56 protein-coding genes (1 of these 56 running past the window's edge) are annotated in these 55,614 nt (G+C 59.6%); 28 read left to right on the forward strand and 28 right to left on the reverse strand.

The window, feature by feature from the left end:
• Positions 1-408: the 5' portion of a YniB family protein gene (locus ABLV76_RS24160; protein WP_348878520.1), read on the reverse strand. 129 nt of this gene lie to the left of the window's left edge; 408 of the gene's 537 nt are visible here — the first part of the coding sequence; the start codon lies at positions 406-408; its stop codon lies beyond the left edge, outside the window.
• A gap of 188 nt (positions 409-596) precedes the next feature.
• Here ABLV76_RS24160 and hxpB point away from each other — a divergent pair, with 188 nt between their 5' ends.
• The 4 genes from hxpB to ABLV76_RS24180 all read left to right on the forward strand — a co-directional run bounded on the left by hxpB (position 597) and on the right by ABLV76_RS24180 (position 4,385).
• On the forward strand, positions 597-1,265 hold the full coding sequence (gene hxpB, locus ABLV76_RS24165) for a hexitol phosphatase HxpB (protein ID WP_048978141.1): 669 nt from the start codon (positions 597-599) through the stop codon (positions 1,263-1,265).
• A gap of 149 nt (positions 1,266-1,414) precedes the next feature.
• Complete coding sequence (kduD, locus tag ABLV76_RS24170; protein WP_032455866.1) at positions 1,415-2,176, forward strand: 2-dehydro-3-deoxy-D-gluconate 5-dehydrogenase KduD; 762 nt, start codon at positions 1,415-1,417, stop codon at positions 2,174-2,176.
• A gap of 91 nt (positions 2,177-2,267) precedes the next feature.
• A complete protein-coding gene (locus tag ABLV76_RS24175; RefSeq protein ID WP_004203834.1) occupies positions 2,268-2,858 on the forward strand; it encodes a metal-dependent hydrolase in 591 nt (196 codons plus the stop codon).
• Positions 2,859-2,993: 135 nt separating this feature from the next.
• Positions 2,994-4,385: an L-cystine transporter gene (locus ABLV76_RS24180; RefSeq protein WP_017898666.1), complete on the forward strand. Its 1,392-nt coding sequence runs from the start codon at positions 2,994-2,996 to the stop codon at positions 4,383-4,385.
• A gap of 57 nt (positions 4,386-4,442) precedes the next feature.
• On the opposite strand, the gene cedA is transcribed toward ABLV76_RS24180, so the two are convergent.
• Positions 4,443-4,697 (reverse strand): cell division activator CedA, encoded by a 255-nt coding sequence (gene cedA / locus ABLV76_RS24185; RefSeq protein WP_008807754.1) that lies wholly within the window; start codon positions 4,695-4,697, stop codon positions 4,443-4,445.
• A gap of 190 nt (positions 4,698-4,887) precedes the next feature.
• Here cedA and katE point away from each other — a divergent pair, with 190 nt between their 5' ends.
• Positions 4,888-7,146: a catalase HPII gene (katE, locus tag ABLV76_RS24190; RefSeq protein ID WP_064183088.1), complete on the forward strand. Its 2,259-nt coding sequence runs from the start codon at positions 4,888-4,890 to the stop codon at positions 7,144-7,146.
• A 55-nt stretch (positions 7,147-7,201) separates the two neighbouring features.
• On the opposite strand, the gene chbG is transcribed toward katE, so the two are convergent.
• The 8 genes from chbG to osmE form a co-directional block, all read right to left on the reverse strand.
• Positions 7,202-7,960 (reverse strand): chitin disaccharide deacetylase, encoded by a 759-nt coding sequence (gene chbG, locus ABLV76_RS24195; RefSeq protein WP_017898664.1) that lies wholly within the window; start codon positions 7,958-7,960, stop codon positions 7,202-7,204.
• Between the two features lie 12 nt (positions 7,961-7,972).
• Positions 7,973-9,319: a 6-phospho-beta-glucosidase gene (locus ABLV76_RS24200; protein ID WP_023289304.1), complete on the reverse strand. Its 1,347-nt coding sequence runs from the start codon at positions 9,317-9,319 to the stop codon at positions 7,973-7,975.
• Positions 9,320-9,429: 110 nt separating this feature from the next.
• Positions 9,430-10,254 carry a transcriptional regulator ChbR gene (chbR, locus tag ABLV76_RS24205; protein WP_004203825.1) on the reverse strand — a complete coding sequence of 275 codons (825 nt, stop codon included), beginning with the start codon at positions 10,252-10,254 and terminating at the stop codon, positions 9,430-9,432.
• Between the two features lie 27 nt (positions 10,255-10,281).
• Positions 10,282-10,629: a PTS N,N'-diacetylchitobiose transporter subunit IIA gene (gene chbA, locus ABLV76_RS24210; protein ID WP_064187346.1), complete on the reverse strand. Its 348-nt coding sequence runs from the start codon at positions 10,627-10,629 to the stop codon at positions 10,282-10,284.
• A 53-nt stretch (positions 10,630-10,682) separates the two neighbouring features.
• Positions 10,683-12,041, reverse strand: a complete 1,359-nt coding sequence (gene chbC, locus ABLV76_RS24215; protein WP_004203823.1) for a PTS N,N'-diacetylchitobiose transporter subunit IIC — start codon at positions 12,039-12,041, stop codon at positions 10,683-10,685.
• Between the two features lie 11 nt (positions 12,042-12,052).
• Positions 12,053-12,169, reverse strand: coding sequence for a hypothetical protein (locus ABLV76_RS24220; RefSeq protein WP_032425961.1), 117 nt, complete (start codon positions 12,167-12,169; stop codon positions 12,053-12,055).
• Positions 12,170-12,188: 19 nt separating this feature from the next.
• Positions 12,189-12,509 (reverse strand): PTS N,N'-diacetylchitobiose transporter subunit IIB, encoded by a 321-nt coding sequence (gene chbB / locus ABLV76_RS24225; protein WP_002901547.1) that lies wholly within the window; start codon positions 12,507-12,509, stop codon positions 12,189-12,191.
• A 278-nt stretch (positions 12,510-12,787) separates the two neighbouring features.
• Entirely contained in the window at positions 12,788-13,126 is a 339-nt protein-coding gene (osmE, locus tag ABLV76_RS24230; protein ID WP_049116281.1) for an osmotically-inducible lipoprotein OsmE, read from the reverse strand.
• A 282-nt stretch (positions 13,127-13,408) separates the two neighbouring features.
• On the opposite strand from osmE, the gene nadE reads away from it, so the two are divergent.
• Together nadE and cho are read left to right on the forward strand one after the other, a co-directional pair.
• Complete coding sequence (gene nadE, locus ABLV76_RS24235; RefSeq protein ID WP_004203821.1) at positions 13,409-14,236, forward strand: ammonia-dependent NAD(+) synthetase; 828 nt, start codon at positions 13,409-13,411, stop codon at positions 14,234-14,236.
• Positions 14,237-14,335: 99 nt separating this feature from the next.
• Positions 14,336-15,199, forward strand: a complete 864-nt coding sequence (cho, locus tag ABLV76_RS24240; RefSeq protein WP_004203820.1) for an excinuclease Cho — start codon at positions 14,336-14,338, stop codon at positions 15,197-15,199.
• An 87-nt stretch (positions 15,200-15,286) separates the two neighbouring features.
• On the opposite strand, the gene spy is transcribed toward cho, so the two are convergent.
• From spy to ABLV76_RS24270, 6 genes are all read right to left on the reverse strand, one after another.
• Complete coding sequence (gene spy, locus ABLV76_RS24245; protein ID WP_072500732.1) at positions 15,287-15,772, reverse strand: ATP-independent periplasmic protein-refolding chaperone Spy; 486 nt, start codon at positions 15,770-15,772, stop codon at positions 15,287-15,289.
• 343 nt (positions 15,773-16,115) lie between these two features.
• Positions 16,116-17,081 (reverse strand): succinylglutamate desuccinylase, encoded by a 966-nt coding sequence (gene astE / locus ABLV76_RS24250; protein WP_348878521.1) that lies wholly within the window; start codon positions 17,079-17,081, stop codon positions 16,116-16,118.
• A 9-nt stretch (positions 17,082-17,090) separates the two neighbouring features.
• Positions 17,091-18,416, reverse strand: coding sequence for an N-succinylarginine dihydrolase (gene astB / locus ABLV76_RS24255; RefSeq protein ID WP_017898662.1), 1,326 nt, complete (start codon positions 18,414-18,416; stop codon positions 17,091-17,093).
• Positions 18,413-19,891, reverse strand: a complete 1,479-nt coding sequence (gene astD / locus ABLV76_RS24260) for a succinylglutamate-semialdehyde dehydrogenase (RefSeq protein ID WP_017898661.1) — start codon at positions 19,889-19,891, stop codon at positions 18,413-18,415. Before astD ends, astB begins: the two co-directional genes overlap by 4 nt.
• Positions 19,888-20,922, reverse strand: coding sequence for an arginine N-succinyltransferase (gene astA / locus ABLV76_RS24265; RefSeq protein WP_108433041.1), 1,035 nt, complete (start codon positions 20,920-20,922; stop codon positions 19,888-19,890). Before astA ends, astD begins: the two co-directional genes overlap by 4 nt.
• A complete protein-coding gene (locus ABLV76_RS24270; protein ID WP_004203812.1) occupies positions 20,919-22,139 on the reverse strand; it encodes an aspartate aminotransferase family protein in 1,221 nt (406 codons plus the stop codon). The genes astA and ABLV76_RS24270 overlap by 4 nt, the downstream gene beginning before the upstream one ends.
• A 438-nt stretch (positions 22,140-22,577) precedes the next feature.
• Here ABLV76_RS24270 and xthA point away from each other — a divergent pair, with 438 nt between their 5' ends.
• Complete coding sequence (gene xthA, locus ABLV76_RS24275; protein WP_004203811.1) at positions 22,578-23,384, forward strand: exodeoxyribonuclease III; 807 nt, start codon at positions 22,578-22,580, stop codon at positions 23,382-23,384.
• Between the two features lie 156 nt (positions 23,385-23,540).
• Here the strand turns inward: xthA and ABLV76_RS24280 are convergent, their stop codons facing one another.
• Positions 23,541-23,684, reverse strand: a complete 144-nt coding sequence (locus ABLV76_RS24280; RefSeq protein WP_224222643.1) for a hypothetical protein — start codon at positions 23,682-23,684, stop codon at positions 23,541-23,543.
• On the opposite strand from ABLV76_RS24280, the gene ABLV76_RS24285 reads away from it, so the two are divergent.
• The 7 genes from ABLV76_RS24285 to ABLV76_RS24315 all read left to right on the forward strand — a co-directional run bounded on the left by ABLV76_RS24285 (position 23,616) and on the right by ABLV76_RS24315 (position 30,230).
• Entirely contained in the window at positions 23,616-24,254 is a 639-nt protein-coding gene (locus ABLV76_RS24285) for a TVP38/TMEM64 family protein (RefSeq protein WP_348878534.1), read from the forward strand. The genes ABLV76_RS24280 and ABLV76_RS24285 overlap by 69 nt on opposite strands.
• On the forward strand, positions 24,241-24,951 hold the full coding sequence (locus ABLV76_RS24290; RefSeq protein ID WP_348878522.1) for a TVP38/TMEM64 family protein: 711 nt from the start codon (positions 24,241-24,243) through the stop codon (positions 24,949-24,951). Before ABLV76_RS24285 ends, ABLV76_RS24290 begins: the two co-directional genes overlap by 14 nt.
• The gene (locus tag ABLV76_RS24295; protein WP_049116287.1) at positions 24,948-25,508 is read left to right on the forward strand and encodes a carboxymuconolactone decarboxylase family protein; all 561 of its coding nucleotides are present in this window, start codon (positions 24,948-24,950) and stop codon (positions 25,506-25,508) included. Before ABLV76_RS24290 ends, ABLV76_RS24295 begins: the two co-directional genes overlap by 4 nt.
• Positions 25,509-25,510: 2 nt before the next feature.
• Complete coding sequence (locus ABLV76_RS24300; protein WP_348878523.1) at positions 25,511-26,689, forward strand: ABC transporter substrate-binding protein; 1,179 nt, start codon at positions 25,511-25,513, stop codon at positions 26,687-26,689.
• Positions 26,662-28,197, forward strand: coding sequence for an ABC transporter permease subunit (locus tag ABLV76_RS24305; protein ID WP_065904699.1), 1,536 nt, complete (start codon positions 26,662-26,664; stop codon positions 28,195-28,197). Before ABLV76_RS24300 ends, ABLV76_RS24305 begins: the two co-directional genes overlap by 28 nt.
• On the forward strand, positions 28,197-28,829 hold the full coding sequence (locus ABLV76_RS24310) for an ATP-binding cassette domain-containing protein (protein WP_004203804.1): 633 nt from the start codon (positions 28,197-28,199) through the stop codon (positions 28,827-28,829). Before ABLV76_RS24305 ends, ABLV76_RS24310 begins: the two co-directional genes overlap by 1 nt.
• A gap of 93 nt (positions 28,830-28,922) precedes the next feature.
• Positions 28,923-30,230: a sulfurtransferase gene (locus tag ABLV76_RS24315; RefSeq protein ID WP_323088613.1), complete on the forward strand. Its 1,308-nt coding sequence runs from the start codon at positions 28,923-28,925 to the stop codon at positions 30,228-30,230.
• A 48-nt stretch (positions 30,231-30,278) separates the two neighbouring features.
• On the opposite strand, the gene ABLV76_RS24320 is transcribed toward ABLV76_RS24315, so the two are convergent.
• Entirely contained in the window at positions 30,279-30,893 is a 615-nt protein-coding gene (locus tag ABLV76_RS24320) for a CDP-alcohol phosphatidyltransferase family protein (protein ID WP_348878524.1), read from the reverse strand.
• A gap of 86 nt (positions 30,894-30,979) precedes the next feature.
• Between ABLV76_RS24320 and ABLV76_RS24325 the strand changes: the two genes are divergently transcribed.
• Together ABLV76_RS24325 and gdhA are read left to right on the forward strand one after the other, a co-directional pair.
• Positions 30,980-31,390, forward strand: a complete 411-nt coding sequence (locus ABLV76_RS24325) for a pyrimidine (deoxy)nucleoside triphosphate diphosphatase (protein ID WP_057216769.1) — start codon at positions 30,980-30,982, stop codon at positions 31,388-31,390.
• Positions 31,391-31,572: 182 nt separating this feature from the next.
• Positions 31,573-32,916 (forward strand): NADP-specific glutamate dehydrogenase, encoded by a 1,344-nt coding sequence (gene gdhA, locus ABLV76_RS24330; RefSeq protein WP_004203797.1) that lies wholly within the window; start codon positions 31,573-31,575, stop codon positions 32,914-32,916.
• Between the two features lie 43 nt (positions 32,917-32,959).
• Here gdhA and ABLV76_RS24335 read toward each other — a convergent pair whose 3' ends face one another.
• The 3 genes from ABLV76_RS24335 to selD form a co-directional block, all read right to left on the reverse strand.
• A complete protein-coding gene (locus ABLV76_RS24335; RefSeq protein ID WP_004203796.1) occupies positions 32,960-33,940 on the reverse strand; it encodes an NAD(P)H-quinone oxidoreductase in 981 nt (326 codons plus the stop codon).
• Between the two features lie 174 nt (positions 33,941-34,114).
• Positions 34,115-36,055, reverse strand: a complete 1,941-nt coding sequence (locus ABLV76_RS24340) for a DNA topoisomerase III (RefSeq protein WP_004203795.1) — start codon at positions 36,053-36,055, stop codon at positions 34,115-34,117.
• A gap of 4 nt (positions 36,056-36,059) precedes the next feature.
• Entirely contained in the window at positions 36,060-37,103 is a 1,044-nt protein-coding gene (selD, locus tag ABLV76_RS24345) for a selenide, water dikinase SelD (protein ID WP_004203794.1), read from the reverse strand.
• Positions 37,104-37,328: 225 nt separating this feature from the next.
• On the opposite strand from selD, the gene phoC reads away from it, so the two are divergent.
• Positions 37,329-38,075, forward strand: a complete 747-nt coding sequence (gene phoC, locus ABLV76_RS24350; RefSeq protein ID WP_004203793.1) for an acid phosphatase PhoC — start codon at positions 37,329-37,331, stop codon at positions 38,073-38,075.
• Between the two features lie 734 nt (positions 38,076-38,809).
• Here the strand turns inward: phoC and ABLV76_RS24355 are convergent.
• Positions 38,810-39,361 carry an NAD(P)H nitroreductase gene (locus tag ABLV76_RS24355; RefSeq protein ID WP_004176531.1) on the reverse strand — a complete coding sequence of 184 codons (552 nt, stop codon included), beginning with the start codon at positions 39,359-39,361 and terminating at the stop codon, positions 38,810-38,812.
• A 166-nt stretch (positions 39,362-39,527) separates the two neighbouring features.
• Between ABLV76_RS24355 and sppA the strand changes: the two genes are divergently transcribed.
• The 5 genes from sppA (at position 39,528) to yajD (ending at position 45,119) form a co-directional block, all read left to right on the forward strand.
• The gene (gene sppA / locus ABLV76_RS24360; protein ID WP_348878525.1) at positions 39,528-41,381 is read left to right on the forward strand and encodes a signal peptide peptidase SppA; all 1,854 of its coding nucleotides are present in this window, start codon (positions 39,528-39,530) and stop codon (positions 41,379-41,381) included.
• Positions 41,382-41,519: 138 nt separating this feature from the next.
• Positions 41,520-42,539 (forward strand): asparaginase, encoded by a 1,020-nt coding sequence (gene ansA / locus ABLV76_RS24365; protein WP_004203791.1) that lies wholly within the window; start codon positions 41,520-41,522, stop codon positions 42,537-42,539.
• 9 nt (positions 42,540-42,548) lie between these two features.
• Positions 42,549-43,190 (forward strand): bifunctional nicotinamidase/pyrazinamidase, encoded by a 642-nt coding sequence (pncA, locus tag ABLV76_RS24370; protein WP_004203790.1) that lies wholly within the window; start codon positions 42,549-42,551, stop codon positions 43,188-43,190.
• Between the two features lie 170 nt (positions 43,191-43,360).
• Positions 43,361-44,614, forward strand: a complete 1,254-nt coding sequence (locus ABLV76_RS24375; protein WP_048294519.1) for a glycoside hydrolase family 18 protein — start codon at positions 43,361-43,363, stop codon at positions 44,612-44,614.
• A 160-nt stretch (positions 44,615-44,774) separates the two neighbouring features.
• On the forward strand, positions 44,775-45,119 hold the full coding sequence (gene yajD, locus ABLV76_RS24380; RefSeq protein ID WP_002901254.1) for an HNH nuclease YajD: 345 nt from the start codon (positions 44,775-44,777) through the stop codon (positions 45,117-45,119).
• 93 nt (positions 45,120-45,212) lie between these two features.
• Here the strand turns inward: yajD and ABLV76_RS24385 are convergent, their stop codons facing one another.
• Both ABLV76_RS24385 and msrB read right to left on the reverse strand, forming a co-directional pair.
• Positions 45,213-45,491: a YeaC family protein gene (locus ABLV76_RS24385; RefSeq protein WP_004203787.1), complete on the reverse strand. Its 279-nt coding sequence runs from the start codon at positions 45,489-45,491 to the stop codon at positions 45,213-45,215.
• 43 nt (positions 45,492-45,534) lie between these two features.
• On the reverse strand, positions 45,535-45,948 hold the full coding sequence (gene msrB / locus ABLV76_RS24390; RefSeq protein ID WP_004203786.1) for a peptide-methionine (R)-S-oxide reductase MsrB: 414 nt from the start codon (positions 45,946-45,948) through the stop codon (positions 45,535-45,537).
• A 338-nt stretch (positions 45,949-46,286) separates the two neighbouring features.
• Here msrB and gapA point away from each other — a divergent pair, with 338 nt between their 5' ends.
• Positions 46,287-47,282 (forward strand): glyceraldehyde-3-phosphate dehydrogenase, encoded by a 996-nt coding sequence (gapA, locus tag ABLV76_RS24395; protein WP_004203784.1) that lies wholly within the window; start codon positions 46,287-46,289, stop codon positions 47,280-47,282.
• Between the two features lie 74 nt (positions 47,283-47,356).
• Complete coding sequence (locus tag ABLV76_RS24400) at positions 47,357-48,241, forward strand: D-hexose-6-phosphate mutarotase (protein WP_004203783.1); 885 nt, start codon at positions 47,357-47,359, stop codon at positions 48,239-48,241.
• A gap of 60 nt (positions 48,242-48,301) precedes the next feature.
• Here the strand turns inward: ABLV76_RS24400 and ABLV76_RS24405 are convergent, their stop codons facing one another.
• Together ABLV76_RS24405 and ABLV76_RS24410 are read right to left on the reverse strand one after the other, a co-directional pair.
• Entirely contained in the window at positions 48,302-49,156 is an 855-nt protein-coding gene (locus tag ABLV76_RS24405) for an aldo/keto reductase (RefSeq protein WP_048294516.1), read from the reverse strand.
• Positions 49,157-49,247: 91 nt separating this feature from the next.
• Positions 49,248-49,994: a MipA/OmpV family protein gene (locus ABLV76_RS24410; protein ID WP_004203780.1), complete on the reverse strand. Its 747-nt coding sequence runs from the start codon at positions 49,992-49,994 to the stop codon at positions 49,248-49,250.
• A gap of 416 nt (positions 49,995-50,410) precedes the next feature.
• Here ABLV76_RS24410 and yeaG point away from each other — a divergent pair, with 416 nt between their 5' ends.
• The 3 genes from yeaG (at position 50,411) to ABLV76_RS24425 (ending at position 54,448) form a co-directional block, all read left to right on the forward strand.
• Positions 50,411-52,345 carry a protein kinase YeaG gene (yeaG, locus tag ABLV76_RS24415; protein ID WP_004203779.1) on the forward strand — a complete coding sequence of 645 codons (1,935 nt, stop codon included), beginning with the start codon at positions 50,411-50,413 and terminating at the stop codon, positions 52,343-52,345.
• 85 nt (positions 52,346-52,430) lie between these two features.
• The gene (locus ABLV76_RS24420; protein WP_049115129.1) at positions 52,431-53,714 is read left to right on the forward strand and encodes a YeaH/YhbH family protein; all 1,284 of its coding nucleotides are present in this window, start codon (positions 52,431-52,433) and stop codon (positions 53,712-53,714) included.
• A 251-nt stretch (positions 53,715-53,965) separates the two neighbouring features.
• Positions 53,966-54,448, forward strand: coding sequence for a glutathione peroxidase (locus ABLV76_RS24425; RefSeq protein WP_004203776.1), 483 nt, complete (start codon positions 53,966-53,968; stop codon positions 54,446-54,448).
• 147 nt (positions 54,449-54,595) lie between these two features.
• On the opposite strand, the gene ABLV76_RS24430 is transcribed toward ABLV76_RS24425, so the two are convergent.
• Positions 54,596-55,036, reverse strand: coding sequence for a VOC family protein (locus ABLV76_RS24430; RefSeq protein WP_004203774.1), 441 nt, complete (start codon positions 55,034-55,036; stop codon positions 54,596-54,598).
• Positions 55,037-55,282: 246 nt separating this feature from the next.
• Positions 55,283-55,594 carry a hypothetical protein gene (locus tag ABLV76_RS24435; protein ID WP_004203773.1) on the reverse strand — a complete coding sequence of 104 codons (312 nt, stop codon included), beginning with the start codon at positions 55,592-55,594 and terminating at the stop codon, positions 55,283-55,285.
• Between the last annotated feature and the right edge of the window lie 20 nt (positions 55,595-55,614).

The following is a 55,614-nucleotide window of genomic DNA, read 5'->3' on the forward strand; positions in this document are numbered from 1 at the left end:
GCGAGTTAACCCTTCCGCGCCTTTCGCCTGCTCGAGGATCAGCTGATCCTCAATCCCCTCGCGGAGAAATTTCGCCTGCCGCGCCATCCGCGCGCCGGCGGCCTGCAGCGCCATGCCGACGAACACCAGAATGAAGATAATCCAGAAGCCGATGTTCAGGCTATGGTGAAAATCCGGCAGCGGTGAGTTGTACCAGAAAAAGTTCAGGAACGGCGTGTTAAAGCGCATCATCTCAATCATGACGTGCGCAAAATCCATCATCACCGCGTCAATGCCGGGTTTCTTTTCACTGTGCTCATACATAAATTTGAGGACAGAAATCAGCGTCGACAGCACGGCGGGAATAAAGATGACCCATCCCAAAATACGTTTGATGACCGCAATGCGTCCAGCTTGTTGGTACGTCATGAGTTCCCCTTGTTAAAGACGCGTTAGTGGTTCGCCTGCCGCCCGTTGCGTGGCGCAGGCGCCCCTCGCTTACCCGAATGTGTCGGGTATAAGTCTATCTTCCACGGCGAATTTCGCCCAATAACGCGCGGTATGATATACCATGAATGCCGATTCGTTTATCTGATTACGCAACAGGAGAAGGACATATGTCAGCGAAGCGCCGCATTGAGGCTGCGATTTTTGATATGGACGGGTTGCTGATTGACTCTGAGCCGCTTTGGGATCAGGCGGAGGTCGAGGTCATGGAGAGCCTGGGGGTGGATACCCGCCGCCGCGATGAACTGCCCGACCTGCTGGGTCTGCGAATCGACCTGGTGGTGGATCTGTGGTACGCGCAGCAGCCGTGGCGCGGCGTTGACCGCACAGAAGCCACCGCGCGCATTATCCGTCGCGCCATCGAACTGGTGGAAGCCTCACGTCCGCTGCTGCCGGGGGTGCGCGAGGCGGTGGCCCTGTGCAAAGCCCAGGGGTTGAAGGTAGGGCTGGCCTCAGCCTCGCCGCTGGTGATGCTGGAGAAAGTGCTCAATATGTTCGAGCTGCGCGACCAGTTTGATGCCCTCGCCTCGGCGGAGCATCTGCCCTGGAGCAAACCGCACCCGCAGGTGTATCTCAACTGCGCCGCCGCCCTCGGGGTCGACCCACAGCGCTGTGTCGCGCTGGAGGACTCGGTCAACGGCATGATCGCCAGCAAAGCTGCGCGCATGCGCGCTATCGTCGTGCCGGAAGCAGAGAACAGCCGCGACCCGCGCTTCGTGCTGGCGGACGTCAAGCTGCCGTCACTGCAGGCCCTGACCGTCGAGGCGCTGCTCGGGTAAGACCGCTGGCGGGTGACGCGATCGCCGCCACCCGCCAGCAAAGAAAATCAAAACATCGTTTCATTTTAATTGTAATTTTGTTTTCCTGCCTCTATGCTGGGTACAGGTGGCGTTATCGTACGCCTGAAGATCAGCACACAGAGGTGAATATGGTACTGAACGCCTTCGACCTGACGGGTAAGGTCGCCATCGTGACCGGTTGCGATACCGGCCTGGGACAGGGAATGACGCTGGGCCTGGCGCAGGCCGGATGCGATATCGTCGGCATCAACCGCAAAATTCCCCACGACACTGCCGCGCAGGTTCAGGCGCTGGGCCGCCGCTTTCATGCCATTCAGGCGGATCTCAGCCAACAGGATGATATGACCGTTTTGGTCGACCAGGCGGTGGCGGCGATGGGCCGGGTCGATATTCTGGTCAACAACGCCGGGATTATCCGTCGCCATGATGCCCTGACCTTCACGGAAAGTGACTGGGATGCGGTGATCGATCTGAATCTGAAAGCAGTTTTTTTCCTCTGCCAGGCGGTCGCCAGGCAGTTCATTCGCCAGGGTGAAGGCGGGAAAATCGTTAACATCGCCTCGATGCTCTCGTTTCAGGGCGGGATCCGCGTCCCCTCCTATACCGCCTCGAAAAGCGGCGTGCTGGGGCTGACCCGCCTGCTGGCTAACGAATGGGCTGGTCAGGGTATCAACGTCAACGCCATTGCGCCCGGGTATATGGCCACCAATAACACCCAGGCGCTGCGCGAAGATGAGGAGCGCAACCAGGCAATCCTTGAGCGTATCCCCGCCGGTCGCTGGGGTGTGCCGGATGACCTGCAGGGGCCGGTGGTGTTTCTCGCCTCGTCCGCCGCCGATTATATTCACGGCTATACCCTGGCCGTCGACGGCGGATGGCTGGCGCGCTGAGAATTTGTGACAAAGAGTTACACCGTCACCTCTTCCGTGCACTGTATAAAAACCCTATACTGTATGAATCGACAGTTTAGGGTGTGTTATCATGACGGCGGAAGGCCATCTCTTCTTTTCAATCGCCTGCGCAGTATTTGCCAAAAACGCAGAGTTAACGCCGGTGCTGGCGCAGGGCGACTGGTGGCATATTGTGCCCTCCGCGGTCTTGACCTGCCTGCTGCCGGACATCGATCACCCAAAGTCGTTTCTTGGCCAGCGGCTGAGCTGGATCTCAAAGCCCGTGGCGCGGGCCTTTGGCCACCGCGGCTTCACCCACAGCCTGCTGGCGGTGTTTGGCGCGCTGACGCTATTCTACCTCAAGGTGCCTGACAGCTGGATTGTCCCGGCGGACGCCCTCCAGGGCCTGGTGCTGGGCTATCTCAGCCACATCCTTGCCGATATGCTCACCCCAGCCGGGGTGCCGCTGCTGTGGCCCTGCCGCTGGCGCTTTCGGCTACCGATCCTTGCGCCGCGCAAAGGCAACCAGCTGGAGCGCGCCTTATGTATGGCGCTGTTCATCTATGCCGTCTGGATGCCGCAGACGCTGGCGGACAACACCGCGATACGCTGGTCTTCCGGGGTGATTAATTCCCTGCAGATCACCTTCAATCGCTTCATAAGTCACCAGAGTGGGCGATAAACCGGCAGAAAACACCTTTTGGTTATAACCCATTCCATTTGAATATAAGTCCTTGATAACGCCTTCTGCTAACCTTGCGGTCATAAGAGCTGGTTATCCACCAGCCCGGGTTATAAAAATATCAGGAGAACGGGGATGAACTTTCCATTAATAGCGAACGTAGTCGTGTTCGCCGTATTGTTGTTTGCGCTGGGGCAAACGCGCCATAAACAGTGGAGCCTGGCCAGGAAGGTCCTGGTCGGCCTGGCGATTGGCGTGATCTTTGGTCTGGCGCTACAGCTGATCTATGGGTCTGACAGCCAGGTGCTGAAGGATTCCATCCAGTGGTTTAATATCGTCGGCAACGGTTATGTCCAGCTGCTGCAAATGATCGTTATGCCGCTGGTCTTCGCGTCAATCCTTAGCGCGGTGGCTCGCCTGCACAATGCCTCGCAGCTGGGGAAAATCAGCTTCCTGAGCATCGGGACTCTGTTGTTCACCACCCTGATCGCCGCTCTGGTTGGCGTGCTGGTGACTAACATGTTCGGCCTCACCGCCGAGGGACTGGTCCAGGGCAGCGCGGAGACCGCTCGTCTGAACGCCATTCAGAGCAACTATGTGGGTAAAGTGGCCGATCTCAGCGTCCCGCAGCTGATCCTCTCCTTTGTGCCGAAGAACCCGTTTGCTGACCTGACCGGGGCTAACCCGACCTCGATCATCAGCATCGTCATTTTCTCGGCGTTCCTCGGCGTCGCAGCCCTGAAGCTGCTGAAAGAGGATGTGGAAAAAGGCCAGCGCGTCCTGACCGCCATTGATACCCTGCAGGGCTGGGTGATGAAGCTGGTTCGTCTGGTGATGCAGCTGACCCCTTACGGCGTTCTGGCGCTGATGACCAAAGTGGTTGCCGGGTCGAATCTGCAGGATATCATCAAGCTTGGCGGCTTCGTGGTGGCCTCGTACATCGCGCTGGGCATCATGTTTATCGTCCACGGCCTGCTGCTGGCGATTAACGGCGTCAGCCCGCTGAAGTATTTCCGTAAAGTCTGGCCGGTGATCACCTTCGCCTTCACCAGCCGCTCCAGCGCCGCCTCCATTCCGCTGAACGTGGAAGCGCAGACCCGTCGTCTCGGCGTACCGGAGTCGATTGCCAGCTTCTCCGCCTCCTTTGGCGCCACCATTGGTCAGAACGGCTGCGCCGGTATCTACCCGGCCATGCTGGCGGTGATGGTCGCACCGACCGTAGGCATCAACCCGCTGGATCCGATGTGGATTGCCACCCTCGTGGGCATCGTCACCGTCAGCTCGGCGGGCGTCGCCGGAGTGGGCGGCGGGGCCACCTTCGCCGCGCTGATCGTCCTGCCGGCGATGGGCCTGCCGGTGACCCTCGTGGCGCTGCTGATCTCCGTCGAGCCGCTGATCGATATGGGACGTACCGCGCTGAACGTTAACGGTTCCATGACCGCCGGGACGCTGACCAGCCAGTGGCTGCGCCAGACCGACAAGTCGATTTTCGATAGCGAAGAAGAAGCCGAACTGGCGCATCGCTAAACGGTAAGCACAAAAAAACCGCTGATAATCAGCGGTTTTTTTATTTCTGCAGCAGACTCAGGCTTCAATCTCTCCTTCCTGACGCACCTGGTTAGCCCAGCGCTGCGCCGACTCCGGCACGCTGAACGCCGGTGAACGGCGAAAATGCTCTCCCATCAGCAGAAAGGCGACATACTTCCCGCGCAAAATCCAGACATCGCGAAAATGGTCCATTTTCACGGCATGTTCCGGGGGCGCAGGCTCCACGCGCGGCACGTAGCTAATGACAGGGCGATTTTGTTGGCGCAATGGTTTCATAACAAATGGATTCACTAAGCAAAGCGGGAAACAGAAACCTCTATCATAGCCGATCGTGGACCCGTTCGTCGCCCCCCTGCCGCCGATGCGCATTTTAGGATAACTCCCTGCCCCCTCGCCGGGCGCAGGCAGCGTAATGTTCTATAGTTAGAAGGGTTTTGGTTTATCAACGACCACTTTTAGCAATGAAAGCAGGAGACGAGCAATGTCTGATAAGCACCCAAACCCTCACCACCAGCAGGCACCGGTCCACGGCAGCGAGGAAGCGCAGCCGGGTCTCGACTCGCTGGCGCCGGATGACCGGGAGTGGCGCCCCACGCCGAAACCCACCGCCCCTGGCGCTGAACCGACCGCCCCTGGCAGCCTGAAAGCCCCTGATACCCACAGCAAAAAACTCGATGCCCTGGAGCCACAGCGCAAAGGCGGAGAGGACTATCCGCTGACCACCAACCAGGGCGTGCGCATTGCCGACGATCAGAACTCGCTGCGCGCCGGTACCCGCGGCCCAACGCTGCTGGAAGATTTCATTCTGCGGGAGAAGATCACCCACTTCGACCATGAGCGAATTCCGGAGCGTATCGTTCATGCCCGCGGCTCAGCAGCCCACGGCTACTTCCAGCCCTACAAAAGCCTGACAGCCTTGACCAAAGCCGATTTTCTCTCGGCAGCCGATAAAATCACCCCGGTCTTTGTGCGCTTCTCCACCGTGCAGGGCGGCGCGGGGTCGGCGGACACCGTTCGTGATATTCGCGGCTTCGCCACCAAGTTTTACACCGACGAGGGGATTTTTGACCTCGTCGGCAACAACACCCCGGTTTTCTTTATCCAGGACGCGCTGAAGTTTCCCGACTTTGTCCACGCCGTGAAGCCTGAGCCCCACTGGGCCATCCCCCAGGGACAAAGCGCTCACGATACGTTCTGGGACTATGTTTCCCTGCAGCCGGAAACGCTGCACAACGTGATGTGGGCGATGTCCGATCGCGGCATCCCGCGCAGCTATCGCACCATGGAAGGCTTTGGCATCCACACCTTCCGCCTGATCAATGCCGAGGGCAAAGCCACCTTTGTTCGCTTCCACTGGAAACCGGTCGCCGGCAAGGCATCGCTGGTATGGGATGAAGCGCAGAAGCTGACCGGCCGTGACCCCGATTTTCATCGCCGCGACCTGTGGGAGGCCATTGAAGCCGGGGACTACCCGGAATTTGAGCTCGGCCTGCAGTTGATCCCCGAAGAGAATGAATTTGATTTTGACTTCGACCTGCTCGATCCCACCAAGCTGATCCCCGAGGCGCTGGTGCCGGTGCAACGGGTCGGCAAAATGGTCCTCAACCGCAACCCGGACAACTTCTTTGCCGAAAACGAACAGGCGGCCTTCCATCCCGGGCATATCGTCCCGGGCATCGATTTCAGCAACGATCCGCTGCTGCAGGGGCGCCTCTTCTCCTACACCGATACCCAGATAAGCCGCCTCGGCGGACCGAATTTCCATGAAATCCCGATCAACCGGCCGACCTGCCCGTACCACAACTTCCAGCGCGACGGTATGCACCGGATGGAGATTGACACCAACCCGGCCAACTACGAACCCAACTCGATCAACGATAACTGGCCGCGCGAGACGCCGCCAGCCGCCAAACGCGGCGGTTTTGAGTCCCTCGCCGAGCGCGTCGACGGCGAGAAGATCCGTCAGCGCAGCCCGTCATTCGGCGAATATTACGCCCAGCCGCGTCTGTTCTGGCTGAGCCAGACGCCGATTGAGCAGCAGCATATTATCGATGGCTTCAGCTTCGAGCTTAGCAAAGTGGTCCGCACCTGGATCCGCGAGCGGGTGGTCGATCACCTGGCCCATATTGATACCCGGCTGGCGGAAACGGTCGGGGCGAATTTAGGTATCGAACTGAGCGATGAGCAGCGCAGCCTCACTCTGCCCTCCCCGGTCAACGGCGTGGAGAAAGATCCCACCCTCAGCCTCTACGCGGATGCCGAAGGGGATGTGAAAGGTCGTGTGGTGGCGGTGCTGCTCAATGAGCGTACCTCGGCGCAGGATCTGGTCCATCTCCTGCAGGCGCTACAGGCCCGGGGCGTGCACAGTAAACTGCTCTATTCGCGGATGGGGGAAGTCGTCGCCGACGATGGATCTCCCGTGCCGATCGCCGGCACCTTCGCCGGCTCCCCGTCGCTGACGGTGGATGCCGTGGTGGTGCCCGGCGGCGATCTCAGCGCCCTGAGCCAGAGCGGCGACGCGCGCTACTACCTGCTGGAGGCCTATAAGCATCTGAAGCCGATCCTGCTGGCAGGCGATGCGCGGCAGTTAACGTCGGTTCTGCAGGTCCCGGCCCAGGGCGAAGAGGGCGTCATCGTCACCGATGCTCTCGACACCCCGGCGGCAGATAAACTGCTCGCCCTGATGACGGCCCACCGGGTGTGGTCGAGAAGCCCGAAAATCGCCGCTATTCCGGCGTAGCAAAAAGCCCGGCACGGTGTGCCGGGCTTGACTCACTTTCCTTTCCCCGTCGGGTTTACACGTCGCGGTAGGTTCCCAGGCGATAACCCCGGTCGGCCACCGCCGCTTTCAGCGAGGCGGACGTCAGCACATCAAGCTCGCCCAGCCGCGGATAGCAGTAGGCGCTGCCCATGATGGTCTGGTCGACAAAGGCCGGATGACACATCACCTCCAGAGAGCGCTCCTCGCGGGCGATTGAGGCGTCCAGCGTCTGCAGGAACAGCGCCTCAGAGACGGCTTCCCCGTAAAACTCGCTGCTGAAGCCTGCGCTGCTGCGCGCCGCCTGCTGATCGAGACCGCTCTGCGCCGCCACCTGGCGATCAATGCGCAACGCGATGCCCTTGTCGCGGGCAAAAGCCGCGACGATGGGGTAGATCGGAGCGATCATATGCACATGGTGATGACTGTCGAGATGCGTCGGCTCATGACCGAAGAGTTCGATAAAACGACGGTACTGACACGCCAGCTCATGGGCAATCTCCTCCAGCGGCAGGTTATCTTCTTCCGCCTGCTGCCAGATCCATTTGCCCAGCCGGCCGTCGCGGGTTAACCCCGGCATGGCCGACAGCGGTTCGCCCAGCGTCAGCACAAAGTGCATCCCGACCGCCAGCTCCGGCGTACTGCGGCTCAGCTGGGCGGCGTGGTCAATAGCCGCGCCGTTGACCAGCGCCGTAGTCGATGTCACCACGCCGTTGCGGCAGGCCTCGATAATGCCGTAGTTCTGCCCTTTACTGAGGCCGAAGTCGTCAGCATTGACGATCAATACGCGTTCCATTACCCGCTCCCGTTACGCTTTCAGTTTTTCGATCGTCGCCGCAAAGTTCGGCAGCCATTTTTCATGGGCCAAAATCATCTCCCGCGCCAGCTGCTCGGCGTCACGATCGGAATGGATCAGCGGGCTTAAGTTCAGCGCCAGCAGCACGTCGTTCAGCTCACCGCTGATCGCCGCCTGGCTGGCCGCCACTTCAAACCCTTTGATGGTATAGATAAGCCCCAGCACCTTCTCGTCGAAATGGGTGATGCGCGGCGTCGGCTTCGCGCCATCGCGACCTAAGGTGCAGCTCATCTCGACCGCCCAGTCCGCCGGGATATTATCGATATGGCCATGATGCGGGATATTCACATAGTGCTCAGTCTGCTTATCGTTATAGATAGCGTTGATCACTTCGCATGCGGCATCGGAGTAATAGGCACCCCCGCGCTGCTCCAGCTCCTTCGGCTTGACCTTGAGATCCGGATTTTTATACAGCTCAAACAGCTGCTTCTCTACTTTCTGCACTACCTGGGCGCGCGCGCCGCCCTTATAGTACTCGCCCATCTCAATCGCCAGCATCTCTTTTGGCTTAAAGTAGTAGAGCAGGTAAGAGCATGGGATCAGGCGCAGGGAGCGGATCAGCCCTTCGCTAAACGGCAGGTCGAAGATATTTTTTACCGAGTTCGCGGTCAGGCGGCCGGAGGCGACGCCGTCCAGCAGTTCATCGAAGCGCGAGACGCCGTTAACCAGCACGTCGCGGACGAACACCAGGTGGTTCAGACCGAACAGATCGATGTTCAGCTCATCGCTCGGGCTGAGCTGCAGCACGTCGGTGATGAACATCTTCATGCCGATGGGAATGTTGCACACCCCGATAAAGCGTTTGAAACTGGTGTGACGATAGACCGCCTCGGTGACCATGCCCGCCGGGTTGGTGAAGTTGATGATCCACGCGTCCGGGCAGATCTCCTGCACATCTTTCACGATGTCGAAAATCACCGGGATGGTGCGCAGCCCCTTAAACAGCCCGCCCGCCCCGTTGGTCTCCTGGCCAAGATAACCGTGGCTCAGCGGGATACGCTCATCTTTTTCCCGCGCCTTCAGCTGGCCCACGCGCAGCTGGGTAGTGACGAAATCTGCGCCCTGCAGCGCCTCGCGGCGGTCCAGCGTTTTATAAACCTTCATCGGCACGCCGGCTTTTTCCACCATCCGCTCGCACAGCGCATGGATAATATCGAGCTTCTCCTGGCCCTCTTCCACATCCACCAGCCACAGCTCTGTCACCGGCAGTTCATGATAACGTTTCAGGAAACCTTCCAGTAATTCCGGGGTATAGCTGCTACCGCCGCCAATAGTGACGACTTTTAATTTCTGGCTCATCTTTTTCTCCCTTAGACGCTGCGTGTAGACGCAGGCCGCTCTCCGCATAAATGCGGACAGTTAACTTAAATTAGTTATGGTGTAAGCCTGGCGGCTAATACCGCCTGGGCTTAATTAATACTGGTCAAATGTTTGCGATAACTACTCGGTGTAAACGAGGTCAGCTTTTTAAAGGTTTTAATAAACAGGCTCGGGCTGCTGTACCCTGATTCATAGGCAATATCCGTTACCGAATAGTTGGTAATTTCCAGCTGCTTTTTGGCAAAATTGATACGGATATCGTTAATTATCTGCATCGGCGTTTTACCATAATAGCGCTGGGTCGCCCGGGTTAAATATTCCTGCGTTTTGCCCGATAGCCGAACCATATTCTCGAGGGCGCTCTCGCCAAACTCCAGTTTATCGTGCATAGCCTCAACGGTATTTTTTAACCATTGCGGGACGACGTCTGCAACCGGCTCTTCGCGATAGTGACGTAAACGGTTAATGACATAAAAGGAGACCAGCTCGATAAATTCGTCAAATTCCGTTTCGCGAAAATTGAGTGAGGCGATGACCGACTCAATGTAGCCGAGAAAAGCGCTCTGCACGGCGTAGACCTGCGACGCCACCAGGCCAAACGGCAGCAGCGGCAGATAATGTTTCTCAAAGAAGCGCCTGCTGATGCCGACGTTAAGGATGCGCGTCGCACCAAATTCATAGAAGCTCTGGTGGTGCGAACCCATCGGGATAAAGACAAAATCCCCGCGCTCCAGCAGCACCCGTTTACCATTGATCTCCTGGTAATAACGCCCGGTTAATACGACGGTAAATTCGTAGTAATCATGCTGGTGGAGCCCGCTCACGCTTTCCGTTTTGTTATAGATGACCACATGAAAGTTCTTCCCGTTGAACAACTGCTGTTCTCTGGCGGTACTGATCTCGGTGGTCATCATCCTGGGCTGCCTCATCGTCGCGATGGCCTATTGTACCTTCTCGTGCAGCTCAATCAATTCCGCTACCAGCTCGCGGGCCAGCATGGAGGTCATCAGGTGATCCTGAGCATGCACCAGCACCAGGCTGACCTTCATTTTCCCCTCGCCCTCGTCGCTTTCGATAAGCTGGGTCTGCACCCGATGCGCCTCGCTCAGCGCCTGACGCGACTGCTCCATCATCGTTTTCGCCGCGGCAAAATCCCCCTGCTTGGCCTGTTTCAGCGCGGCATAGGCCAGACTACGCGCTTGGCCGGAGTTGATAATCAGCCCCATCACCACCTCTTCGAGGTCGTTTTCCGGGGTCTCTACCGCCTCGATGTTGTCCAGATCAAACATAATATTTCCCTCATTTCTCAGGCGGTACAGGACGTTGCCCGTACCGCGCGGTATCAGAATTTCAGTGCGTTGGCGATGTCTTCTTCGCTCTCTTCCTGCTCGATAACGGTCTGCGCTTTATTCGACAGCACCACAAACGGCAGGTAAACCAGGGTGGAGACGCCAAGGTTGAACAGGGCGACCAGCAGAGCGGCGACACTGCCGTTACTGTTAAAGAACGCCCCCAGGCCAGTTGGCATGGTCCACGGCGCCAGGTTGGTCACCGGTGGGATAATCCCCAGGCTGTAGGCCGCGAGAGTAATGGCCGCCAGAATCGGCTGGACCAGCACGAACGGGATGAACATCACCGGGTTCATGATGATCGGCAGGCCAAACAGAATCGGTTCGTTAATCTGGAAGATGCCTGACGGCAGCGCCAGCTTCGCGACCTGACGATGGTCAGCGCGGCGGGAAGCGATAAAGATGGCGATAATCAGACCCAGCGTCGCCCCGGAGCCACCCAGCAGGATGTAGGAGTCGAGCATCGGCTTGGCCCAGAAGTGGAACTGTTTACCCGCTTCGATCGCCGCATCAACCGATCCGTACTGGTTGTACAGGGCGATGTTTTCCAGCGCCCACGGCGTCATGATGCCGTTATCCAGCGCGGTCAGCGCCAGCGAACCGTGCACCCCGAAGAACCACAGCAGGGAGTTAAAGATGACGTATGCCCAGCCGACCACGCTGCCCATCGCCGCCAGCGGCGTGGAGATGGAGTCCATGATGATCTGGTGGAAGTTGCTGCCGTAGCTCGACAGGGCCCACGAGATAATGCCGAAGATGGAGAGGATCAAGAAGCCAGGGATCAGCGCAGAGAAAGAGCGCGATACCGATCCCGGCACGCTGTCCGGCAGTCTGATCACCCAGTTGCGACGGATCACGAAGGTGAACAGTTCCGCGACGACCAGACCGATAATCATACCGGAGATGATGTTCTGCCCGCCCAGCCAGTTGGCGCCGACGGCATAGGCTTCGCCCACGCTGTACGGGGTCACGGTCATGAAGGCCGCTACCGCCAGCAGGCCAGCGGCCATCGGGTCGACTTTGCGCTCTTCCGCCAGCGCGGAGCCGATAAAGAATGGCGCCATCAACGACATAATGCCGAGGGTGCCGTTATAGACGTTGCCGCCGATAGCCTTAAAACCGTTTAAGGTTTCAATGGTAGAGGCATCCAGGCGAATGCCCATGGAGTAAAAGAAAGAGCCTTCGCCGAAGCTCAGAAAAACGTTGTTAATTAATACAAACATGGCCCCGGCGAGGGTCAACGGCATGAGTTTAATAAATCCATTTTTAATCGCATTAATATGCGGCTGCTTTCCTATTTTCACTGCAAAAGGAAGGAGTACCTTTTCAAGCGAGTCGATCACTTTACTCATAGTCAATACCCTTAAAAGCCGCAATAAACTATTACGGCGATGATGTATGAAATTACTCTTTGACGGGAAAATAAACTCTTTATTTTTTGACGGCCGGCAACAGAATGCCGCCAGGCGTCAAAATACATCGAGTTTTAAAATTTAAAATTATTGTGCTGCAGCTTTCTTAATGGCCGCGACGGCGGCTTTCAATACCCCTAAACCATCCACCTTGCCATACAGAAGAGAATCGATGACTTCTACCGGTTTATTTGGCAGCAGGCGCTGAATTTCCGGTAACATATACGCAATTTGTGGCCCTAATAATACAACGTCGGCTTCCGGTCCCTTTTCACCCGCGAGAGTTTCAGGATAGGCTTCAATAATGACCGGGACTTCGTATTTTTCCGCCTGCGCCCGCATTTTGGAGACCAGCAGTGACGTGGACATGCCTGCCGAGCAGAACAGATAAATGTGTTTCTTTTCCATGAACGCTTCCTCAATGTGTGAGACCAGGGCCTTCAGTAACCGCTGAGAGCCGGTAAGACTGGTAACATCCGGTTAATTCTGTTTATGGGTTGAGTATACGGCAAGCTGAGCCGTCGTGATAATTCCCTGTTGAACAGAATTGTCTCTCATTGACCTCCGGTTTTGACTACCCTCACATTTTCACCCAAATAATTCGCGCAATTAAATAAGCATCAGGACTCACAAAAAAGCCCGACCAGTGGTCGGGCTTACGTACAACTCAGTCAACAGTAGGGCGTTTACTTAGCGTTGCGCGGATCCGTATCATACTCGGCGCAGGTCTGGTAGCCGGAGTTCATCACGTGCCCGGTTTCGTCGAGGGCCACAAAGTAGGTCTCCACTTTACCATCTCGTTGACCGAGGATATAGGTCTGGCAGGTGCCGCGGGCATGGACCATCGTCACTTCCGTTGAAGGTTTGCCTGCGATCTGCATCACCTGCTGACGCGACATCCCTTTCTTCACATCTTTCACCACCGGCTGGGTAAACTGGTCTTTGGTACGATCGTAAGCGGTACAGCCCGCGAGTAAGGTTAACGCGACGGTGACGCCCAGTATTCCTGCTAAGCTTTTCTTCATTTTGGTTCCTCTCTTCCACTGTGTAACGATAAGCCTGGAATAAATAGTGTTATTTTTCAAGCCGAACAGCGAAATCATGTCTGAGTGTGTTATTACGTAAACAGGATTGACTCTCCGCTGCCGACCGGCGCTTTCTCCTGCGCGGTGGCATCTATAATGAAATCCTATGTCATTGATTGCCTTCTTTTCCGGCAGTCAAAACCCCGGTCCTTGTCGTTTCAGCGGCAAAGAGGTAGCTTTAAGCCAACAGGTTGCCAAACAGATTCACTTTCGGAGGGCGCGATGACGCTACAACAAGAGATTATTCAGGCGCTGGGCGCGAAGCCGCAGATTGATGCCGCAGACGAGATCCGTCGCAGCGTCGATTTCCTGAAATCCTATCTGCAGACTTACCCTTTTATTAAATCGCTGGTGCTGGGTATCAGCGGCGGCCAGGACTCGACCCTGACGGGGAAACTGTGCCAGATGGCGATCAATGAACTGCGCGCCGAAACGGGCGATAGCAGCCTGCAGTTTATCGCCGTCCGTTTACCCTACGGCGTGCAGGCGGATGAGCAGGACTGCCAGGATGCCATCGCCTTTATTCAGCCTGACCGGGTGTTGACGGTGAATATCAAAGCCTCGGTACTGGCAAGCGAACAGGCGCTGCGTGAAGCGGGGATCGAACTGAGCGACTTCGTTCGCGGCAACGAAAAAGCCCGTGAGCGCATGAAAGCCCAGTACAGCATCGCCGGGATGACCCAAGGGGTGGTAGTCGGCACCGACCATGCAGCGGAGGCGATTACCGGCTTCTTCACCAAATATGGCGACGGCGGCACCGACATCAACCCGATCTTCCGGCTGAACAAACGTCAGGGCAAACAGCTGCTGGCCCATCTCGGCTGCCCGGAACATCTGTATAAGAAGTTACCGACCGCCGATCTGGAAGACGATCGCCCCTCCCTGCCGGATGAAGTGGCGCTGGGGGTGACCTATGAGAATATCGACGACTATCTGGAAGGCAAAACGCTGGACCCCAGCATCGCCAAAACGATCGAAGGCTGGTATCTGAAAACCGAACACAAGCGTCGGCCACCGATCACTGTCTTTGACGATTTCTGGAAAAAATAGTCCCTCCCCCGCCCCGGCCCGCGCCGGGGTTATTTTTTGCGCTTTTCGCCGCAAAAACCGCCTGCTATACTGGATAGATAGACAGTATCAGGAGTTATTGTGGCCAGAAAGCAATCTGCCCCGCGTCTGGAGTTTGAGGCGGCGGCGATCTATGAATATCCCGAACACCTTCGCCCGTGGCTGGAGGCGCTGCCGAAGCTGCCGGGCGTCTATCAGTTTCACGGCGATAGCGACACGATGCCGCTCTATATCGGCAAGAGCGTCAACCTCCGCAGCCGGGTGCTCTCCCACCTGCGCACCCCTGAAGAGGCGGCGATGCTGCGTCAGTCCCGGCGTATCACCTGGCAGCGCACCGCTGGCGAGCTGGGAGCGCTGCTGCTGGAGGCGCGGTTGATTAAAGAGCAGCAGCCGCTGTTTAACAAGCGGCTACGGCGTAACAAGCAACTCTGCGCCTGGCTGCTTGCGGACGACCGGCCGCAGATTGTCTATGCCCGCGAGGTTGATTTCTCGCACCAACAGCATCTCTATGGTCTGTTCGCCAACCGGCGGGCGGCGCTGCAGATGCTGCAGAGCCTTGCTGACGAACAGCGCCTCTGTTACGGCCTGCTCGGTCTGGAGCCGCTCAGCCGCGGCCGCGCCTGTTTTCGATCCGCGCTCGGCCGCTGCGCCGGCGCCTGCTGTGGAAAGGAGAGCGTGGAGGCGCACCGTCAGCGTCTGCTGGCGCAGATGAGCAAGCTGCAGCTGGTGTGCTGGCCGTGGGCAGGACCGGTGGCGCTGGAGGAGCGCGGCCCGGATATGACGCAGTATCATGTCATTCATAACTGGCTGTGGCTGGGAGCCGTCGACTCGCTCAAAGAGGCCGCTGCGCTGACCCGCCTGCCCGCCGGATTCGACCAGGATGGTTACAAAATCCTCTGTAAGCCTCTGCTCAGCGGCAACTACCCGTTGCATCCGCTTGGCTGAAAGACCAGAAAGAAAAAACCGCCGGCCCTGCCCAACGCCTGATGGCATTATTGGGCAAGACCGGCGGTCTTGATTCAGTGCGCTACATTATTCAGCGGGTGCAGGCATTTTACCTGCCGGTGCGTTGCGTTCTGTCAGATGCTTCTCAAAATTGGCATTGAACTGTTTTTTCTGCTCTGGGGTCAGAATGTTGTAGATCTTGTTCTGCGTTTCCAGGCGGGACAGCGCCATCGCTTTATGCTGCGCTTCCATCTTATCGATCTGCGCTTCCGCTTTCGCCTTATCAAAGGTATCGCTGGCGATCAGCTCGTGCATCGCGCGGCGTTCGTCAAGGGACGGACGCTTCATGTTTTCGCGCTGGCTCTTCATGATCTCGCGGATCTGCTGCTTCTGCGCATCGGTCAGGTTCAGCCCTTTAAACATCATGTCATGCTGACCCGGGCCGCCTTTATGATGCATCATCATCGGCTTGCTGTCGCTCGGCGCGGTGGTGGAATCGGCGGCGTGTGCCAGGTTAGCCGCGCCCAGAGCCAGAGTAGAGGCAACAAACAGTGCAGTGAGTTTCTTCATCATTCAATCCTTACTTTACGTTATTCTTACGGCGCGTTGCCGTGTTGACGAGATTAACTTTACGACGTTAATCGTCAATTAGTCAGAGCAAGAGTAAAACAATGAAAGTGTAAAAAACAGTTTCTCACCAATTATGGAGAAAATAAGGAATTTGACGGAAGAATTGCAATAAAAAATAAATAACATACTGTTTTGCAGAGCAATTATGGAGAGTATAAATAAGAGGAGATTAAAAACAAAGCATTTTACCAGGAATAATCTGCAAATTTACACTGGCGCACGAAAAAATAAGAAGATGAACAACGACGCGCGAAATAAAGCAGGCCGCCCGGCGGACGGCTTGCCCTCAGGATAATTTTTCCAGCATCAGGCCAGCGCGCAGCCCCCTGGCCACCGCCGGATTGGGAAACAGAACATACTCCGGCTCTGCCCCCACCACATACCGCGTCTCCCCCTCCTCCGCCAGCAGCGTGCCAGGTGCGAAGGGGGTGAAGTTCAGCGTCCGATCCGCCATATGCAAGCGGAAATCATCGCTATGACGGGTGATCTGCTGCACAACCCGGTAGCGCAGCGGCGTCGGGGCGTCGGCAATGGCCAGATCCCCCACCAGCAACCGGGAGATCGCCCCCTCGGCGGCGGCAAACTGCGTTAGATCGTTTTCCCCCAACGGCAGCGCTTTGCCCAGCTCAAGAGTGCAGGCCAGCGCCGCGAACCGTTCGCAGCTGAAATGGGTGAAGGTCCCGCCCGGCTGGCGATGAAACACCAGCGCCTCCAGCCCGGCGCCGCCCAACCAGTGAAGAAAATCCTCCTCCCAGGGCGTATCGCGGGCCGGGAGCACGCCGAAGCGCGGATGCAGCGACCCGCGGATCGCGGTATGCAGATCGAGGTGCCAGCGCGGACCATCATGGTCGCGATAGAAACGGGGCACCGCCTGCTCCAGCCGCTGCGCCCGCTGCGTCTCCTCGCTGGCCGGGAACTGCCGCCAGCGCTCGCCAAACATCCGGTTCATATCGCTGTGCAGATAGCGTTTATTCGCCCGCAGCGCCGGCGGGTTACCGACGATCACCAGCAGCCGCCAGCGCAGGGGGAGAGCCTCCCGGACCAGCCGCTGCACCAGCCGGTCGACAATCTCCACCGGCGCCGTTTCGTTGCCATGGATGGCGCAGGAAAGCACCAGCCCGCGCTCGCAGCGCGCATGCGGCGTCAGCTCGAGGATCCCCTCGCCGAGCCAGTGCCAGCGGAAATGGGCCGTCTCGCCGTGAAAGTGATGGGGCAATCGCCCCGCCAGGGTTAATGCCAGAAAGTGTTCCACCGCGCCCCCTTATTGCTGAAATGGATAAACCGAACCGAGCTGCAGGATCTGGGTCAACCGATCCAGCGCATCGCGCCCTTCCCGCAGCAGCTGTGGGTCGGCGAGGTCGGCCTGGGTGAGGCGGTCGCGATAGTAGCGATCCACCCAGTCATTGAGGGTGGCAAACAGCGTATCGTTCATCAGGACGTGCGGATTGACCGCCTGATACTCCTCGGCCGTCAACACCACCCGCAGGCGCAGGCACGCCGGACCGCCGCCGTTGGCCATACTCTCGCGCAGATCAAACACCTGCAGCGCGGCGATGGGGTTATCTGCGGCCAGCAGCTCATTAAGATAGTTCCACACGCCCGGATGCGCCTGGGCTTCCTGGGGCAGGATCAGCGCCATGCTGCCGTCCGCCCGGCTCAACAGCTGACTGTTGAACAGATAGGTAGCAACCGCCTCTTCCACCGTGACCCGGCTGGCGGGAACCACCAACGGGGTAAAGCCCGGCACCTGCTGCGCAAGCTGCTGCAAAACCGCGTCCTGGTCGGCAAAGGCCTGCTCATGGCAGAACAGGACCTGACGGTTGCTCACCGCGATGACGTCGTTATGAAAAACCCCCTTGTCGATCGCCTCCGGATGCTGGCGGGCGAAGATCAGCTGGCGGGGATTGACCTGATTGAGGCGCGCCACCGCCTGGCTTGCCTCAAGGGTTTGCCGCGCCGGATAGCGACGTGGCGCCTCCTCGCTTCCCCGACGGCGGCCATAGACAAATAGCTGGACGCCGGGGGCGCCATATTCGCCGCCGAGACGGTTATGGTTCGCCGCCCCTTCGTCGCCAAACCAGGCAGAGGCAGGCAGCGCCGGGTGGATGGCAAATCGCGTGCGGTCCGGGAATATCGCCTGCAGCAGCGCTCCGGTGGTGGGGGCTTCACTGGCGCGGTGGAATTTATCCTGCAGATTCGCCACCGTCAGATGCACCAGGCCATCCAGCGAATCGGCGGAGGGACAAACCGTCGCGGCGTTCGCCACCCACATCGCCGAGGCCGAACTCACCGCCGACAACAGATCCGGATCCTGCTGGGCCGCACGGGCCACCACCTGCTCATCGCTGCCGCTAAAGCCCAGCTGACGCAGGAGCGGCACGTTGGGTCGTTCCTGAGGGGGGATCACCGCCTGCGGATAGCCGGCGTCGGCAAGGGCTTTCATTTTTTTCAGCCCCTGCTTCGCCGCCAGCTGCGGATTCGACACCCGATAGCGGTGCCGGGTGGAGGCCTCATTGCCAAAGGAGAGCCCTGCGTAGTGATGGGTCAGTCCGGGCAGACCGTCAAAGTTGACTTCGCGGGCGGTCATAACGCCTCCCCGGCCCGGAAGTCGAGCCCCGGATTGAGACTGGCGGGCAGCGTCAGGGTCGGCGATTCGAGACTGGCCATCGGCCAGGCGCAATAATCTGCGGCATACCAGGCCCCGGGGCGATGATTGCCTGAGGCTCCGGTGCCGCCGAACGGCGCGGTACTCGCCGCCCCGGTCAGGGGTTTGTTCCAGTTGACTATCCCGGCCCGTGCCTCAAGCAGCAGCCGATCGAACTTCTCTCGTTCCGGGGAGATTAACCCGCAGGAGAGGCCGAAGCGGGTGGCGTTGGCCAGGGCAATCGCCTCTTCGAAAGTATCGTAGCGCCAGACCCCAAGCAGCGGGCCGAACACCTCTTCATCCTCGACCTGGGCCATGTCGCTCATGTTGACAATCCCCGGCGTCAGCAGCGACGTCCCGGCCTGCAATAACCGCGGCTCCAGCAGGGTGACCGCGCCAGCAGCGACCCGCTGCAGCCAGGCCTGATGCACTTTCTGCGCGGCCTGTTCAGAGATAAGCCCGCCGAGAAACGGCTGCGGCTCAGCGTCCCACGCCGCGGGGATCAGCCGTTGGCTGACCGTCACCAGCCTGGAGAGGAAGGCATCCCCCGCCTCTCCGCGCCGGACCAGCAGACGTCGGGCGCAGGTGCAGCGCTGGCCGGCGGTAATAAAGGCGGACTGGATGGTCAGATGCACCGCGGCATCGACGTCCCGTGGGTCGTCAACGATCAGCGGATTATTGCCGCCCATCTCCAGCGCGAGGATCTTTTGCGGCTGCCCGGCCAGCTGGCGATGCAGATGAAAACCGGTGGTCGAGCTGCCGGTAAACAGCAGCCCGTCGATGTCCGCCTGGCCGCTGAGCGCCTCGCCGGTTTCCCGTCCGCCCTGCAGCAGGTTGAGCACGCCGGCGGGCAGGCCAGCTTGCTCCCACAGCTTCACCACCGCTTCGCCGCTGTGCGGGGTTAATTCGCTGGGTTTAAAGACCACGGTATTGCCCGCCAGCAACGCCGGCACGATATGCCCGTTCGGCAGATGGCCCGGAAAGTTATAGGGACCAAAGACCGCCAGCACGCCATGCGGCCGGTGACGCAGCGTCGCGGCGCCATCGGGCAGATCGCTGTGCTGTTCACCAGTGCGGGTGTGATACGCCTTCACCGAGATCGCCACCTTGTTGATCATCGCCGTCACTTCCCCGGCCGCCTCCCAGCGCGGCTTTCCGGTCTCGGCGCCGATAATCGCCGTCAGCTCCGCCTTGCTGGCCTCCAGCAGGCTGGCAAACTTTTCGACGATGGCCTGGCGGTCGGCAAACGGCAGCCGCGCCCAGGCCGGGAACGCCTGGCGGGCAGCCGCGACCGCCTCGGCAACCTGCCCGGCATCCGCCGCCTCGCCCTGCCAGACAATCTTCAGGTTGACCGGATCCTGTTTGCTGAAGCGCGGCCCATCGCCGGGCCGCCATTCACCGTTAATCCACAGACTCATGCGGTTTTCTCCTCAGGGATCAAGCGCACCATGCGCACCTGGTCGCCAGCATGACACTTCAGCATATCCAGCTCGCGGGCGCTGAGGGTCAGGGTGTCGCCATCCGGGTCGGCATGCACCAGCAGGGCGCGGAACTGGTGATACTGTTCGTTCGCCACCAGGCACAACGGCCAGTCGCCGGGTGGCGTTTCGCCGGCCTCGGTGGTCACCAGACGGCTTTTGCGGATCGCCCGCACCCGGTCGATATCGCACTCCAGGGTCGGGCCTCCGTCGAAAATATCGATGTAGTTCAGGTAGCGGAATCCCTCTTTCTCCAGCACCGTCCGGGCCGGGGCGGTCTGCGGATGGACCTTGCCGATCACCGCCTGCGCCTCGGGGGTGAGAAAATCGATATACAGCGGATGCTTGGGCATCAGGGCGGCAATGAAAGCCTTTTGTCCGGTGCCGCACAGGTAGTCGGCGCGGGAAAACTCCATGGCGAAAAAGCGTTTGCCCAGGCTCTCCCAGAACGGGGAATAGCCGTGCTCGTCAATCACCCCGCGCATCTCGGCGACCACCTTCTCATTGAAGCGCTCGCGAAAAGCGGCCATAAATAAGAAGCGCGATTTCGACAGCAGATAGCCATTGCCCTCTTTGCGCCACTGCGGGTCGAGGAACAGGGTGCACAGCTCACTGCTGCCGGTGTGGTCGTTGCTGAGAAACAGCGTCGGCAGCGCCTGGTAGACGTTAAGCTCCTTCGAGGCATGGACCTGAGTGCCGACCCGGTAGTTGTACCAGGGATCGTTGAGGCCCACCGCCACCTCGATCGCGCAGATGCCCACCACCGTGCCGCTCTCGCTCTCCTCCAGCACAAAGACATAGCCCTGCTCGCTTTTCGGCAGCTCGCCGCGCCAGGTTTGCTGCGAGCGGGCGATCCGCGCCGCCAGGGTCGCTTCATCCACCGGCAGCGAGGTCAGCCCGCCGCCGGTCTCCGCTGCCAGCTTCAGCAGCCCAAGCAGATCGCCCGGCTCCACCGGTCGAATAACCATCATGATGAGACTCCCGCCAGGAAACGCGCGCAGGCCCGCTCGACGCGATCCAGACCGCTGTTCACCTCTTCTTCACTGACGTTCAGCGCCGGAGCGAAACGCACCACGTTGGCGCCGGCGATCAGAATCATCACCCCCTCTTCCGCCGCCAGGTTGCTGAGGGCTTTCGCCTTCCCGGCCCAGGCGTCGTTCAGCACGCAACCGAGCAACAGCCCCAGGCCGCGGATCTCCTTGAACAGGCCATAGCGGGCGTTGATCGCCTGCAGACGTTCGCAAAACCACTGATGGCGCTGTCTGACGCCGGAGAGCACTTCCGGGGTGTTGACGATCGACAGCAGCTCGCCGGCCACCGCCCCCGCCAGCGGGTTGCCGCCGTAGGTGGTGCCGTGGGTGCCGACGGTCATCACGCTGGCGCAGGCCTCTGTGGCCAGCAGCGCGCCGATGGGGAAGCCGCCGCCCAGCGCTTTGGCGGTAGTCAGCACATCGGGCGTCACGCCGTAGTGCATATAGGCGTACAGCTCGCCGGTGCGTCCGACCCCAGTCTGCACTTCATCGAAAATCAGCAGGGCGTTGTGCTGGTCGCAAAGCTGACGCAGGCCGCGTAAAAACTCGACGCTGGCCGGCACCACGCCCCCTTCACCCTGCACCGGCTCGACGATCACCGCGCAGGTTTGGTCATTGATTAAGGCCTTTGCCGACTCGAGATCGTTAAACACCGCATGCTGGATCTGCGGCGGCAGCGGAGCAAAATCCCGGGAGTAGGCCGGCTGACCGCCCGCCGAAACGGTGAACAGCGTCCGCCCGTGGAAAGCGTTCTGAAAGGCGACGATGCCGCTTTTCTCGCTGCCAAAGCGATCGTGGGCATATTTACGCGCCAGCTTGAGCGCCGCCTCATTGGCCTCGGCCCCGGAGTTACAGAAGAAGACCCGGTCGGCGAAAGTGGCATCAATAAGCATTTTGGCCAGCCGCAGGATCGGCTCATTCGTATACCCGTTGCCGGTATGCCAGAACTTGCCCGCCTGCTCGGTGAGGGCCTGCACCAGACGCGGATGCGCATGCCCCAGCGCGTTCACGGCGATACCGCCGGCAAAATCGATATACTCTTTGCCCTGCTGATCCCACAGCCGCGACCCGGCGCCCCGCACCGGAATAAACGCCGCTGGCGCGTAGACCGGCATCATCCATTCATCAAAGTGGTTACGCGTAATTGACTGAGACATATCGACCTCTTCCGGTAAATTAAAAGTAGCAATAATGTTAATAAATATGAGTTATTACGCTGTAAATGTAGATTGCACGGTTCGTGCCAGCCAGCGATAAAAATGCATAAACCGGATGAGATAACGCAATATCAACGAGTTACAACCTAACGCTATTCATATAAAATGCATATTTAGTGAATAACTATCCGATAAAGGGGGATGAACAGTGATTAAAGAAGATAAGTTATGCAACGGTAAGATATAATTCTGTAATTGTGATCTTCTGCGAAATTTATCGTAGATATTTGCCCTTTTTTGGCGCGGCGTGCCCGCAAAAGGGGCACCCACGGCACGATCATGCGCAGCGATTGGCAGAATGACGCATCGGATGGCAGCCAGCCTGGCGAATTTCTGCTACCATCCCTGCACTATTCACCTTGCACAGTGGCAGCGACTATGAAATTCGTCTCTTTTAATATCAACGGCCTGCGCGCCCGCCCACACCAACTGGCCGCCATCGTCGAAAAACACCAGCCGGACGTGATTGGCCTGCAGGAAACCAAAGTTCACGACGACATGTTCCCTCTCGAAGAGGTCGCCAGACTCGGCTATAACGTCTTTTATCACGGCCAGAAAGGCCATTATGGCGTCGCGCTGCTGACCAAAGAGACGCCGATTGCCGTCCGCCGCGGTTTCCCTAACGATGGCGAAGAGGCTCAGCGCCGCATCATCATGGCGGAGATCCCGTCGCCCTTCGGTAACGTCACGGTGATTAACGGTTATTTCCCGCAGGGTGAAAGCCGCGATCATGAGACCAAATTCCCGGCCAAAGCGGCGTTCTATCAGAATCTGCAGAACTACCTGGAGAGCGAGCTCAACAAAGAGAATCCGGTACTGATCATGGGCGATATGAACATCAGCCCTACCGATCTCGACATCGGTATCGGTGAAGAGAACCGCAAACGCTGGCTGCGCACCGGCAAATGTTCCTTCCTGCCGGAAGAACGGGAATGGATGGATCGCTTGCTGGGCTGGGGCCTGGTGGATACCTGGCGTCAGGCTAACCCTGACAATCATGAGCACTTCTCGTGGTTTGATTACCGCTCCAAAGGCTTTGACGATAACCGTGGGCTGCGCATCGACCTGCTGCTGGCCAGTCAGCCTCTGGCCCAGCGCTGCGTGGAGACCGGGATCGATTATGAGATCCGCGGGATGGAAAAACCATCCGACCACGCGCCGGTGTGGGCCACCTTCCGGCCGTAAGTCACGTCCTTCTCTCGCCTCCCGCCGCGCGGGGGGCAGAATTTCCTGAGCAAAATCAACAAAGCGACGGTAAACCATTGTGACCGTCGTCGGAACAGGATACTGTCGCGCGCACTTTTTGACGTCCACCGCGTCCAGGCTGTACAGGAGACCCCTTCATGAAAAAGAAGCCATCATCCGGCCATTGGTAAAGGGCTGGTACTTCTCGCGCTGGCGACCACGCTGGCCGTTATCAGCCACCGCGTTGGTCTCCACGATCTGCTGACTCACCTGCATCTGTTGCAGGAGACCCTCCGCCATCATGGCGCCTGGGGCTATCTGGTCTATGTTGCGCTATTTATCATTGCCACCCTGTGCCTGATCCCCGGCAGCCTGCTGGTGATCGCCGGCGGGGTGCTTTTCGGCCCGCTGACCGGCTCTCTGCTCTCGTTTGCCGCCGCCACCGTCGCCTCTTCGTTGTCGTTTTTGATCGCCCGCTGGCTGGGGCGCGATCTGCTGCAGCGCTATGTGGGCCTTACCGCCGTCTTCCAGGCCATTGAGCGCGGTATCGCCCGCAGCGGTAGCGATTTCCTGATCCTCACCCGCCTGGTGCCACTCTTTCCCTACAACATTCAGAATTACGCCTACGGCCTGACGGCGATCCCCTTCTGGCCTTTTACTCTGATCTCCGCCGTGACCACCCTGCCGGGCCTGGTCATCTATTCGGTGATGGCCAGCGAACTGGCCCGCGAAGGAGCGACCCTCGCTTTCGCGCTCAAGTTGAGCCTCGCCGGCGGGCTGCTGTTTGCCCTGGTGCAGATGGGCAAACGGTTTGCCCGCGCCCGCCGTGTGGCAACGCCCGGCGAGGAGGTGCGCCATGACCCGACCTGATCGCCGTCACCTGCGCCGCGCCAGGCTGGCCCTTGCCGTGGTGTCTGTCGCCGGGCTGACCGCCTGGCTGTGGTTCCCCGACGGGCGAGCCTTTCTGCAACACAGCCTGACGGCGTTAGCGTCGCTGGATCCCCAGTATGTCAAAAACTTTATCGCCGCCTGGGGGACGCAGGCGGCGCTGGTCTCTTTTGCGCTAATGATCCTCCAGGCGATCGTCGCCCCGCTGCCGGCCTTCCTGATCACCCTGGCGAACGCCGCGCTGTTCGGCGCCTTCTGGGGAGGCATGCTGTCGTGGTTCAGCGCCATGGTCGGGGCCGGGCTCTGCTTTTGCATCGCCAGAGCGCTGGGGCGCGAGATGGTGGAGAAGCTCACCGGCCGCACGGTGCTGCGCAGCGTCGACGGCTATTTCGCCCGCTATGGCGCGCAGACGATCCTGATCTGCCGCCTGCTGCCGTTTGTCCCTTTTGATCCGGTCAGCTATGCCGCCGGACTGACCTCGCTGCGCTTCTGGCCCTTTATGCTGGCCACCGGCGTGGGCCAGCTGCCGGCGACCATCGTCTATTCCTGGGCCGGGAGCCTGCTGACCGGAGGCGCCTTCTGGCTGGCCACCGGCCTTTCGCTGCTTTTGGCCCTGGCGGTGGTCATCTCCATCGCCAAAAATATTTACCGTGAACGTCATAAGAGATCGTCGCCATGAGCTTACCCCCGCTGGATACTGTCCCCCTGATCCTTCGTCCGCAGGCCTGGCTGCACCGCCGGCATTACGGCCAGGTGCTGAGCCCCATTCGCTGGTGGGGACGGATCCCGTGGCTGTTTTACCTGGTTTCGCTGTTCGTGGGCTATATTGAACGCCGCCGCTCGCCGTTGGATCCAGTGCTGCGCTCGCTGGTCAGCGCCCGCATCGCCCAGCTGTGCCACTGCGAATTCTGCATCGATATCACCAGCATGACCCTCGCGGCGCGGAGCGGGAGCCAGGACAAGCTGCTGGCGGTCGCCGACTGGCGCAGCAGTAAGCTGTTCAGCGAAAAAGAGCGTCTGGCGCTGGCCTATGCCGAAGCCGTCACCCAGACGCCGCCGGCGGTGGATGATGCCCTGCGTAGCGCGATGGCCGCGCATTTTGACGCCCGGGCGCTCACCGAGTTGACCGCCCTGATTGGCCTGCAAAATTTATCGGCGCGGTTCAATGCCGCGATGGCGATCCCTGCCCAGGGGCTGTGCAAGATACCTGGTTCTTCCCCGCACCATAAGGAGTAACGATGCGCCGTTTGCGTGATTTCAGCCTCTGTCTGTGCCTGCTGCTTCTCTGGCCGCTGGTGGTTCAAGCCGACGACAGCTGGCGGCAGACCCAGACGGAAGCCCGCGGCCAGACCGTCTGGTTTAACGCCTGGGGTGGAGACCCGGCCGTCAACCACTATCTGGCGTGGGTCAGCGAGGAGGTCAAACGCCACTACGCAATCGACCTGCGTATTGTCCCTATCGCCGATGCCGCCGACGCGGTGAAACGCATCCAGACTGAGGCGCAGGCCGGCCGTCGCCGCGGCGGGTCGGTGGATCTCCTGTGGATCAACGGCGAGAACTTTCAAACCCTAAAACAGGCCAACCTGCTGCTCACCGGCTGGGCAGAATCGCTGCCCAACTGGCGCTATGTCGATCTGCAAAAACCGGTTCAGGAAGATTTTTCTGTCGCCACCGAGGGCGCGGAGTCGCCGTGGGGCAGCGCCCAGCTGACGTTTATCGCCCGCCGCGGGCAAACGCCGCAGCCACCCACCAGCCCGCAGGCGCTGCTGGCCTTCGCCAGAGCCCATCCCGGCAGCGTAACCTACCCGCGGCCGCCGGACTTTACGGGTACCGCCCTGCTGGAGCAGCTGCTGATCGCCCTCACCGACCAGCCTGCCGCCCTGCGCCAGCCGCCGGAGACGGCGACCTTCTCGGCGGTCACCGCCCCGCTGTGGCGCTATCTCGATGCGCTGCACCCGACGCTGTGGCGGGCGGGTAAGGATTTCCCGGCGTCGCCGGCGCGGATGGACGCCATGTTCAACCAGGGCACCCTCCGCCTGTCGCTGACGTTTAACCCGCTCCATGCCCGCCAGAAGGCCGTCAGCGGGGAGTTACCGGCGGACAGCTACAGCTTCGGCTTTACCGGAGGGACCCTCGGCAACGTCCATTTCGTTACCATCCCGGCCAACGCACGCGCCGTCGCCGCGGCCAAAGTGGTCGCCAATTTCCTGCTTTCCCCTGAGGCGCAATTGCGCAAGGCGGATGCCGCCGTCTGGGGCGATCCAAGCGTACTGGACCCGCAGCGTCTGCCTGACAAACAGGGTCAGGCGCTGGCGGCCACCCTTCCGCAGGATCTGCCGCCGGTGCTTGCCGAGCCACATGCGGCGTGGGTTGACGCGCTGGAGCAGGAATGGCTGCGCCGCTACGGTACCCACTGATCCTGCTGGCCTGGGGGACGATGGCGGCCATCTATCTGCCCTTATTCCCCGCCGCTGCAGGGCTGATGTGGCCGGCGCTCTCCCCGGTCCACTGGCGGGCGCTGTTCGCCGACCCGCAGCTGGGCCAGGCGCTGGCCGCCACCCTTGTTTCCACGCTGCTGTCCGTCGGCGGTGCGCTACTGATCGCCCTGACCATCGTCGCCGCTTTCTGGCCTTCGGCCCGCTGGCGGCGGCTGGCTTCCCGCCTGCCTTTGCTGCTGGCGGTGCCCCATCTTGCCCTGGCGACGGCGGCGCTGCTGCTGTTCGCCGAAGGCGGCTGGATCTGGCAGCGACTGCCGTTTTTGACGCCGCCGGTCGACCGGTACGGCATCGGGCTTGGCCTGACGATGGCCCTTAAAGAGAGCGCCTTTGTGCTATGGGTGATCTACGGCCTGCTGGGCGAGGCGCGCCTCGCCGACCAGGCGACAGCGCTAAAGAGCCTCGGTTACGGCCGCTGGCAGTGCCTGCGCTGGCTGGTGCTGCCTGCGCTGCTGCCCGCCCTCGGCATGGTGCTGCTGGCCGCCGCGGCCTGGAGCCTGTCGACGGTAGACGTCGCCCTGGTGCTGGGGCCCGGCAATCCACCCACCCTCGCCGTTCTGGCGTGGCAGTGGTTAAGCCAGGGCGATGACATGCAGCAGGCGAAAGGGGCGCTGGCCAGCCTGCTGCTGCTGGCGATCCTCGGCGGGCTGGCGCTGGTCGCCTGGGGCGGATGGCGGCTACAGCGTCGGCGTCTGCCCGATCTGCGCGGCATTCGGCATCCCCATCCCCACGCCCTGCCCGGCCGCCTGCTGGCGAGTGCCCTGCCGCTGAGCGGCCTGCTGTGCGCGCTATTGCTGGCGGGGCTGGCGCGCTCGGCGCCGCCGCAGATGGATGCCCTGGGCAACAGCCTTGGCCTCGCGCTGATGGCTTGCGCCCTCGGCGCGGCCGTCTGCCTGCTGTGGCTGGCCTGCGGCCCGAAGCGGGGAGATGGCTGGGTCTGGCTGCCGCTGGTGCTGCCGGCCCTGCCGCTGGCCGATGGCCAGTACCGGCTGGCGCTGTACGCCTGGCTAGACGGCGAATGGTGGACCGTCCTGTGGGGCCATCTGCTGTGGGTGGTGCCGTGGATGCTATTTATTTTGCGCCCGGCCTGGCGCCAGCACGATCCGCGGATGACGGTGATCGCCCGCACGCTCGGCTGGGGACCCACGCGTATTTTCTGGCTGTTGACTCTGCCCTCGCTGACCCGCCCGCTGCTGACCGCCCTGGCGGTGGGCTTCTCGGTGAGCATCGCGCAGTATCTGCCAACGCTATGGCTGGGGGCAGGCCGTATCCCGACGCTCACCAGCCAGGCGGTGGCGCTCAGCAGCGGCGGCGAGGCGCAGACGCTTGCCGCCCAGGCGCTGTGGCAATTACTGCTGCCGGCGGTATGCTTTATCCTGACGGCCCTGCTGGCCTGGCTGGCAGGCCGCTATCGACGAGGACTTCGCTAGTGCTAACCGTAAACCATCTGACCCTGAGCGTGAACCGTCAGCCGCTGCTGCGGGAGGTCGACTTTTCGGTGGCCCCGGGTGAAGTGCTGACGCTGATGGGCCCTTCCGGCAGCGGAAAATCGACGCTGTTTGCGTGGATGATTGGCGCCCTGGCCGGCGACTTCCGCGCCGAGGGCGAGCTGTGGCTCAACGGGCGGCGGTGCGATACGCTGCCCACGGAGCGCCGGCGCATCGGCATCCTGTTTCAGGACCCGTTGCTGTTCGACCATTTCAGCGTCGGGCAAAATTTACAGCTGGCGCTACCGGAAAGCGTGCGCGGCGAGGCGCGAAAAGCCGCGGTGGAGCAGGCGCTCAGTCGCGCCGGGCTGCATGGCTTCGCCGCGCGCGACCCGGCCACGCTCTCCGGCGGACAGCGGGCGCGGGTGAGTCTGCTGCGCGCCCTGCTGGCGCGCCCCGAGGCGCTGCTGCTGGATGAACCCTTCAGCCGCCTGGATGCCGCCCTGCGCGCCGCGTTCCGCCGCTGGGTATTTGAGGAACTGGCCCGCCAGGCCATTCCGGCAATCCTGGTGACCCACGATCGCGAGGACTGTCCGCCGACGGGGCGCTGCCTGACGATGGAGCGCTGGCAATGAAGAGCAATAGCGTGCAAACCTGCGTTACCGCAAAGAAATCAACGCCTGGCAAGCGGAGAATACGCCCTCCACTTTTTACCGTCGGGCATTTCGATGAAACGTGTTTCTCAATTGACCGCACTCGCCCTGTTCATGGGGCTTGCTGCTTCCACCACCTTCGCCGCTGAAACCATGCCAGCGCTCACTCTTTCCCACCTGCAACAGCAGCACGGCGTGGCCATCGACACCCGCCTGAGCGCTTATTACAACGGCTGGCCGCAGCGCGCCAACGGCCCGGAAGGGCATGAGCCGCAGGCGCTGAATCTTTCCGCCCGCTGGCTCGGCGCCATGAGCGACGAGCAGCTCCGCGGCTGGGCTAAGCAGCACCAGCTCCAGGCCGATACCCCCCTCGCGCTGTACGGCAGTCCTGAGGATAACGCCAGCGTCGCGGCGCGACTGAAACAAGCGGGCTTCACCCGGCTCAACACCCTGAGCGACGCCCTGAGCAAGGGAGACCGTCTGCAAAAGCTGCCGCACTTTGAACAGCTGGTTTATCCGCAATGGCTGCACGACCTGCAGCAAGGGAAAAGCGTGGCCGCCGCCCCGGCCGGTGACTGGAAAGTAGTTGAGGCCGCCTGGGGGGCGCCGAAGCTCTATCTGCTGAGCCATATCCCGGGCGCGGGCTATATCGATACCAATGAGGTGGAGAGCGAACCGCTGTGGAATAAAGTGTCCGATGCGCAGCTGAAGGCGATGCTGGCGAAGCACGGCATCCGCCATGACACCACGGTGATCCTCTACGGTCGCGACGTTTACGCCGCGGCGCGTGTGGCGCAGATCATGCTGTACGCCGGCGTCAAAGACGTGCGCCTGCTGGACGGCGGCTGGCAGACCTGGTCCGACGCCGGTCTGCCGGTGGAGCGCGGCATGCCGCCGACGCCGCAGCCGGCGCCAGATTTTGGCGCGCCGATCCCCGGCCAGCCGCAGCTGATGCTGGATACCGAGCAGGCCCGCGGCCTGCTCCACCGTCAGGACGCCTCGCTGGTCAGCGTCCGCTCGTGGCCGGAGTTTATCGGCACCACCAGCGGCTACAGCTATATCAAACCGAAGGGCGACATCGCCGGCGCCCGCTGGGGCCATGCCGGAAGCGACTCCACGCACATGGAAGACTTCCATAACCCGGACGGCACCATGCGCAGCGCCGACGATATCGCTGCCCTGTGGCGCCAGTGGAACATCCTGCCGAACCAGCAGGTGGCGTTCTATTGCGGGACCGGCTGGCGGGCCTCGGAAACCTTCATGTATGCCCGGGCCATGGGCTGGCCGCACGTCGCTGTCTATGACGGCGGCTGGTACGAATGGAGCAGCAACCCGCACAATCCGGTCGCCCGCGGCGAGCGCGGCCCGGAAAGCAGTCAGTAACACACCCCACCAGCGCGCGTCCCCAGCCGGCGACGCGCGCTTTCCCGCTCACGCCACCCGCTTTAAGGTCTGGTAGCCGCTGGCGATACGCGTCGCCGTCGTCAGCCAGCATAGCGCGCCAAACAGCCACGCCAGCCAGGCAAAATGTGCCGGAAACAGGCAGCTGAGGACAAACAGCAGGATGGTTTCCGTCCCCTCCGTCAGCCCCCCGAGGTAGTGCAGCGATTTATGGGCATAGCCGGGATTGGCGATCTGGTGCTTTGCCGCCAGCGCGGCAAAGGCGAGAAAGCTGCTGCCGGTGCCGATAAAGGCAAACAGCAGCCAGCCGCCCGCCAGGGCGTTATTCTGCGGATCCGCCAGGATAAAACCGAACGGCACCAGGGCATAGAAGAGAAAATCCAGTGAGATATCGAGAAAACCGCCGGCGTCGCTCAGCCCGCGCCGCCGCGCCAGGGCGCCGTCCAGGCCGTCCATCAGGCGGTTGAGAAGAATGGCCGCCAGCGCCGCGCCATACCACCCTAATGCCAGAAATGGCAGAGCCAGCACGCCGATGGCAAAACCGAGCAGCGTCAGCCTGTCTGGTGAAATACCCGGGCGGTCAAGCGCGCCGGCGACAGCGTTAAGGAGGGGTTTGAGGCGAGGATGCAGGTGGCTATCAAGCACGAGGATCTCCAGCAGAGTTGGCGGTTGTCAGTGAAGGTCTATGGCGGTGATAATAGGCCAGTTTGGCCTTATTAACGTTGATGCTTATGCTAAAAATGATTGAAGTTGTCGCCGCCATTATTGAACAGGATGGCAAAATTCTGCTGGCGCAGCGCCCGCCCCACGCCGACCAGCCGGGAATGTGGGAGTTCGCCGGCGGCAAAGTGGAGCCAGGTGAAAGCCAACCGCAGGCGCTGACCCGGGAACTGCAGGAGGAAATGGGCATCATCGCCCACCCGGCATGCTATATCGCCAGCCATCAGCGGGAAGTCTCCGGTCGTCAGATCCATCTGCACGCCTGGTGGGTGCCGGATTTTCAGGGCGTGCCGCTGGCCCACTATCACAGCCAGCTGCGCTGGTGCCTTCCTGCCGACGCCTTAACCCTCGATCTCGCCCCGGCCGATATCCCCCTCCTGCACGCCTTTATCGCCCAGCGCCCGTCCCTTTCCCTCCGCTGATCCGCTCGCCGCCTCGTCATCGTTTTTAGTTATGACGGGCGGGCAATTATAAATTTTGCTGACGGCTTAATTTTTCCTTGCTTGCCTAAGGATTAGCGGTGTTATAGTCGGAAAATCGGTTTTTTCAAGGACCGAATCATAATAAATACATGCAACCACAACCATAAGGGGAACTTATATCTATGGATCAGACGTGCACTCTGGAAGGCTTTCTCACCCGCGTTCAACAGCGCGATCCTCATCAAACCGAATTTGCTCAAGCCGTCCGGGAGGTCATGACCACCCTGTGGCCTTTCCTTGAGGAAAATCCGCGCTATCGTCAGCTTGCTTTGCTGGAACGTCTGGTGGAACCGGAGCGCGTGATCCAGTTCCGCGTGGTGTGGGTGGACGACCGCAATCAGGTCCAGGTCAACCGCGCGTGGCGCGTGCAGTTCAACTCGGCCATCGGCCCGTATAAGGGCGGAATGCGCTTCCACCCGTCGGTAAACCTGTCGATTCTCAAATTCCTTGGCTTCGAGCAGACCTTCAAAAACGCCCTGACCACGCTGCCGATGGGCGGCGGGAAAGGCGGCAGCGATTTCGATCCTAAAGGCAAGAGCGATGGCGAAGTGATGCGCTTCTGCCAGGCGCTGATGACCGAGCTTTATCGCCATCTGGGCCCGGATACCGACGTACCGGCGGGCGATATCGGCGTCGGCGGCCGCGAGGTCGGCTTTATGGCCGGAATGATGCGTAAGCTCTCCAACAACAGCGCCTGCGTCTTCACCGGTAAAGGCCTCTCATTCGGCGGCAGCCTGATCCGTCCGGAAGCCACCGGTTACGGCCTGATCTACTTCACCGAAGCGATGCTCAAACGTCACGGCCTCGGCTTCGAAGGCGCTCGCGTGGCGGTTTCCGGCTCCGGCAACGTCGCGCAATACGCCATTGAGAAAGCGATGGAGCTTGGCGCGCGGGTGGTCACCGCCTCCGACTCCAACGGCACCGTCGTTGACGAAGCGGGCTTCACCAAAGAAAAACTGGCCCGCCTGATCGACATCAAAGAGCGTGCCCACGGCCGGGTGGCCGACTACGCCCGCGAATTTGGCCTCACCTATCTCGAAGGCCAGCAGCCGTGGTCAGTGCCGGTGGATATCGCTCTGCCTTGCGCCACCCAGAACGAACTGGATGCCGACGCCGCTCGCCAGCTGATTGCCAACGGTGTGAAGGCCGTGGCGGAAGGCGCCAACATGCCAACCACCATCGCCGCGACCGATCTGTTCCTTGAAGCTGGCGTGCTGTTTGCCCCGGGCAAAGCGGCCAACGCCGGCGGCGTGGCGACGTCCGGTCTGGAGATGGCGCAGAACGCCGCGCGCATGGGCTGGAAAGCGGAAAAAGTGGATGCCCGTCTGCATCACATCATGCTGGATATCCACCACGCCTGCGTGCAGTACGGCGGTGAAGCGAAGCAGACCAACTACGTGCGCGGCGCCAATATCGCTGGTTTCGTCAAGGTGGCGGACGCCATGCTGGCCCAGGGCGTGATTTAACCTCCCCTCACGCCATCCCGGCGGCTGCCCGCCGGGATGTCTCTCACGATGACATCGTGATCACCACTTTCCCCAGATGCTGACCACTGTCCAGACAGGCATGCGCCTCGGCAATTTCCGCCATCGGGTAGCTGGCGTAGATCATCGGCTTGCATTTCCCAGCCTCAAGCAGCGGCCAGACGTGGCGCCGCAGCGCCTCGGCAATCTCCTGTTTCTCCGCCGCCGTCCGGCCGCGCATGGTGGAACCGGTGACGGTGGCCCGCTTGAGCATCAGGGTCTGAATGTCGACCTCATGGGCCATTCGCCCGCCCATAAAGCCGATGATGACCAGCCGCCCGTCCTTTTTCAGCAGCCCCAGGTTGCGGTTAAAGTAAGGGCCGCCCACGATATCCAGAATGACATCCACCCCTTCATCGTTGGTCAGCTGATGAATTTTCTCAGCGAAATCTTCGGTTTTGTAGTTGATCGCCGTGGCGTAGGGCCGCAGCGCGGCAATTTTTTCGTCCTGGCCGACGGTGGCATAGACGGTCATCCCCAGCGCGTGACACAACAGGATCGCGGTGGTGCCAATCCCGCTGGCGCCGCCGTGGATCAGAATGCTCTCGCCGGGCTGCAGCTTACCGAGCTGGAAAACGTTCGCCCACACCGTGAAGAAGGTTTCCGGAATGGCGGCCGCTTCGCTAAAGCTGAGGCCCGCCGGGATCGGCAGCGTCTGGCCTGCCGGGACGGCGCAGTATTCGGCATACCCGCCGCCGTTGGTCAGCGCGCAGACGCGATCCCCGGGGGCAAAGGCCGCAACCTGCGCACCAACCTTCACGACCACGCCCGCCACCTCGAGGCCGGGCACGGGGGTAACCCCCTCAGGCATGGGATACAGACCCTGGCGCTGCAGAATATCCGGCCGGTTGACGCCCGCCGCTTTCACCTCGATGAGCACCTCATGCTCCCCGATAGTGGGGATCTCACCTTCGCGGATCTGTAAAACCTCAGGGCCACCCGGTTGGCTGATAGCGATATATTTCACGGGTCCTCCTTATCGCCTGTGAGAGAATTAAGCAAGGCATCGGGAAGGGCAATGGGCGCCCCCGTTCTGCGGGGCGATCGTCCCCCCCTTCCCGGCTGTTTAGTGTAGACCATTGACCAGTCTGGCGGAGAAACGGCGGCCGTGGGGAATGGCCTCCTCACGGCCGCCGGCGGGTTATTGCGGCGGCGGCGCGGCATCCTCTGCCGCTTTTTTGCCTTTCGCTTTGCCTTTACTGAACGATTTTTTCGCCCCGCCCGGCGCCACCAGACCGCGGAACTGGCGCACCGGCGTGCTGCGCGCCTGCTCGATTAGCTGATACAGCGTGCCCACCAGCGGCTGCATAAAGTCCTGATAGCGGCACTGTTTCTCGCTGATTTGCGTCAATACCGACTCCCAGTGGGCGGTCATGTCCGGTCGACCGGCCATCTCCGGCAGGGAATGAATCAGCGCCCTTCCGGCCTCCGAGGAGTGGATATAGCGCCCCTTTTTAGTCAGGAAACCGCGCTTAAACAGCAGCTCGATAATCCCGGCGCGGGTTGCTTCGGTGCCGAGGCCGTCAGTAGCGCGGAGGATCTTCTTCAGATCTTTATCCTGCACGAAGCGGGCAATCCCGGTCATCGCCGACAGCAGCGTGGCGTCGGTAAAGTGGCGCGGCGGCTGCGTCTGGCGCTCCACCACTTCGCCCCTCTCGCACAGCAGTTCATCGCCTTTGGCCACCACCGGCAGCGGCGTGCCGTCGTTCTCTTCATCGCGCTCTTTGCTGCCAAGCAGCGTCCGCCAGCCCGCCTCGGCCAGAAAACGCGCTTTGGCGACAAACTTACCGTTGGCGATCTCGAGGTCAATCTGGCATTTACGGAACACCGCGTCCGGGCAGAACTGCATCAGATACTGGCGGGCGATCAGGGTGTAGACCTTCGCTTCGTTATCGGTGAGTTTGACCTGGCTGCTGCGGGCGGTCGGGATAATCGCATGGTGCGCGTCGACCTTTTTATCATCCCAGCAGCGGTTGCGGATCTCCGGATCCACCACCGGCTGCGGCAGCAGATCCGCCGCATGGACGGCAATCGCATTCAGCACCGCATGGCGGCCGGCGAAATGTTCTTCCGGCAGGTAGCGGCTGTCCGAACGCGGATAGGTGATGAGCTTGTGGGTTTCATACAGCTTCTGGCAGATATCCAGCACGTTTTGCGCGCTGAAGCCGAAACGTTTGGCCGCCTCAATCTGCAGCGCCGACAGCGAAAACGGCAGCGGCGCGGGTTCGGAATCGCGCTTATCGTTATAGCCTGTCACCAGCGCCGGCTGGCCTTCAATACGCTTAACCACGTGCTCGGCCAGCGGACGATGCAGCAGGCGCCCTTCTTCATCCTGGTAAGGTTCGCAGGCTTCGCTCGGCACCCAGGTCGCGACAAAGCGCTCCTCCTGCGGCGTGACGATATGCGCTTTGACATCGAAGAAGTCTTTGGCGACGAAGTTTTCAATCTCTTCATCGCGGCGCACCACCAGGCCGAGCACCGGGGTCTGCACCCGCCCCACGGAGAGCACCCCCTGATAGCCGGCGTTGCGCCCCAGCAGGGTATAGGCCCGGGTCATATTGATGCCGTACAACCAGTCGGCGCGCGCCCGCGCCAGCGCCGACACGCAAAGCGGCACAAACTCGCTGTTAGCGCGCAGGCGGTTGATCGCCCGCTCAACCGCCTGCGGGTTAAGATCGTTTATCAGACAGCGCTGCACCTGCTGACGCTTCTCCGGCGCCAGCTGCAGGTAGTCGAGCACCTCATCCACCAGCAGCTGCCCCTCACGGTCGGGGTCGCCGGCGTGGATAACCTCCTCGGCCTCGCCGAGCAGGCGCTTGATGACATTCAGCTGTTTGGTGACCGAAGGTTTTGGCTGCAGCTGCCATTTCTCCGGCACAATCGGCAGATCGGTGAGATTCCAGCGGGCATAGCGGCTGTCATAGACGTCCGGCTGCGCCTGCTCCAGCAGGTGACCGATACACCAGGTGACCACCTGCCCGTTGCCGCACTCAATAAAGCCATCGCCTTTGCGATGCGGTTTAGGCAACACATCGGCGATAGCCCGACCGAGACTCGGTTTTTCTGCAATAAACAACCGCATCGAATCAACGGATCTCGATCATGGGTCGTCCGCCGCGGGCGGTCACCAGCTCGCCGATGGCGGCCAGCTTAATACCGAACTCCGCTGCGGCAGCCTGCACTTCCGCCTCCGCCTCCGGGGTCACCGCCAGCAGTAGACCGCCGGAGGTCTGCGGGTCGCAGAGCAGATCGCGCCACTCCGTCGGCATCTCGCCCATCAGATGGCCATAGCTGGCAAAGTTGCGCCCGGTGCCGCCCGGCACCGCGCCGGCGGCGATATACTCCTCCACCCCCGGCAGTTTCGGGATATCGGCATAGCGCAGTTGCGCCTGCACGCCGGCTCCGCGGCACACTTCGCTGAGGTGGCCGAGCAGGCCAAAGCCGGTGACGTCGGTCATCGCCTTCACCCCGTCGATAGCGGCAAACGCGGCGCCGGCGAGGTTCATCTGGCACATGGTCTCCGTCGCCAGCCCGTGATGCTCCGGCTTGAGCAGCGATTTTTTCTCTGCGGTGGTCAGCACGCCGATCCCCAGCGGTTTGGTGAGATACAGTTTGCAGCCCGCCTGCGCGGTGCTGTTTTTCTTGATGCGCTCGGTGGGCACCACGCCGGTGACCGCCAGACCGAAGATCGGCTCCGGGGCGTCAATGGAGTGGCCGCCCGCCAGCGCGATCCCCGCCTGCTGACAGGCAAAGCGCCCGCCCTCCACCACTTCGCGGGCGATTTCCGGCGCCAGGGTGTTGATCGGCCAGCCGAGAATGGCAATCGCCATAATCGGTTTCCCGCCCATGGCGAAAATATCGCTGATGGCGTTGGTGGCGGCAATGCGGCCAAAGTCGAACGGATTATCGACAATCGGCATAAAAAAGTCGGTGGTGCTGACGATTGACGTGCCATTACCGAGATCGTAAACGGCGGCATCATCGCTGGTTTCGTTGCCGACAAGCAGGTTCGGGTCGACGAACTTCGCCTGCTCGCTATGCAGGATGGTTTCCAGCACTTTCGGGGAAATTTTACAACCACAACCGGCTCCGTGGCTGTATTGCGTTAAACGAATGGCTTGCTCGCTCATGGACATCTCCTGTCATTGCAATCCCGCTATGTTAGCGCCCAAACGCCAGGGTGGTAAGTACGACAGTCTGAAATCGCGTATGGTTGCTCATTAAGCAGACAAAAAGCCGTTTTTGCGAGACGCGGCAATTTTTTCCCGACCATTTTCACTTTTACTTAAAGATGACAGAAATGTGACAACACAGGACTGTCTTCTCTGGAATGATTATGACGTAAGGAAATTCTAATGAAAAAGCGTGTTCTTGCCCTTTGCCTGGCCAGTTTCTTCTCCGTTAACGCCTTCGCACTGGTTCCCCCCGGTAACGATGTCACCACCAAGCCCGATCTCTACTATCTGACCAATGCCCAGGCCATCGACAGCCTGGCGCTGTTGCCGCCGCCGCCGGCGGTGGGCAGTATCGCGTTCTTAAACGATCAGGCGATGTATGAGCAGGGGCGCCTGCTGCGCAACACCGAGCGCGGGAAGCTGGCGGCAGAGGATGCCAACCTCAGCGCGGGCGGCGTGGCTAACGCCTTCTCCAGCGCCTTTGGTTCGCCGATCACCGAAAAAGACGCGCCGCAGCTCCATAAGCTGCTGACCAATATGATTGAAGACGCCGGCGATCTGGCGACCCGCGGCGCGAAAGAGAAGTATATGCGCATTCGCCCGTTTGCCTTCTACGGCGTCTCCACCTGCAACACCACCGAGCAGGACAAGCTGGCGAAAAACGGCTCTTACCCGTCCGGGCATACCTCCATCGGCTGGGCCACCGCCCTGGTGCTGGCGGAGATCAACCCGCAGCGGCAGAACGAAATTTTGAAGCGCGGCTATGAGCTTGGCGAGAGCCGGGTGATCTGCGGCTATCACTGGCAGAGCGATGTCGATGCGGCGCGCATCGTCGGCTCCGCGGTGGTCGCCACGCTGCACACCAACCCGGCCTTCCAGCAGCAGTTGCAGAAAGCCAAAGACGAATTCGCCAAAACGCAGAAGTAACGTCATCGCCGCTGAACTCCCGGATACGGCGCCTGGCGCGCCTTGTCCGGGCGACAAATCGCGATTGATTCGAAGGGTAGGGTTTGAAGGCCGGGTCAGGCGCCAGCCGCCGCCCGGCATAGATGCGGCTCCGAGCTTGCTGCCGTCGCCCGGCGGCGCTGCGCTTGCGCGGCCAGCCGGACGGTTCCCTCTCCCTCCGGGAGAGGGCCAGGGTGAGGGGAAGCACTGCAGTGTGGTTGTTTATGTTATCTGTGGCTTCAGCGTAGTTTGCGCTCCCGGTTAATCGTCTGCGTTATGTCACTCATGGCGCCGGGAGCGCACAGGGGGCGGCCAGTCGCCGCCGCCCCCTGTACCCCCGGGCTCCGGCCAGCAACATCGCCACTGCGTGGTGCCTTCGACTTATCCCTGCAGGCTTCGGGTCGGGCCGAGGCAGCGTCCGTGCAAAACACGGCCCTCAGCCCGCATCCATGCGGGCTGCCCCGGCCTTCCGGGAACGTCTCAGCGATGTTGAGGCCGTCAGCACCGGCAGTTTCAGCAACAATGGTGAATAAATTAACGACAGGTCGTACGAACGTAGGCCGGGTAAGGCGACAGCCGCCACCCGGCACAAAATCGGCTCCGTGCCCGCTGTCCTTGCCCGGCGGCGCTGCGCTTGCGCGGGCCTACAGACAGTCAGAGCCGGATGCGTTGGCCGGGTAAGGCGCAAGCCGCAGCCCGGCATAACACCCGCTGACTCAGAATCGCGTCACAAACGGCGCGGTATCCGGCAGGGCAATGGTGGTTGAGGCTTTCAGCTGCGGCGTGCCCAGATAGAGGAAACCGACGATTTTATCCTGCTCGCGGCACTCGAAACCGGCGCGCACCACCGGGCTCTCGGTCAATGCTCCGCTGCGCCAGATGCCGTTGAATCCCTGAGCCAGAGCCGCCATCTGCATCGCCATCACCGCGCAGCCAGCGGACATCTCCTGCTCCCAGCGCGGCACCTTCGGGTGGTCTTCACAACGCGCCACGACGGTAATGATTAGCGGCGCGCGGAACGGCGCATTTCGGGCTTTCTCTATGCCCTTCTCATCCTGACCGGCCTCCCTGGCCCCCTTTTCCAGCAACTGACTGAAGCGTTCGCGGCCGTCATCGGCGATAATGAAAAAGCGCCACGGCTGCAGGGTGCCATGATCCGGGGCGCGCAGCCCGGCGCGCAGAATGTTTTCCAGCTGTTCGCCGGCCGGGGCCGGTTCCGCCAGGCGGGAAGCGCTGCGGCGATTAAGCAGTAGGTCGAGAGCATCCATCTGTATAACTCCTGTGATGTCATTTTTCATAAAATTAACATGCACAAGGATTTTGTTACAGCGCGGTCGGTGATTCCTGCTGACAACCGACGGCTCACTCTTTAGGATAGCCAGACGCGGCGGCCCCTGCGGCCTGCCCATTTTTAGATAACGTTAGGGAGAAGACATGCGAACCCTTTGGCGACTGATTGCCAGCTTTTTTAAATGGACGTGGCGGATACTCAACTTTATTCGCAAACTGGCCCTCAATGCGATCTTCCTGGTACTGGTGCTGGTGTGTATCGGCATCTGGAGCCAGTTCAGCAGCAGCACCAGCGAACATGCCGCGCGCGGCGCGCTGCTCCTGGATATTACCGGCGTGGTGGTGGATAAACCTTCCGCCAGCAGCAAACTCGGCGTGATAGGCCGCCAGCTGTTTGGTGCCAGCTCGGACCGTTTGCAGGAGAATTCTCTGTTCGATATCGTGCAGACCATCCGTCAGGCGAAGGATGATCGTAATATCACCGGTATTGTGCTGGATCTGAAAAACTTCGTCGGCGGCGATCAGCCGTCCATGCAGTACATCGGTAAAGCGCTGCGCGAATTCCGCGACAGCGGCAAACCGGTCTATGCCGTCGGCAGCAGCTACAGCCAGGGCCAGTACTACTTGGCGAGCTTTGCCAACAAAATCTGGCTCTCGCCGCAGGGCGAGGTAGACCTCCACGGCTTCGCCACCAACGGGCTGTATTACAAGTCGCTGCTGGATAAGCTGAAAGTCTCCACCCATGTCTTCCGCGTCGGCACCTATAAATCCGCCGTCGAGCCTTTCATTCGCGATGACATGTCCCCTGCCGCCCGCGAAGCGGACAGCCGCTGGATTGGCGAACTGTGGCTGAACTACCTCAACACCATTGCCGCCAACCGGCAGATCACCGCCCAGCAGCTCTTCCCGGGCGCCCAGGGCATTATCGATGGCCTGCGTAAAGTGGGCGGCGATACGGCGAAATATGCGCTGGACAATAAGCTGGTGGATGAGCTGGCGACCTCCACGGAAGTGGAAAAAGCGCTGACCAAACAGTTTGGCTGGAGCAAAGCGGATAACAATTATCGGGCGATTAGCTATTACGACTACAACGTGAAGACGCCGTCTGACCAGGGTTCCGCTATCGCGGTGATCTTCGCCAACGGCGCCATCATGGACGGCGAGGAGACCCCGGGCAACGTCGGCGGCGACACCACCGCAGCGCAAATTCGCGATGCGCGCCTCGATCCGAAAATTAAGGCCATCGTTCTTCGCGTGAACAGCCCTGGCGGCAGCGTGACCGCCTCGGAAATCATTCGTGAAGAGCTGGCGGCAGCCAAAGCCGCGGGTAAACCGGTGGTCGTTTCAATGGGCGGCATGGCGGCGTCCGGCGGCTACTGGATCTCCACCCCCGCGGATTACATCGTGGCGAACCCAAGCACCCTCACCGGCTCCATTGGTATCTTTGGGGTGATCAACACCGTGGAAAATACCCTCGGGTCGATTGGCGTCCACACCGACGGCGTCGCCACGTCGCCGCTGGCGGATATCTCCAGCACCAAAGCGCTGCCGCCGGAAGTGCAGCAGCTGATGCAGTTGAGCATTGAGAACGGCTATCAGCGCTTTATCACCCTGGTGGCTAACGCCCGTAAGAGCACGCCGGAGAAAATCGACCAGATAGCCCAGGGCCACGTCTGGACCGGGGAAGATGCCAAAGCCAACGGTCTTGTCGACAGCCTCGGCGATTTCGACGACGCGGTGGCCAAGGCCGCCGAGCTGGCGAAGCTGAAAACCTGGCACCTTAACTACTATCAGGAAGAGCCAACCTTCTTCTCGATGGTGCTGGACAGCCTGACCGGCTCGGTACGCGCCTCGCTGCCGGCCGCCATTCAGGCCTGGCTGCCTGCGCCGGTGGCCGCGGCGGCCGAGACGGTGAAAGCGGAAAGCGACAAGCTGGCGGCGTTCAACGACCCGCAGAACCGCTATGCCTTCTGCCTGACCTGCGCCAACATTCGTTAATACGCAGCGGCTGCCCCGTCTCGCGGGGCAGCCTTTTTTCCGCACCTGCCAGCGCCGCCACAAAGCGAGCGGCCAACACTGTATTTTTTCCTCCGTCTCTTTATACTGCGCCTGTCTACGACCAACCTAAGCGATGCTATGCAAAAAAAATCGATTTACGTTGCCTACACCGGTGGGACCATCGGTATGCAGCGCTCCGAACACGGCTATGTACCCGTTTCCGGCCATCTGCAGCGTCAGCTGGCGCTGATGCCGGAGTTCCATCGTCCGGAGATGCCGGACTTCACGATCCATGAATACCATCCGCTGATGGATTCATCCGATATGACCCCTGAGGACTGGCAGCACATCGCCGACGATATCCGCAGCCATTACGCGGAGTATGATGGCTTTGTGATCCTCCACGGTACCGACACCATGGCGTTTACCGCCTCAGCGCTGTCGTTCATGCTGGAAAATCTCGGCAAACCGGTGATTGTGACAGGGTCACAAATCCCGCTGGCCGAGCTGCGTTCCGACGGCCAGATCAACCTGCTCAATGCCCTGTACGTCGCCGCCAACTATCCGATTAACGAAGTGGCGCTGTTCTTCAACAATCGACTGTTCCGCGGCAACCGTACCACTAAAGCCCATGCCGACGGCTTTGACGCCTTCGCCTCGCCCAACCTCGCGCCGCTGCTGGAGGCCGGGATCCATATTCGCCGTCTCGGTACCCCGCCGGCGCCGCAGGGCCGTGGGGAGCTGATTGTCCACCCCATCACCCCGCAGCCGATTGGCGTGGTGACGATTTACCCCGGCATCTCCGCCGACGTGGTGCGTAATTTCCTGCGCCAGCCGGTGAAAGCGCTGATCCTCCGCTCCTACGGCGTCGGCAATGCCCCGCAGAATGGCGAGTTTATTCAGGTGCTGGCGGAAGCCAGCCAGCGCGGCATTGTGGTGGTCAATCTGACGCAGTGTATGTCCGGCAAAGTGAACATGGGCGGCTATGCCACCGGCAATGCCCTCGCCCAGGCGGGAGTCATCAGTGGTTTCGATATGACGGTGGAAGCGACGCTGACCAAGCTACACTATCTGCTGAGCCAGCAGCTGGACGTTGACGCCATTCGCGCGGCGATGCAGCAGAATCTGCGTGGCGAACTGACCCCTGACGAAGCTTAAGGAGGACGTATGGCACATCGAGCGCTGTTACTGGTTGATTTGCAGAACGACTTCTGCGCCGGCGGCGCGCTGGCGGTTCCCGAAGGCGACAGCACCGTCGAGGTGGCCAACGCGCTTATCGACTGGAGCCTGGCGCGCGGCGAGCCCATCGTCGCCAGTCAGGACTGGCATCCGGCGGATCACGGCAGCTTCGCCAGCCAGCACCAGGTGGAGCCCTACACTGTGGGCGACCTGGACGGCCTGGCGCAAACTTTCTGGCCGGATCACTGCGTTCAGCACAGCGAAGGCGCGGCGCTGCATCCCCTGCTCAAGCAGCAGGCGATCGCCGCCGTGTTCCACAAAGGGCAAAACCGGGTCATCGACAGCTACAGCGCTTTTTTTGACAACGGTCACCGGCAGAAAACCGAACTGGACGGCTGGCTGCGTGGTCAGGGGATCGTGGAGCTGACCGTTCTCGGCCTCGCCACTGATTATTGCGTGAAGTTTACCGTGTTGGATGCTCTGGCGCTCGGCTACGCGGTCAACGTCATTACCGACGGCTGCCGCGGGGTGAACCTTCAGCCGCAGGACAGCAGCCAGGCGTTTATGGAGATGGCCGCCGCAGGCGCCACGCTCTATACCCTTGATGACTGGCGGGAAACCCACGCCTGATCCTTCACCCGGCGCTTCCGCGCCGGGTCTTCTTCTGCCGCTTCGTTATCGTCCATAAATTGAACTCTCTCGCAGTTTCAACAAGTTATTGCTGGTAGTCTGGCAAGGCTGTTTTTTCGCCACGCCATTTCCGTGGCGCGGTTATTTTTTTATGTCAAAGAGGAACCACTATGAAACATTTGCCCTTGCTGGCAGCCTTGCCCCTGCTTTGCGCTTCCGCGCTCTCTGCCCAACCGCTGATGTCCGTCGGCTATTTCAACGGCGGCGGCGACGTCACTGCCGGGCCGGGCGGGGATATCGACAAGCTGGACGTCCGGCAGATCACCCATCTCAACTACTCGTTTGGCCTTATCTATAACGATGAAAAAGACGAGACCAATGCGGCCCTGAAGGATCCTGACCATCTGCACGAGATCTGGCTGTCGCCAAAGGTGCAGGCGGATCTGCAAAAGCTCCCTGCCCTGCGTAAACAGAACCCGGACCTCAAGGTCCTGCTGTCGGTCGGCGGCTGGGGGGCGCGCGGTTTCTCCGGCGCGGCGGCAAGCAAAGAAACCCGTAAGGTGTTTATTCAGTCTGCGCAGGAAATTGTTGAAAAATATGGTCTGGATGGGATTGACCTCGACTGGGAGTTTCCGGTCAACGGCGCGTGGGGGCTGGTTGCCAGTCAACCGGCCGATCGCGATAACTTCACCGCGCTGTTAAAAGAGCTGCGCGCAGCGTTTGGTACGAAGAAACTGGTTACTATTGCCGTGGGCGCCAACGCCGAGAGCCCGAAAAGCTGGGTGGATGTCAAAGCGGTGGCCCCGGTGCTGAACTACATCAACCTGATGACCTACGACATGGCCTACGGCACGCAGTACTTCAACTCGAACCTGTATGACTCCAGCCACTGGCCGACGGTCGCCGCGGCGGATAAATACAGCGCCGATTTTGTGGTCAACAATTACCTGGCCGCCGGGCTTAAACCCAGCCAGATGAACCTCGGGATTGGTTTTTATGGCCGGGTACCAAAACGGGCGGTCGAGCCGGGGATCGACTGGAGTAAAGCGGATGCGCAAAAGAACCCGGTCACCCAGCCCTATTTTGGTCCACAGCAGATCGCGCTGTTTGCCTCGCTGGGCTATGACCTGAGCAAAGACACCTACGTGAAATACAATGATATCGTGGGCAAATTGCTCAACGATCCGCAGAAACGCTTTACCGAGCACTGGGACGATGAGGCGAAAGTTCCGTGGCTGTCGGTGCAGTCCGCGGAGGGCAAGCCGCTGTTCGCCCTCTCCTATGAGAACCCGCGCTCGGTAGCCATCAAGGCGGACTACATCAAGGCGAAGGGCCTCGCCGGGGCGATGTTCTGGGAGTATGGCGCCGATGACCAGAACCAGCTGGCCCGCCAGCTGGCGGAATCCCTGGGGATCAAACACTAATCGCGGCTGTTTCGCCGCATCGCCGCCGCCGGGCGGCGTGACGCAGGCAGCATCGCCTGCAATGCAGGTATATCGCGCCGCCCGGGATAGGTTATGATGCCTGTTATCCGCTGCGCCAGGGGCTGGCGCAGCTTAACCGTTTGACAGGAGGCAGGGGGCCATGGCCTATATCCCCAAAAATTACGCACGTCTGGAAGTGGGTTATCGCGAAAAGGCGCTCAAGCTCTTTCCCTGGGTATGCGGACGCTGCTCGCGGGAGTTTGTCTACTCCAATCTGCGCGAGCTGACGGTGCACCATATCGATCACGACCACTCCAATAACCCGGAAGATGGCAGTAACTGGGAGATGTTGTGCCTCTACTGTCACGATCACGAACACTCCAAGTACACCGAAGCCGATCAGTATGGCTCCACGGTGGTGGCCGGCGAAGATGCGCAAAAGAGCGTCGGCGAGGCCACCTACAATCCGTTTGCCGACCTGAAAGCGATGATGAACAAAAAGTAAGCAAAGCGGCTGACCGTCGAGCGCGGTCGTAGACGCTGACCCTTCCGGCGCCGGATCACCCGACGCCGGAACCTCTCCCCGCCGGCCGGCGGTTTATTGCAGCTTCACGGTGGCGATCGGCTTCGGCACGATACCGAAATCTTCCTTCAGCTGCTGTTTGCTCTTCATCACCATCTGCCCGCGAGTATCGATGGTCATATGCTGGGCGTCGGTGTTATACCGGGCCTGCCACAGCATCACCAGCTGCAGGCTATTTTCCTTCTGCTCCGGCGTCAGCGCCACGCCATCCGGCCATTTTCCCAGCTCCACCGCCGTCGCCAGACGCTGATACACTTCCGGGGTCATGCTGTCGATAATTTGCTCAATATCCATCTTCCGCTCATCTCCACCAGGAATAATTTGCTGAATCGTTTCTTCAACCCTTGATCTGCTCGCCGTTCTGCTCATCGGTGAAGCTGAGCGACGCCGAATTCACACAATAGCGCTCGCCGGTCGGCTGCGGGCCATCCGGAAACACGTGACCGAGGTGGGCATCACAATTTCCGCAGCGGATCTCTATGCGCTGCATGCCGTGGGAGCTGTCGTCCAGATAGCGAATGGCCTCTTCGCTTACCGGCTCGTAGAAGCTCGGCCAGCCGCAGCCGGAGTCGTACTTGGTCTGGGAGTTGAACAGCGGCGCATCGCACACCAGGCAGTGATACACGCCATTTTTCTTGTTGTGCAGCAGCCGTCCGGTGAAAGGCGGTTCGGTACCATGATGTTGGGTCACGTAAAACTGCATTTCGCTCAAGCCGTTTTTCAGCTCTTCCGGGGAGGGTTTATTTGCCATGGGCTTACATCTCGCTTTGCAATGGACAACTTTCGCCCCAATTCTAACAAAACATTAACAATGAAGCGTACACTTTTGTTCTAAACTTATCCGGTGCCCACAGGCAGCCAGATAATTGTGACTTAAATCACGTTTTTATCTTAAATGCCCTTTAAAATTCCGCGCGCAGCCCCCATATGGAATTGGGCTCAAAGGGAGAGTGAGGCAAATCAATCGCGCAAAGGTCTGCTCAGGATTGATTTGTCGCAATGATTGACACGATTCCGCTTGACGCTGCGTAAGGTTTTTGTAATTTTACAGGCAACCTTTTATTCACTAACAAATAGCTGGTGGAATATATGACTATCAAAGTAGGTATCAACGGTTTTGGCCGTATCGGTCGCATTGTTTTCCGTGCTGCTCAGAAACGTTCTGACATCGAGATCGTTGCAATCAACGACCTGTTAGACGCAGAGTACATGGCTTACATGCTGAAGTATGACTCCACTCACGGTCGTTTCGACGGCACCGTTGAAGTGAAAGACGGTCATCTGGTCGTTAACGGTAAAAAAATCCGTGTTACCGCTGAACGTGACCCGGCTAACCTGAAGTGGGACGAAGTTGGTGTTGACGTTGTTGCTGAAGCAACCGGTATCTTCCTGACCGACGAAACCGCTCGTAAACACATCACCGCTGGCGCGAAAAAAGTCGTTCTGACTGGCCCGTCCAAAGACAACACCCCGATGTTCGTTCGCGGCGCTAACTTCGACACTTACGCTGGCCAGGACATCGTTTCCAACGCATCCTGCACCACCAACTGCCTGGCGCCGCTGGCTAAAGTCATCAACGACAACTTCGGTATCGTTGAAGGCCTGATGACCACCGTCCACGCTACCACCGCTACCCAGAAAACCGTTGATGGCCCGTCTCACAAAGACTGGCGCGGCGGCCGCGGCGCAGCTCAGAACATCATCCCGTCCTCTACCGGCGCTGCTAAAGCAGTAGGTAAAGTACTGCCAGAACTGAACGGCAAACTGACCGGTATGGCGTTCCGCGTTCCGACTCCGAACGTATCCGTTGTTGATCTGACCGTTCGTCTGGAAAAAGCAGCGTCCTACGAAGAAATCAAGAAAGCTATCAAAGCCGCTTCTGAAGGCGCAATGAAAGGCGTTCTGGGTTACACCGAAGACGACGTTGTTTCTACCGACTTCAACGGCGAAGTTTGCACTTCCGTGTTCGATGCTAAAGCGGGTATCGCACTGAACGACAACTTCGTTAAACTGGTTTCCTGGTACGACAACGAAACTGGCTACTCCAACAAAGTTCTGGACCTGATTGCCCACATCTCCAAATAAGTTGAGATGAAAAAGTAATCTGTAAGAGCGACTTCGGTCGCTCTTTTTTTTGTCTGCAGAGATAGGATTGCACAATGATAAATAAAATTTTTGCTCTCCCGGTGAATGAAACCATTTCGCCCGTTATCTCCCGTCGCCAGCTGGACGACCTGGAGCTGATTGTCATCGACCATCCGCAGGTGAAAGCCTCTGTGGCGCTGCAGGGGGCGCATCTGCTCTCCTGGAAACCCGCCGGTGAAGAAGAAGTCCTGTGGCTGAGCAACAACACCCCGTTTAAACAGGGCGTCGCCCTGCGCGGCGGCGTGCCGATTTGCTGGCCCTGGTTTGGCCCATCGGCGCAGCAGGGCCTGCCGTCGCACGGCTTTGCCCGCAACCTGCCGTGGACCCTGGAAGGCCATGATGAAGACGACGGCGGCGTGATGTTGACCTTTGCGCTGCAGAACAGCGCCGAAACCATGAAGCTGTGGCCGCATGAGTTCACCCTCTATGCCCGCTTCAAGCTGGGCAAGACCTGCGAAATCGAACTGGAAGCCCACGGCGAATTTGAGACCACCTCTGCCCTGCACAGCTACTTCAACGTCGGCGATATCGCGGCGGTGAAAGTGAGCGGTCTTGGCGAGCGCTATATCGATAAAGTGAAAAATGCCGAAGAAGGCGTTCTGAGCAACGGCGTGCAGACCTTCCCGGATCGTACCGACCGCGTCTATCTCGACGCCGAAGGCTGCAGCGTGATCCACGACGACGCGCTCAGTCGCACTATCGACGTGGTGCATCATCATCAGCACAACGTGGTGGCCTGGAACCCGGGCCCGGCGCTGTCCGTCAGCATGGGCGACATGCCGGACGATGGCTACAAAACCTTCGTGTGCGTCGAAACCTGCTGCGTGACCCAGCCGCAGAAAGCCAGTGAAGAGACCCCGTCTCGCCTGGCGCAAACCATCAGCGTGAAAAAACGCTAAGCGCAAAAAGCCCCGTTTATCACGGGGCTTTTTCTCTTCTCCACCAGGATGCGCTGTGGGTTAAACCATATCCAACCGGGTTTTCCGCGGCGGCGGTGGATAGAGGCGGTCCAGCTGCGCAAGCTCTTGCGGGCTGAGAACGAGATCAAGCGCGGCGGCATTCTGCACCACATGTTCAATACTGGCCGCTTTCGGGATCGCCAGCATTCCCGGATGACGAATCACCCAGGCCAGCAGCAGCTGCGCCACCGTCACGCCCCGCTCGTTAGCCATTTTGATGATATCGGTATGCTGAAAAAGTCCATCGCGTAAGCGCCCCGCCTGCGCCAGCGGACAATAGGCCATCACCGGCAGGGTGTGCTGCTGGCACCAGGGCAGGAGATCGTATTCAATGCCCCGCGACGCGAGATGATAGAGCACCTGATTGGTGGCGCAGCGTTCGCCACCCGCCGTGCGCCACAGCGCCTGCATATCGTCAGTGTCCAGATTGGAGACGCCCCAGCGGCGGATTTTGCCCTCGGCCACCAGCTTTTCCATCGCCTCGACCGTCTCCTCTAGCGGGATATCGCCCCGCCAGTGCAGAAGATACATATCCAGATAGTCGGTCTGCAGCCGGCGTAGACTGTTTTCACAGGCGCGGCGCATCGCCGCGCCGCCGGCGTGCCAGGGATAGACTTTGGAGACCAGCACCACCCGGTCGCGCAGGCCGCGGACCGCCTGGCCCACCACCTCCTCCGCCCCGCCGTCGGCATACATCTCAGCGGTATCGATTACCGTCAGGCCATGGTCGATGCCCGCGCGCAGTGCAGCCACCTCCTGCTGACGCTGCGCCGCGTTCTCGCCCATATACCAGGTCCCCAGCCCGATGGCCGGAACTGCCGCCTGCTCGCCAAAGCATACTGTTTTTTTCACCATCGTCTCCTACTTAGCGCCCTGCACCACCATAAAGCAAAACAGGGCACGAAGCCCTGTTTTGATGCATAAAGCGCACTGTAATAATGCACAATCAGAAGGTGTAAGTGATCCCGGTTGAGATCAGACCGCTCCAGGATTTGTCCACCATCGGGCTATCGGTAATTTCATCCGACAGACGGGTGTAGCGCGCAATACCGTATACGCTCCAGTCGCCGAGGAAGCGATAGTTGGCCGACAGCTCCAGATACGGGTTCCAGCTGCTGTCCGGATCGTAGCTGCGCATGCCGCTGCGACGGGACTCATGCTGCGAGACGCCATAATAGTATTCGTTCTGATTGTCGCTGTTCCACTCCACGCCGATGCCCGGCGTCAGCGTCAGGTTCCCGTTGGTGTAGCGGTACAGCCAGGCGAGATCCCAGTTGATGCCGTTGCTGTTATCCAGCGTATCGCCGGCAATCGTCGTGCGCAGGAAACCATAGGGCGTGTTGTGGACATACGAAAGACCGGCCATCACGGTTGATTTACGTTTATCCAGGCGACGCATTTGTTCGCTATCGCTGTCGCCCGGCTTGAAGTACATCGGCGACCAGTAAGCCGTTATCGACAGCTTATCATTGGTGTCATTCCACAGGTAGTAACCCCCACCCAGACCGTGGAACCAGAAGTTATCGCTCTCATAACTAATGACCGGCACCGGATAAACATCCGCATCATACTGCTTGTACGGATGCTCAACGATGCCGACGCCAGCGCCAAGCGTGAACTTCCCATCGGCATGCGCCGCGCTGGCGGAGGTCGCAATCAGCACGCCGAGTGCCAGAAGTTTGATTTTAGTCACAATCCATATTCCCGTTGTCAAATAATCAGCCCGTGCAGTTTACCGTCGTAGGTCTCATGCCTCAAATTCTTTACCCGATATGACACAAATCGTTCACTTTCCCACCCTTCTCTTACCATCTGGTGACAGCCCGATGACAGCTTCACGTCCCGGCGAAGCAAAAAGCGTCTTTTTCAGGATGAGTTATTGATATGTCATTGAAATTGATTTTCTGCGTCATGCAAGATTTCTAAATGCATCTACGCTTAAATTTAGAAGGTGTAATTGCAGGGCACATTCACGCTACCCCACCCGCAACCTGGCATAAGGGTTGCTGGATACCAGGAGAGCGATGTTCAGCTTATGTCTTCCGGGGGCCCCCACTATTCATATGAACGGCTCTCAACCTGTGCTAAAAAACGAAAGGACGGCATGCCATGAATATATTCGATCACTATCGCCAGCGCTATGAAGCTGCCAAGGACGAAGAGTTCACACTGCAGGAGTTTCTTACCATCTGCCGGCAAGATCGCAGTGCCTATGCCAATGCGGCAGAACGTCTGTTGATGGCCATTGGTGAACCCGTCATGGTTGATACGGCTCTCGAGCCGCGGCTATCCCGTCTCTTTTCAAACCGGGTTATCGCACGCTATCCGGCGTTTGAAGAGTTTTACGGTATGGAAGACGCCATTGAGCAGATCGTTTCCTACCTCAAGCATGCCGCCCAGGGGCTGGAAGAGAAGAAACAGATCCTCTATCTGCTGGGACCGGTGGGCGGGGGTAAATCATCGCTGGCTGAACGGCTGAAAGCCCTGATGCAGCGCGTGCCTATCTATGTGCTGAGCGCCAACGGCGAGCGCAGCCCGGTTAACGATCACCCGCTGTGCCTGTTCAATCCGCAGGAGGATGCGCAGATCCTTCAGAAAGAGTATGGCGTCCCTACCCGCTATCTCGGCACTATTATGTCGCCATGGGCGGCCAAACGCCTGCATGAGTTTGGCGGCGATATCACGAAATTCCGCGTGGTCAAAGTCTGGCCATCGATTCTCGAACAGGTCGCCATCGCCAAAACCGAACCGGGCGATGAAAACAACCAGGATATTTCGGCGCTGGTGGGTAAAGTGGATATCCGCAAGCTGGAACACTATGCGCAGAACGACCCGGACGCCTACGGCTACTCCGGTGCGCTGTGCCGCGCCAACCAGGGGATCATGGAGTTCGTCGAGATGTTTAAAGCGCCGATCAAGGTGCTGCATCCGCTGCTGACCGCGACTCAGGAAGGTAACTACAACGGGACCGAAGGGATCTCCGCCCTGCCGTTTAACGGGATCATCCTTGCCCACTCCAACGAATCGGAATGGGTGACCTTCCGTAATAACAAAAACAATGAGGCCTTCCTCGACCGCGTCTATATCGTCAAAGTGCCTTATTGCCTGCGGATCTCCGAAGAGATCCGTATCTATGAAAAACTGCTCAACAGCAGCGAGTTGACTCATGCGCCATGCGCCCCGGGCACTCTGGAAACGCTGGCGCGCTTCTCGATTCTGTCGCGCCTGAAAGAGCCGGAAAACTCGAGTATCTACTCGAAAATGCGGGTCTATGACGGCGAGAGCCTGAAAGATACCGACCCGAAAGCGAAATCCTATCAGGAGTATCGCGACTACGCCGGGGTGGATGAAGGGATGAACGGGCTCTCCACCCGCTTTGCCTTTAAGATCCTCTCAAGGGTGTTTAACTTCGACCATGTTGAAGTGGCGGCCAACCCGGTGCATCTGTTCTATGTCCTGGAGCAGCAGATTGAGCGCGAACAGTTCCCGCAGGAGCAGGCCGAGCGCTATCTGGAGTTCCTCAAAGGCTATCTGATCCCGAAATACGCCGAGTTTATCGGCAAAGAGATCCAGACCGCCTATCTGGAATCCTACTCCGAGTATGGGCAGAACATTTTCGATCGCTATGTCACCTACGCTGACTTCTGGATCCAGGATCAGGAATATCGCGATCCGGACACCGGCCAGCTGTTTGACCGTGAATCATTGAATGCCGAGCTGGAGAAAATTGAGAAGCCGGCCGGGATCAGCAACCCGAAAGACTTCCGTAATGAAATCGTCAACTTTGTGCTGCGCGCCAGAGCCAACAACAGCGGACGTAATCCGAACTGGACCAGCTATGAGAAACTGCGCACGGTTATTGAGAAGAAAATGTTCTCCAATACCGAAGAGCTGTTGCCGGTCATTTCGTTTAACGCCAAAACCTCAACCGATGAGCAGAAAAAACACGACGACTTTGTCGACCGCATGATGGAGAAAGGCTACACCCGCAAACAGGTTCGCCTGCTGTGCGAGTGGTACCTGCGGGTTCGTAAATCGTCCTGATGCGTCCAGCCCGGCGGTGCGCCGCCGGGTCAACTGCAGCTGAATGATGATAAGTAAAGTTGGCTAATGCAGTACAGGAGGGCATATGACCTGGTTCATAGACCGACGCCTGAACGGGAAAAACAAAAGCGCCGTCAATCGTCAGCGCTTTTTGCGCCGTTATAAGGCGCAGATTAAACAATCAATCTCCGAGGCCATCAACAAGCGCTCGGTGACCGATATTGAGAGCGGAGAATCCGTCTCGATCCCGACGGACGATATCAACGAGCCGATGTTTCATCAGGGTCGCGGCGGACTACGCAACCGCGTCCACCCGGGTAATGACCATTTCGTGCAAAACGATCGGATCGAACGCCCGCAAGGGGGCGGCGGCGGCGGTGGCAGCGGTCAGGGGCAAGCCAGCGCCGATGGCGAAGGGAAGGATGAGTTTGTCTTCCAGATTTCAAAAGATGAGTACCTGGATCTGCTGTTTGAAGATCTCGCCCTGCCGAACCTGAAGAAAAATCAGCACCGGCAGCTAAACGAGTTTAAAACCCATCGCGCGGGTTTTACCTCTAACGGGGTGCCGGCCAACATCAGCGTGGTGCGTTCGCTGCAGAACTCGCTGGCCCGTCGGACGGCGATGACCGCCGGCAAGCGCCGTGAACTGCGCGCTCTGGAGGAGGATCTGGAGACCATCAGCCGCAGCGAGCCGGTGCAGCTGCTGGAGGAGGAGCGCCTGCGCAAAGAGATTGCCGAGCTGCGGGCTAAAATTGAACGGGTGCCGTTTATCGACACCTTTGACTTACGCTACAAAAATTACGAAAAACGGCCGGAGCCCTCCAGCCAGGCGGTAATGTTCTGCCTGATGGACGTCTCAGGCTCGATGGACCAGGCCACCAAAGACATGGCCAAGCGCTTTTATATCCTGCTGTATCTGTTCCTCAGCCGGACCTATAAAAACGTCGATGTGGTCTATATCCGCCACCATACCCAGGCGAAAGAGGTGGATGAACACGAATTCTTCTATTCTCAGGAAACCGGCGGCACCATCGTTTCCAGCGCCCTCAAGCTGATGGATGAGGTGGTGCAGGCGCGTTATGACCCGGCGCAGTGGAACATCTACGCCGCCCAGGCGTCGGATGGCGACAACTGGGCCGATGACTCCCCACTGTGCCACGAACTGCTGGCGAAGAAAATTCTGCCGGTGGTGCGTTATTACAGCTATATCGAAATTACCCGCCGGGCGCACCAGACCCTGTGGCGCGAGTATGAACACCTGCAGGCGACCTTTGATAATTTCGCCATGCAGCATATTCGCGACCAGGAGGATATCTACCCGGTATTCCGCGAACTGTTTCACAAGCAGTCCTCTAAAAGTGAAGCGTAGTTAAATAAAATCAGCCAGTTAGCGTCACCTGCTGGCTGATTTATTTTTTAAATGCTTTTATTTCTCTATTAATCAATACGCTCATTTTTTGTGCAGAATAGATGCAAATGCCTCATCGCAAAATGCTTCTTTCCCCCATGTTGTACATTCCAGGTACAAATCCCTAACCCTGTGTATTATAACTGCCTAATCTGCTTCAAACATTCACGCGATCGTCAGCGTTGCACTGTTTCCACTCTCAGGAGCCTGCTATGACCCCTTTTTATCAATTGACCGCCACCCGCCTGCGCGGCCAACCTCTCTCCATGGCTGACTATGCTGGCAAGGTGGTTCTGGTGGTGAATACGGCCAGCCATTGTGGCTTCACGTCACAGTATGCTGGCCTGGAAGCGCTCTACAAAAAGTACGCGGCTCAGGGGCTGGTGGTGCTTGGTTTTCCGTGCAACCAGTTTGGCAAGCAGGAACCCGGCGGTGCGGATGAAATCGAGCAGACCTGTCACGTTAACTACGGCGTGAGCTTCCCAATGTTTGCGAAAGTGGACGTCAACGGCCCCGCTGCACACCCGCTGTTTCGTTATCTGAAACAAGCGTTGCCCGGCGTGCTAGGCGGACGGATCAAGTGGAATTTCACCAAGTTCCTCATCGGTCGCGACGGCACACCCCTCACGCGTTTTGCGCCGTTCACGACGCCGGAGAAAATGGAGGCTTCCATTGTTGCCGCCCTCAAGCGCTGAGTGTGCAGTCATTCCACGTTTACCCAACGGTGGCTGGCTGCCCATACAAGGTAGATGTTGGTTCCTGGCCTGTAGCCGACCGCGCCAGCTGTCGCCGGAACGCCCTATTTCACGTCAGGGGCTGTAAACGCGCAAAACCGTAAGATGCTATATGCGAAGCGCCTGTTTCTGGTTGACGAACTTATCAGTTGCGGGAGAATAATGCTGACAAACGCATGCCAGCTTATTCCCGTCAGGATCGCGCAGGTAGGCCACATAAAAGTCGGGGCCATAGGCGGGGCGTGTGCCCGGTGCGCCTTCATTTTGCCCTCCTGCAAGAAGGCCTGCGGCATGGAACTGTCTGACAATCTCTGCGTTATCAGCCTGGAATGCAAACATTGTCCCGTTTCCCGCCGTTGCGGAATGTCCGTCAAAAGGAGGGCAAATACAAAAGCTGAACGCCTTATCCGGATTATTTTTATCTCCCCACATTGCCCAGCTGTCTGTCCAGGCAGGCAGACGTGAGTAGCCAAGAACATTAAAAATAGCGTCATAAAAATCTACTGAGCGCTGAAAATCATTGGTACCTATCGTGATATAAGCCAGCATCTTATGACATCCTCTTTGCCGTTTCCCAGAACAGGCAGGATACCTCTTAACGTAACAATAAACGATTTCCTCTGATGCGCCTGACGCCGTTTGCCGTCTGAGCATCGGCGGTTTCGACATAGCCCGACCTGTTAAACGCTGGCGCAGTTGAGCGGTCCAGGGTTAATTAACCGGTGACGTCAGTCGATCTCACGCGGCCAGCAACCGTCTGTTGCTGGCCGATCTTCCACCTGCCCGGTCATCAGTCTACAGCGGCGACACGGCCTCAACTTCATGCTGAAACACGTAGGGGTCGGAGAGGAGTTCGAATACTTCATCGTCCGGATAGGTGACCGCGACGTGATAGTCTTCGCCTGCGAAGGCTTTGACCGCCGCGAGATCCTGCCAGTAGGTGGCGAGAAAGAAATGCGCCCATTCGCCCTGGTTTTCCCGGCGCACCAGGGCGCCTCTGTTGCCGGCGATGCTCTGAGCGTGTTCCACGCCGGTCCGCTCGAGGTGGCGGGCAAACCCCTCAGCATGCTGCAATGGCACACAGCCATGCCAGGTCCTGACAATCATTTGCATTCTCCTGTGGTGAT

Source organism: Klebsiella sp. GB_Kp047, assembly GCF_040065235.1.
Taxonomy (GTDB): domain Bacteria; phylum Pseudomonadota; class Gammaproteobacteria; order Enterobacterales; family Enterobacteriaceae; genus Klebsiella; species Klebsiella quasipneumoniae.

What these genes read in the sequence shown, in the direction of transcription:
- hxpB (WP_048978141.1), top strand. Translation starts at nt 597, where the DNA reads ATGTCAGCGAAGCGCCGCATTGAGGCTGCGATTTTTGATATGGACGGG.
- kduD (WP_032455866.1), top strand. Translation starts at nt 1,415, where the DNA reads ATGGTACTGAACGCCTTCGACCTGACGGGTAAGGTCGCCATCGTGACC.
- ABLV76_RS24175 (WP_004203834.1), top strand. Translation starts at nt 2,268, where the DNA reads ATGACGGCGGAAGGCCATCTCTTCTTTTCAATCGCCTGCGCAGTATTT.
- ABLV76_RS24180 (WP_017898666.1), top strand. Translation starts at nt 2,994, where the DNA reads ATGAACTTTCCATTAATAGCGAACGTAGTCGTGTTCGCCGTATTGTTG.
- katE (WP_064183088.1), top strand. Translation starts at nt 4,888, where the DNA reads ATGTCTGATAAGCACCCAAACCCTCACCACCAGCAGGCACCGGTCCAC.
- chbG (WP_017898664.1), bottom strand. Translation starts at nt 7,960, where the DNA reads ATGGAACGCGTATTGATCGTCAATGCTGACGACTTCGGCCTCAGTAAA.
- ABLV76_RS24200 (WP_023289304.1), bottom strand. Translation starts at nt 9,319, where the DNA reads ATGAGCCAGAAATTAAAAGTCGTCACTATTGGCGGCGGTAGCAGCTAT.
- chbR (WP_004203825.1), bottom strand. Translation starts at nt 10,254, where the DNA reads ATGATGACCACCGAGATCAGTACCGCCAGAGAACAGCAGTTGTTCAAC.
- chbA (WP_064187346.1), bottom strand. Translation starts at nt 10,629, where the DNA reads ATGTTTGATCTGGACAACATCGAGGCGGTAGAGACCCCGGAAAACGAC.
- chbC (WP_004203823.1), bottom strand. Translation starts at nt 12,041, where the DNA reads ATGAGTAAAGTGATCGACTCGCTTGAAAAGGTACTCCTTCCTTTTGCA.
- ABLV76_RS24220 (WP_032425961.1), bottom strand. Translation starts at nt 12,169, where the DNA reads ATGTATTTTGACGCCTGGCGGCATTCTGTTGCCGGCCGTCAAAAAATA.
- chbB (WP_002901547.1), bottom strand. Translation starts at nt 12,509, where the DNA reads ATGGAAAAGAAACACATTTATCTGTTCTGCTCGGCAGGCATGTCCACG.
- osmE (WP_049116281.1), bottom strand. Translation starts at nt 13,126, where the DNA reads ATGAAGAAAAGCTTAGCAGGAATACTGGGCGTCACCGTCGCGTTAACC.
- nadE (WP_004203821.1), top strand. Translation starts at nt 13,409, where the DNA reads ATGACGCTACAACAAGAGATTATTCAGGCGCTGGGCGCGAAGCCGCAG.
- spy (WP_072500732.1), bottom strand. Translation starts at nt 15,772, where the DNA reads ATGATGAAGAAACTCACTGCACTGTTTGTTGCCTCTACTCTGGCTCTG.
- astB (WP_017898662.1), bottom strand. Translation starts at nt 18,416, where the DNA reads ATGACCGCCCGCGAAGTCAACTTTGACGGTCTGCCCGGACTGACCCAT.
- astD (WP_017898661.1), bottom strand. Translation starts at nt 19,891, where the DNA reads ATGAGTCTGTGGATTAACGGTGAATGGCGGCCCGGCGATGGGCCGCGC.
- astA (WP_108433041.1), bottom strand. Translation starts at nt 20,922, where the DNA reads ATGATGGTTATTCGACCGGTGGAGCCGGGCGATCTGCTTGGGCTGCTG.
- ABLV76_RS24270 (WP_004203812.1), bottom strand. Translation starts at nt 22,139, where the DNA reads ATGTCTCAGTCAATTACGCGTAACCACTTTGATGAATGGATGATGCCG.
- xthA (WP_004203811.1), top strand. Translation starts at nt 22,578, where the DNA reads ATGAAATTCGTCTCTTTTAATATCAACGGCCTGCGCGCCCGCCCACAC.
- ABLV76_RS24280 (WP_224222643.1), bottom strand. Translation starts at nt 23,684, where the DNA reads ATGGCGGAGGGTCTCCTGCAACAGATGCAGGTGAGTCAGCAGATCGTG.
- ABLV76_RS24290 (WP_348878522.1), top strand. Translation starts at nt 24,241, where the DNA reads ATGACCCGACCTGATCGCCGTCACCTGCGCCGCGCCAGGCTGGCCCTT.
- ABLV76_RS24295 (WP_049116287.1), top strand. Translation starts at nt 24,948, where the DNA reads ATGAGCTTACCCCCGCTGGATACTGTCCCCCTGATCCTTCGTCCGCAG.
- ABLV76_RS24300 (WP_348878523.1), top strand. Translation starts at nt 25,511, where the DNA reads ATGCGCCGTTTGCGTGATTTCAGCCTCTGTCTGTGCCTGCTGCTTCTC.
- ABLV76_RS24305 (WP_065904699.1), top strand. Translation starts at nt 26,662, where the DNA reads ATGGCTGCGCCGCTACGGTACCCACTGATCCTGCTGGCCTGGGGGACG.
- ABLV76_RS24315 (WP_323088613.1), top strand. Translation starts at nt 28,923, where the DNA reads ATGAAACGTGTTTCTCAATTGACCGCACTCGCCCTGTTCATGGGGCTT.
- ABLV76_RS24325 (WP_057216769.1), top strand. Translation starts at nt 30,980, where the DNA reads ATGCTAAAAATGATTGAAGTTGTCGCCGCCATTATTGAACAGGATGGC.
- gdhA (WP_004203797.1), top strand. Translation starts at nt 31,573, where the DNA reads ATGGATCAGACGTGCACTCTGGAAGGCTTTCTCACCCGCGTTCAACAG.
- ABLV76_RS24340 (WP_004203795.1), bottom strand. Translation starts at nt 36,055, where the DNA reads ATGCGGTTGTTTATTGCAGAAAAACCGAGTCTCGGTCGGGCTATCGCC.
- selD (WP_004203794.1), bottom strand. Translation starts at nt 37,103, where the DNA reads ATGAGCGAGCAAGCCATTCGTTTAACGCAATACAGCCACGGAGCCGGT.
- phoC (WP_004203793.1), top strand. Translation starts at nt 37,329, where the DNA reads ATGAAAAAGCGTGTTCTTGCCCTTTGCCTGGCCAGTTTCTTCTCCGTT.
- ABLV76_RS24355 (WP_004176531.1), bottom strand. Translation starts at nt 39,361, where the DNA reads ATGGATGCTCTCGACCTACTGCTTAATCGCCGCAGCGCTTCCCGCCTG.
- sppA (WP_348878525.1), top strand. Translation starts at nt 39,528, where the DNA reads ATGCGAACCCTTTGGCGACTGATTGCCAGCTTTTTTAAATGGACGTGG.
- ansA (WP_004203791.1), top strand. Translation starts at nt 41,520, where the DNA reads ATGCAAAAAAAATCGATTTACGTTGCCTACACCGGTGGGACCATCGGT.
- pncA (WP_004203790.1), top strand. Translation starts at nt 42,549, where the DNA reads ATGGCACATCGAGCGCTGTTACTGGTTGATTTGCAGAACGACTTCTGC.
- ABLV76_RS24375 (WP_048294519.1), top strand. Translation starts at nt 43,361, where the DNA reads ATGAAACATTTGCCCTTGCTGGCAGCCTTGCCCCTGCTTTGCGCTTCC.
- yajD (WP_002901254.1), top strand. Translation starts at nt 44,775, where the DNA reads ATGGCCTATATCCCCAAAAATTACGCACGTCTGGAAGTGGGTTATCGC.
- ABLV76_RS24385 (WP_004203787.1), bottom strand. Translation starts at nt 45,491, where the DNA reads ATGGATATTGAGCAAATTATCGACAGCATGACCCCGGAAGTGTATCAG.
- msrB (WP_004203786.1), bottom strand. Translation starts at nt 45,948, where the DNA reads ATGGCAAATAAACCCTCCCCGGAAGAGCTGAAAAACGGCTTGAGCGAA.
- gapA (WP_004203784.1), top strand. Translation starts at nt 46,287, where the DNA reads ATGACTATCAAAGTAGGTATCAACGGTTTTGGCCGTATCGGTCGCATT.
- ABLV76_RS24400 (WP_004203783.1), top strand. Translation starts at nt 47,357, where the DNA reads ATGATAAATAAAATTTTTGCTCTCCCGGTGAATGAAACCATTTCGCCC.
- ABLV76_RS24405 (WP_048294516.1), bottom strand. Translation starts at nt 49,156, where the DNA reads ATGGTGAAAAAAACAGTATGCTTTGGCGAGCAGGCGGCAGTTCCGGCC.
- yeaG (WP_004203779.1), top strand. Translation starts at nt 50,411, where the DNA reads ATGAATATATTCGATCACTATCGCCAGCGCTATGAAGCTGCCAAGGAC.
- ABLV76_RS24420 (WP_049115129.1), top strand. Translation starts at nt 52,431, where the DNA reads ATGACCTGGTTCATAGACCGACGCCTGAACGGGAAAAACAAAAGCGCC.
- ABLV76_RS24425 (WP_004203776.1), top strand. Translation starts at nt 53,966, where the DNA reads ATGACCCCTTTTTATCAATTGACCGCCACCCGCCTGCGCGGCCAACCT.
- ABLV76_RS24430 (WP_004203774.1), bottom strand. Translation starts at nt 55,036, where the DNA reads ATGCTGGCTTATATCACGATAGGTACCAATGATTTTCAGCGCTCAGTA.
- ABLV76_RS24435 (WP_004203773.1), bottom strand. Translation starts at nt 55,594, where the DNA reads ATGATTGTCAGGACCTGGCATGGCTGTGTGCCATTGCAGCATGCTGAG.